Source organism: Streptomyces sp. NPDC039430 (genome assembly GCF_055639435.1).
Genome location: NZ_JBVKAK010000014.1, coordinates 93,272 through 148,989 on the forward strand (window position 1 = coordinate 93,272; position 55,718 = coordinate 148,989).

At 71.7% G+C, this 55,718-nt stretch carries 53 protein-coding genes and 1 riboswitch (1 of these 54 cut by a window edge); of the genes, 24 read left to right on the forward strand and 29 right to left on the reverse strand.

The window, feature by feature from the left end:
- Positions 1-48: the 5' portion of a DUF7405 family protein gene (locus ACZ7LS_RS28740; RefSeq protein WP_382672276.1), read on the reverse strand. 1,518 nt of this gene lie to the left of the window's left edge; 48 of the gene's 1,566 nt are visible here — the first part of the coding sequence; its start codon is at positions 46-48; its stop codon lies beyond the left edge, outside the window.
- 377 nt (positions 49-425) lie between these two features.
- Positions 426-1,094: a TetR/AcrR family transcriptional regulator gene (locus ACZ7LS_RS28745; protein WP_382526090.1), complete on the reverse strand. Its 669-nt coding sequence runs from the start codon at positions 1,092-1,094 to the stop codon at positions 426-428.
- 473 nt (positions 1,095-1,567) lie between these two features.
- Between ACZ7LS_RS28745 and ACZ7LS_RS28750 the strand changes: the two genes are divergently transcribed.
- Positions 1,568-2,776, forward strand: coding sequence for an oxygenase MpaB family protein (locus ACZ7LS_RS28750; RefSeq protein WP_382526092.1), 1,209 nt, complete (start codon positions 1,568-1,570; stop codon positions 2,774-2,776).
- A 282-nt stretch (positions 2,777-3,058) separates the two neighbouring features.
- Here ACZ7LS_RS28750 and ACZ7LS_RS28755 read toward each other — a convergent pair whose 3' ends face one another.
- The 8 genes from ACZ7LS_RS28755 to ACZ7LS_RS28790 form a co-directional block, all read right to left on the reverse strand.
- Positions 3,059-4,117, reverse strand: a complete 1,059-nt coding sequence (locus ACZ7LS_RS28755; RefSeq protein ID WP_382526094.1) for a chitinase — start codon at positions 4,115-4,117, stop codon at positions 3,059-3,061.
- 148 nt (positions 4,118-4,265) lie between these two features.
- On the reverse strand, positions 4,266-5,078 hold the full coding sequence (locus ACZ7LS_RS28760; protein WP_385133966.1) for a class I SAM-dependent methyltransferase: 813 nt from the start codon (positions 5,076-5,078) through the stop codon (positions 4,266-4,268).
- Between the two features lie 175 nt (positions 5,079-5,253).
- Positions 5,254-5,967: a response regulator gene (locus ACZ7LS_RS28765; protein ID WP_385133969.1), complete on the reverse strand. Its 714-nt coding sequence runs from the start codon at positions 5,965-5,967 to the stop codon at positions 5,254-5,256.
- On the reverse strand, positions 5,960-7,438 hold the full coding sequence (locus tag ACZ7LS_RS28770) for a sensor histidine kinase (RefSeq protein ID WP_385133972.1): 1,479 nt from the start codon (positions 7,436-7,438) through the stop codon (positions 5,960-5,962). The genes ACZ7LS_RS28765 and ACZ7LS_RS28770 overlap by 8 nt, the downstream gene beginning before the upstream one ends.
- A 206-nt stretch (positions 7,439-7,644) precedes the next feature.
- A complete protein-coding gene (locus ACZ7LS_RS28775) occupies positions 7,645-11,751 on the reverse strand; it encodes a Pls/PosA family non-ribosomal peptide synthetase (RefSeq protein ID WP_385133974.1) in 4,107 nt (1,368 codons plus the stop codon).
- Between the two features lie 221 nt (positions 11,752-11,972).
- The gene (locus tag ACZ7LS_RS28780; protein ID WP_382526104.1) at positions 11,973-12,368 is read right to left on the reverse strand and encodes a DUF2267 domain-containing protein; all 396 of its coding nucleotides are present in this window, start codon (positions 12,366-12,368) and stop codon (positions 11,973-11,975) included.
- A 129-nt stretch (positions 12,369-12,497) separates the two neighbouring features.
- Complete coding sequence (locus tag ACZ7LS_RS28785; protein ID WP_382526106.1) at positions 12,498-12,740, reverse strand: DUF6296 family protein; 243 nt, start codon at positions 12,738-12,740, stop codon at positions 12,498-12,500.
- Positions 12,741-13,063: 323 nt separating this feature from the next.
- Positions 13,064-13,318 (reverse strand): hypothetical protein, encoded by a 255-nt coding sequence (locus ACZ7LS_RS28790; RefSeq protein ID WP_382526108.1) that lies wholly within the window; start codon positions 13,316-13,318, stop codon positions 13,064-13,066.
- Between the two features lie 268 nt (positions 13,319-13,586).
- Here ACZ7LS_RS28790 and ACZ7LS_RS28795 point away from each other — a divergent pair, with 268 nt between their 5' ends.
- Both ACZ7LS_RS28795 and ACZ7LS_RS28800 read left to right on the forward strand, forming a co-directional pair.
- Positions 13,587-14,303, forward strand: a complete 717-nt coding sequence (locus ACZ7LS_RS28795) for a lysophospholipid acyltransferase family protein (RefSeq protein WP_382526110.1) — start codon at positions 13,587-13,589, stop codon at positions 14,301-14,303.
- 86 nt (positions 14,304-14,389) lie between these two features.
- Entirely contained in the window at positions 14,390-15,424 is a 1,035-nt protein-coding gene (locus ACZ7LS_RS28800) for an NAD-dependent epimerase/dehydratase family protein (RefSeq protein WP_385134062.1), read from the forward strand.
- 95 nt (positions 15,425-15,519) lie between these two features.
- Here ACZ7LS_RS28800 and ACZ7LS_RS28805 read toward each other — a convergent pair whose 3' ends face one another.
- From ACZ7LS_RS28805 to ACZ7LS_RS28860, 12 genes are all read right to left on the reverse strand, one after another.
- Entirely contained in the window at positions 15,520-17,097 is a 1,578-nt protein-coding gene (locus ACZ7LS_RS28805) for an alpha/beta hydrolase (RefSeq protein WP_382526112.1), read from the reverse strand.
- A 147-nt stretch (positions 17,098-17,244) separates the two neighbouring features.
- Positions 17,245-18,006 carry an urease accessory protein UreD gene (locus tag ACZ7LS_RS28810; protein WP_382526114.1) on the reverse strand — a complete coding sequence of 254 codons (762 nt, stop codon included), beginning with the start codon at positions 18,004-18,006 and terminating at the stop codon, positions 17,245-17,247.
- A gap of 26 nt (positions 18,007-18,032) precedes the next feature.
- Positions 18,033-18,710 carry an urease accessory protein UreG gene (gene ureG, locus ACZ7LS_RS28815; RefSeq protein WP_382672302.1) on the reverse strand — a complete coding sequence of 226 codons (678 nt, stop codon included), beginning with the start codon at positions 18,708-18,710 and terminating at the stop codon, positions 18,033-18,035.
- Positions 18,711-18,852: 142 nt separating this feature from the next.
- Positions 18,853-19,527, reverse strand: a complete 675-nt coding sequence (locus ACZ7LS_RS28820; RefSeq protein ID WP_382877501.1) for an urease accessory protein UreF — start codon at positions 19,525-19,527, stop codon at positions 18,853-18,855.
- On the reverse strand, positions 19,527-21,248 hold the full coding sequence (locus tag ACZ7LS_RS28825; RefSeq protein ID WP_382526121.1) for an urease subunit alpha: 1,722 nt from the start codon (positions 21,246-21,248) through the stop codon (positions 19,527-19,529). The genes ACZ7LS_RS28820 and ACZ7LS_RS28825 overlap by 1 nt, the downstream gene beginning before the upstream one ends.
- Positions 21,241-21,552: an urease subunit beta gene (locus tag ACZ7LS_RS28830; protein ID WP_382526123.1), complete on the reverse strand. Its 312-nt coding sequence runs from the start codon at positions 21,550-21,552 to the stop codon at positions 21,241-21,243. Before ACZ7LS_RS28830 ends, ACZ7LS_RS28825 begins: the two co-directional genes overlap by 8 nt.
- Positions 21,553-21,568: 16 nt before the next feature.
- Positions 21,569-21,871 (reverse strand): urease subunit gamma, encoded by a 303-nt coding sequence (locus tag ACZ7LS_RS28835; protein WP_030349821.1) that lies wholly within the window; start codon positions 21,869-21,871, stop codon positions 21,569-21,571.
- 269 nt (positions 21,872-22,140) lie between these two features.
- The gene (locus ACZ7LS_RS28840; RefSeq protein WP_382526127.1) at positions 22,141-22,455 is read right to left on the reverse strand and encodes a type II toxin-antitoxin system Phd/YefM family antitoxin; all 315 of its coding nucleotides are present in this window, start codon (positions 22,453-22,455) and stop codon (positions 22,141-22,143) included.
- An 84-nt stretch (positions 22,456-22,539) separates the two neighbouring features.
- Entirely contained in the window at positions 22,540-23,559 is a 1,020-nt protein-coding gene (locus ACZ7LS_RS28845) for a GNAT family N-acetyltransferase (protein ID WP_385133982.1), read from the reverse strand.
- Between the two features lie 10 nt (positions 23,560-23,569).
- Positions 23,570-24,598 carry an L-threonine 3-dehydrogenase gene (gene tdh, locus ACZ7LS_RS28850; RefSeq protein WP_382526130.1) on the reverse strand — a complete coding sequence of 343 codons (1,029 nt, stop codon included), beginning with the start codon at positions 24,596-24,598 and terminating at the stop codon, positions 23,570-23,572.
- On the reverse strand, positions 24,595-25,137 hold the full coding sequence (locus ACZ7LS_RS28855; protein ID WP_382526132.1) for a pyridoxamine 5'-phosphate oxidase family protein: 543 nt from the start codon (positions 25,135-25,137) through the stop codon (positions 24,595-24,597). Before ACZ7LS_RS28855 ends, tdh begins: the two co-directional genes overlap by 4 nt.
- Positions 25,134-25,919 (reverse strand): class I SAM-dependent methyltransferase, encoded by a 786-nt coding sequence (locus tag ACZ7LS_RS28860; RefSeq protein ID WP_382672319.1) that lies wholly within the window; start codon positions 25,917-25,919, stop codon positions 25,134-25,136. The genes ACZ7LS_RS28855 and ACZ7LS_RS28860 overlap by 4 nt, the downstream gene beginning before the upstream one ends.
- A 231-nt stretch (positions 25,920-26,150) precedes the next feature.
- On the opposite strand from ACZ7LS_RS28860, the gene ACZ7LS_RS28865 reads away from it, so the two are divergent.
- The 3 genes from ACZ7LS_RS28865 (at position 26,151) to ACZ7LS_RS28875 (ending at position 29,480) form a co-directional block, all read left to right on the forward strand.
- Entirely contained in the window at positions 26,151-27,521 is a 1,371-nt protein-coding gene (locus ACZ7LS_RS28865; RefSeq protein ID WP_385133987.1) for a tetratricopeptide repeat protein, read from the forward strand.
- 319 nt (positions 27,522-27,840) lie between these two features.
- Positions 27,841-28,488: an ATP-dependent Clp protease proteolytic subunit gene (locus ACZ7LS_RS28870; RefSeq protein ID WP_382526137.1), complete on the forward strand. Its 648-nt coding sequence runs from the start codon at positions 27,841-27,843 to the stop codon at positions 28,486-28,488.
- A 343-nt stretch (positions 28,489-28,831) separates the two neighbouring features.
- Positions 28,832-29,003, forward strand: a riboswitch (cyclic di-AMP (ydaO/yuaA leader).
- A gap of 3 nt (positions 29,004-29,006) precedes the next feature.
- A complete protein-coding gene (locus tag ACZ7LS_RS28875; RefSeq protein WP_382526139.1) occupies positions 29,007-29,480 on the forward strand; it encodes a C40 family peptidase in 474 nt (157 codons plus the stop codon).
- Between the two features lie 128 nt (positions 29,481-29,608).
- Here the strand turns inward: ACZ7LS_RS28875 and ACZ7LS_RS28880 are convergent, their stop codons facing one another.
- Positions 29,609-30,049 carry an ATP-binding protein gene (locus ACZ7LS_RS28880; RefSeq protein ID WP_382526141.1) on the reverse strand — a complete coding sequence of 147 codons (441 nt, stop codon included), beginning with the start codon at positions 30,047-30,049 and terminating at the stop codon, positions 29,609-29,611.
- A gap of 256 nt (positions 30,050-30,305) precedes the next feature.
- Here ACZ7LS_RS28880 and ACZ7LS_RS28885 point away from each other — a divergent pair, with 256 nt between their 5' ends.
- On the forward strand, positions 30,306-31,160 hold the full coding sequence (locus tag ACZ7LS_RS28885) for a helix-turn-helix domain-containing protein (protein WP_382526142.1): 855 nt from the start codon (positions 30,306-30,308) through the stop codon (positions 31,158-31,160).
- An 8-nt stretch (positions 31,161-31,168) separates the two neighbouring features.
- Positions 31,169-31,375: a DUF397 domain-containing protein gene (locus ACZ7LS_RS28890; protein ID WP_382672324.1), complete on the forward strand. Its 207-nt coding sequence runs from the start codon at positions 31,169-31,171 to the stop codon at positions 31,373-31,375.
- Positions 31,376-31,394: 19 nt separating this feature from the next.
- Here the strand turns inward: ACZ7LS_RS28890 and ACZ7LS_RS28895 are convergent, their stop codons facing one another.
- Positions 31,395-32,546 carry an 8-amino-7-oxononanoate synthase gene (locus ACZ7LS_RS28895; protein ID WP_385133992.1) on the reverse strand — a complete coding sequence of 384 codons (1,152 nt, stop codon included), beginning with the start codon at positions 32,544-32,546 and terminating at the stop codon, positions 31,395-31,397.
- A gap of 142 nt (positions 32,547-32,688) precedes the next feature.
- On the opposite strand from ACZ7LS_RS28895, the gene bioB reads away from it, so the two are divergent.
- From bioB to bioD, 3 genes are read left to right on the forward strand one after another with little or no spacing between them, the layout of a single operon-like run.
- Entirely contained in the window at positions 32,689-33,861 is a 1,173-nt protein-coding gene (gene bioB / locus ACZ7LS_RS28900; protein WP_385133995.1) for a biotin synthase BioB, read from the forward strand.
- Positions 33,854-35,143, forward strand: a complete 1,290-nt coding sequence (locus tag ACZ7LS_RS28905; protein WP_385133998.1) for an adenosylmethionine--8-amino-7-oxononanoate transaminase — start codon at positions 33,854-33,856, stop codon at positions 35,141-35,143. The genes bioB and ACZ7LS_RS28905 overlap by 8 nt, the downstream gene beginning before the upstream one ends.
- Positions 35,144-35,146: 3 nt before the next feature.
- On the forward strand, positions 35,147-35,908 hold the full coding sequence (gene bioD, locus ACZ7LS_RS28910; RefSeq protein ID WP_385134000.1) for a dethiobiotin synthase: 762 nt from the start codon (positions 35,147-35,149) through the stop codon (positions 35,906-35,908).
- A gap of 71 nt (positions 35,909-35,979) precedes the next feature.
- Here bioD and ACZ7LS_RS28915 read toward each other — a convergent pair whose 3' ends face one another.
- Positions 35,980-36,351 carry a fic family toxin-antitoxin system, toxin component gene (locus ACZ7LS_RS28915; RefSeq protein WP_382526154.1) on the reverse strand — a complete coding sequence of 124 codons (372 nt, stop codon included), beginning with the start codon at positions 36,349-36,351 and terminating at the stop codon, positions 35,980-35,982.
- Complete coding sequence (locus ACZ7LS_RS28920; protein WP_382526156.1) at positions 36,348-36,575, reverse strand: antitoxin; 228 nt, start codon at positions 36,573-36,575, stop codon at positions 36,348-36,350. The genes ACZ7LS_RS28915 and ACZ7LS_RS28920 overlap by 4 nt, the downstream gene beginning before the upstream one ends.
- Before the next feature lie 119 nt (positions 36,576-36,694).
- On the opposite strand from ACZ7LS_RS28920, the gene ACZ7LS_RS28925 reads away from it, so the two are divergent.
- The 8 genes from ACZ7LS_RS28925 (at position 36,695) to ACZ7LS_RS28960 (ending at position 44,282) form a co-directional block, all read left to right on the forward strand.
- Positions 36,695-37,576 carry a TIGR03621 family F420-dependent LLM class oxidoreductase gene (locus ACZ7LS_RS28925; RefSeq protein ID WP_382672337.1) on the forward strand — a complete coding sequence of 294 codons (882 nt, stop codon included), beginning with the start codon at positions 36,695-36,697 and terminating at the stop codon, positions 37,574-37,576.
- A gap of 55 nt (positions 37,577-37,631) precedes the next feature.
- Complete coding sequence (locus ACZ7LS_RS28930) at positions 37,632-38,135, forward strand: GNAT family N-acetyltransferase (protein ID WP_385134004.1); 504 nt, start codon at positions 37,632-37,634, stop codon at positions 38,133-38,135.
- A 107-nt stretch (positions 38,136-38,242) separates the two neighbouring features.
- Complete coding sequence (locus ACZ7LS_RS28935) at positions 38,243-39,580, forward strand: hemolysin family protein (protein ID WP_385134006.1); 1,338 nt, start codon at positions 38,243-38,245, stop codon at positions 39,578-39,580.
- Positions 39,580-40,593, forward strand: coding sequence for a hemolysin family protein (locus ACZ7LS_RS28940; protein ID WP_382526229.1), 1,014 nt, complete (start codon positions 39,580-39,582; stop codon positions 40,591-40,593). The genes ACZ7LS_RS28935 and ACZ7LS_RS28940 overlap by 1 nt, the downstream gene beginning before the upstream one ends.
- Before the next feature lie 104 nt (positions 40,594-40,697).
- The gene (locus ACZ7LS_RS28945; protein ID WP_385134009.1) at positions 40,698-41,507 is read left to right on the forward strand and encodes an SGNH/GDSL hydrolase family protein; all 810 of its coding nucleotides are present in this window, start codon (positions 40,698-40,700) and stop codon (positions 41,505-41,507) included.
- Positions 41,508-41,617: 110 nt separating this feature from the next.
- A complete protein-coding gene (gene purB / locus ACZ7LS_RS28950) occupies positions 41,618-43,051 on the forward strand; it encodes an adenylosuccinate lyase (protein ID WP_385134012.1) in 1,434 nt (477 codons plus the stop codon).
- 72 nt (positions 43,052-43,123) lie between these two features.
- A complete protein-coding gene (mug, locus tag ACZ7LS_RS28955; RefSeq protein WP_385134015.1) occupies positions 43,124-43,660 on the forward strand; it encodes a G/U mismatch-specific DNA glycosylase in 537 nt (178 codons plus the stop codon).
- Between the two features lie 130 nt (positions 43,661-43,790).
- On the forward strand, positions 43,791-44,282 hold the full coding sequence (locus ACZ7LS_RS28960) for a DUF6328 family protein (RefSeq protein ID WP_382526167.1): 492 nt from the start codon (positions 43,791-43,793) through the stop codon (positions 44,280-44,282).
- A gap of 39 nt (positions 44,283-44,321) precedes the next feature.
- Here ACZ7LS_RS28960 and ACZ7LS_RS28965 read toward each other — a convergent pair whose 3' ends face one another.
- Positions 44,322-44,768, reverse strand: a complete 447-nt coding sequence (locus ACZ7LS_RS28965; RefSeq protein WP_385134018.1) for a hypothetical protein — start codon at positions 44,766-44,768, stop codon at positions 44,322-44,324.
- Between the two features lie 174 nt (positions 44,769-44,942).
- On the opposite strand from ACZ7LS_RS28965, the gene ACZ7LS_RS28970 reads away from it, so the two are divergent.
- The gene (locus ACZ7LS_RS28970; protein WP_382526173.1) at positions 44,943-46,100 is read left to right on the forward strand and encodes an ROK family transcriptional regulator; all 1,158 of its coding nucleotides are present in this window, start codon (positions 44,943-44,945) and stop codon (positions 46,098-46,100) included.
- A gap of 61 nt (positions 46,101-46,161) precedes the next feature.
- On the opposite strand, the gene ACZ7LS_RS28975 is transcribed toward ACZ7LS_RS28970, so the two are convergent.
- The gene (locus ACZ7LS_RS28975) at positions 46,162-46,926 is read right to left on the reverse strand and encodes a GntR family transcriptional regulator (protein ID WP_385134021.1); all 765 of its coding nucleotides are present in this window, start codon (positions 46,924-46,926) and stop codon (positions 46,162-46,164) included.
- A gap of 257 nt (positions 46,927-47,183) precedes the next feature.
- Positions 47,184-48,080, reverse strand: a complete 897-nt coding sequence (sigJ, locus tag ACZ7LS_RS28980; RefSeq protein ID WP_385134067.1) for an RNA polymerase sigma factor SigJ — start codon at positions 48,078-48,080, stop codon at positions 47,184-47,186.
- A 343-nt stretch (positions 48,081-48,423) separates the two neighbouring features.
- Between sigJ and ACZ7LS_RS28985 the strand changes: the two genes are divergently transcribed.
- The 4 genes from ACZ7LS_RS28985 (at position 48,424) to ACZ7LS_RS29000 (ending at position 55,665) form a co-directional block, all read left to right on the forward strand.
- Entirely contained in the window at positions 48,424-50,052 is a 1,629-nt protein-coding gene (locus ACZ7LS_RS28985; protein ID WP_385134024.1) for an alkaline phosphatase D family protein, read from the forward strand.
- A 72-nt stretch (positions 50,053-50,124) separates the two neighbouring features.
- Positions 50,125-51,504 carry an SWIM zinc finger family protein gene (locus ACZ7LS_RS28990; protein WP_385134027.1) on the forward strand — a complete coding sequence of 460 codons (1,380 nt, stop codon included), beginning with the start codon at positions 50,125-50,127 and terminating at the stop codon, positions 51,502-51,504.
- The gene (locus tag ACZ7LS_RS28995) at positions 51,501-54,194 is read left to right on the forward strand and encodes a DUF7824 domain-containing protein (RefSeq protein ID WP_385134030.1); all 2,694 of its coding nucleotides are present in this window, start codon (positions 51,501-51,503) and stop codon (positions 54,192-54,194) included. The genes ACZ7LS_RS28990 and ACZ7LS_RS28995 overlap by 4 nt, the downstream gene beginning before the upstream one ends.
- 31 nt (positions 54,195-54,225) lie before the next feature.
- Complete coding sequence (locus ACZ7LS_RS29000; protein WP_385134033.1) at positions 54,226-55,665, forward strand: GNAT family N-acetyltransferase; 1,440 nt, start codon at positions 54,226-54,228, stop codon at positions 55,663-55,665.
- The last annotated feature ends 53 nt before the right edge of the window (positions 55,666-55,718 follow it).

Consider the following 55,718-nt stretch of genomic DNA (forward strand, 5'->3'; position numbering starts at 1 on the left):
GTTCCCGCGTGGTCGTCCCGCACGCACATTTTCGTTGCCATCTGTCATGGAAACGTATTCCTTCACTGTGGAGTGGGTGTCCGCCATCACCCGGCATCGGAGTTCCGACCCGCTCGAACGACTGGGCTCGAATGACCGGGATTGACCTTCCTGCCACTCACGCGCTCGGAAAGGTGAGGGGCTGAAACAGAAGGTGCGGACCAGGTGAGTGCGCCGCCGGTGAGGACCGTCGCCCGATGACGGCGGGAATGCCGGCTGGTTGCCCTCGTCATCACCTTCGGTGTCGCGATATAACCACACAGGGCCTGGGCCATTGAAGCCAACACGCGGCCCGGGTCATCGCAGCCGGCGCCGATCCGGTGCGGTGGATATCCGCTACCCGAGGTTCCCCCGGCATACGGAAGACATGGTCAGCGGATCGAGGATCAGGCGTTGTGCCGGCTTCCTGTCGACAGCAGTCCGTCGACCACCAGAGACGCCAACCGCTCAGCCGTGGCGATTCGTTCCTGCAGCGACATGGACTCCGGGCGGCCGAGGCGCTGGGCGAGAGGCAGTTGCACCAGACCGGACGCGGGACTGACGAGCGCGAAAAAGAGCATGTCGATGGGGACCGGTGCCATGCGTCCCGATGCGATGAGGGCCTCGACGCTTGGGGTGATCAGAGCCAGCGTGGGTGCGACGTAGCGCTCGTAGAGGTAGTCCAGCCGCTCGGTATCGCGGGAGAACTCGTCCACGCACAGCTGCCCCAGGCAGGGTGTGTCCACCGAAGTACGGTAGAAGTCGGTGATGAGCCGACGGAGCCGTTCGGCGTCGTCGGCGTCGGGGGCGGCCTGGCCCAGCCGGCTCATCTGCGAGCCGAGCGCGAAATCGACGACGGCGCGCCAGAACGCGGCCTTCGAGCCGTACCGGTCGTTGATGAAGTTGTGACTGACTCCCAGCCGCCTGGCGAGCTCACGGGCCGACGTACGGTCGTAGCCCAGCTCCGCGAACGTCTCCAGTCCGCGCAGCAGGATGTCGCGCTCCTCCGGCACCGCCGGCATGTCCGCGCCCCGGGGGCCCGGCCGCCGGGGTGGCGACGCCGACCTGGCAGTCACGGTCCTCCCTCGGTTCCGCTCCGACATCACTCGTCCAGCAGCCGCGCGGGGGCACCCGTCGCGCCCATCGGGCCGTGGGCGGATTACCGCGACCGGGCCCGGGGGACGCGACACAGCCCGCGCGAATCCGACTTGACGCCCGTCAGGCTACCGCAACCGCACCGCAGCGGCACCGGATCAGCCGTCACGCACGGCACACGCGGGTCGAGCCTGTCACCTCCCGCGGAAGTCATCCCCGCACTAGCGGGCACTCCACTTGACGGGTGTCAGAACAGCAGTACTCTGACAGGTGTCAGATCATCGGGATGAGCGAATCGGCGGTGCTCGACATCACTCGTTGACGCCCCCTTTCCGCACCGAGCCGCATGTCAGGCGGCCCCGGGCCGGTCCGGCCTCCGGTATCCGGCGTTTCCCTGCCCGTTGTTCCGTTCGGCCCTGCGCCGAGCGGCCTGTGAAGCGGAGGCGAGCACATCATGCCGAGCGCAGAACCAAACACCGTCGTCCCGGAGCGGATGGTCGATCTGGAGACGGCGCGTGCCGCCCACGGCGGCCGGATCGATCAGCTGGCGCGGAAGCTCATGGTCGGCGATCCCCTGGCGGACGCTGTCATCGCCGAGCTGGACCGGCTCGGCAAGGAGGGGCGCCGGCTGCTCAACGCGGGGCTCACCGACGGTCTGGAGAGTCTGGGCCCACACCCTCCCGCCGCCATCGCGGCGTTGCTGCGGCAGGTGGAGGCCGTTCCTTCGTGGGTGGACCCCGCGATGCTGAGCCGTGGGGAAAGGGCGACCATCTCCGTACCCCCGCTGTGGTTCCAGCTGTGCGGGATGAGCAGTGCGCTGGTGCACACGTACTCCTCTCCGGCCATCGCCCGGCTGCTGGTCCAGACCGGCAAGCTGACCACCATGGCGCCGCGGCGTCTGGTGGAGACGGGCATGTGGGTGCGGCAGGCCACCGCACCGGGCGGCCTCCTGCGGGGGGCTCCTGGCTACATCGCCACCGTGCAGGTCCGGCTGCTGCACGCCCGGATGCGGATGGCCGCGCTCCAGCACGGCTGGGACAGCGCGGAGTGGGGCACACCGATCAGTCAGGTGGACGTGGCCCGCACCTGGCTGGATTTCACACTGACACCCTTCCACGCCCTGGCCACCGCGGGGATCGAGCTGACCGGGGCCGAGGACCGGGATCTGTACGCGTATTGGTCCTACGTGGCCCATCTGCTGGGGCTGGAGGAGAGCTTCTACGCCGAGGCCGTCGACGCGAGGAGCGCCCGGGTACTGCTGGACCTCCTGGACTCCACCACGGCACCGCCCGACGACAACTCCCGTGCGCTGACGACCGCGATGATCGGCGCGCAGGTCGACGCCCTGGCCGGAGGCCCCAGGCCGCTGATGCCAAGGCCCGCGCTGGAAGACCTCATCCACGGCCTGCTGCGGCGGTCTTTCGGTGACGCGCTGGCCGACAGTCTGGGCATTCCCGTATCGAGTGCGACCCCGTTCCTCCCGCTGCTGGCGCTCGTCAACAGTCAGTCCCGGCGGTGGCAGACCCTGACGGCCGACTCCGCCGAGCAGGCCCGGCGGGAAAACGCCGCGGGACCGTCCCAGGACGCGGTGGCCGCCCTGGTCCCCGGCGGACCTGCCTATCACCGGCATCTGCACGGTGACACCGCCGACCCTGCGGCCTGACCCACCGGCGTGCGCCTGCCCCGGCGCACACACCGCGGCCCTCGCTCCATCCGCCCCCTCGCTCAGAGGAGTTTGTCCAGGGTGACGGGAAGGTCCCGGACGCGTGTGCCGGTGGTGTGGAGAACGGCGTTCGCGATCGCCCCGGCCGCCCCCGGTGCCCCCCGACGCCCAGCCCATGACCGTGGTCGGCGAGATCGGGACGGTAGCGACGAGGGGACCGGTCCTCGAACGGACCGATCCCCTCCGACCTGGTCATTCGCGTACCAGGGACACCGTGGTGGCTCAGCGGCCCTGGAGCGCCTTGACGTTGTTCCCGAAGGTCCAGCCCTTCGACCCGTCCCAGTTGAGCGACCAGGTCATCAGGCCCTTCAGCCCGTTGCCGTAGGTGTTCCAGGCCTGCGAGACCAGGTTCGGCGCCATATAGCCGCCACCGGCGCCCGGCTGGGCCGGGAGTCCCGGCACCTGCTTGTCGTAGGGGACCTTGATCGTGGTGCCCTGGACGACCAGGCCCCTGTTCAGGCAGTCCGTCTGCGCGGTGAACCCCTGGACCGTGCCGGCGGAGTACGAGTCGCCGGAGCATCCGTACATGCTGCCGTTGTAGTACTGCATGTTGAGCCACCAGAGGCGGCCGTTGTCGGCGTACTTCTTCACGATGGGCAGGTACGCGCCCCAGATCGAGCCGTACACCACACTGCCCCCGGTGACATACGCCGTCTCGGGCGCCATCGTCAGGCCGAAGTTCGAGGGCATCCGGGCCAGTACGCCGTCGATGATGCGGATGAGGTTGGACTGCGAGGCCGACAGTGTGTTGATGTTGCCACTGCCGACGAGCCCGGTCTCGATGTCGATGTCGATGCCGTCGAAGTTGTACTTCTTCAGGATCGGTACCACAGTCGCGATGAACCGGTCGGCGACGGCGCTGGAGCTGAGATCGATCCCGGCCGCCGCTCCGCCGATGGACATCAGGGTCGTGAGACCGGAGGCCTTGGCCTGGCACATCTCGGCCGGGGTCGCGACCTTCACGGTCGCGTCCATGCCGTCCTCCCACAGGACGGTGCCGTCCGAGCGTATGACCGGGAACGCCGCGTTGATCACGTTGTAACCGTGTTCGCGGATACGGGAGTCCGTGATCGGGATCCAGCCGAGCGGCGGATGTACGCCGTTCGCCGCGCCGTCCCAGTTCTCCCAGTACCCCTGGAGCACCTTGCCGGTGGGTTTCGACTTGACCGCACAGGTGTCGGCGGCCGGCGCCGCGCCGGGCGCCGCCGCGGCGACCAGCGTCTGCATGACGAAGGCCATGGCGAGGCCGACCCCCAGCACGCGCGATATTCGGCGGATCATGCTGTGCCCCTTCCGACCATGCCCGCCCGCGACCGCGTCGGTGCGGCGGACCGGGAACGTACGCCGGGTAGTTGGGGGAACCGTAGAGTGGTCCAGACCTACCGTCAATAGGTCTGGACCAACCGGCCGCCGTGGGCGCGCGGCCGGGTCACAGGCGCCGGCCGGCCCCCGCGGTGTGACCGGGCGCGGAGACGCGGATCTTGGACTGGCCGTGCGGTCGCTTCTCCCAGTCGTCCATGAAGCCGGCGGCGAGCCCGTGCGCGCGGGCCAGGGCGATCAAGGTCTCCGTACGGTAGTAGAAGTCCTCGCGCAGCACCTGGTGTTCGGCGCCCTCCGTGCGGTCGAAGGTGAAGTCGAAGAACCCGCCGGGCGCCAGGATGCGGCCCACGTGCGCGAGACACTCGTCGATGACCTCGATCGGTGAGTGCGAGAAGACGCTGTGCGCGTGGACCACATCGAAGTGCTCCTGGGGCAGGAAGTCCAGGGACAGGTTCTCGGTGATGGTGAGATGCGGAAGCTTGTCCTGGAGGTGGTAGGTCGTGAGGGTCCGCTTGGCCGCGATGAGGATGTCGGGCGAGATGTCGATGCCGTAGTAGTTTCCGGCGTCCAGGTAGTCGATGAAGCGCCAGCCGGCGCGCAGATTGCCGCAGCCGATGTCCAGCATGCGGTGGCGCGGGCTCAGACCGTGTTCGGCGAGATAGCCGAACTGCATCTCGCCGAGCGCCAGCCAGCGTTCATGGGTCCGGCTGCCGACGGCCGCCTCGGGGTTGCGGCTGGTGTCGGAGGCCATCACCGCGCGGTAGTAGTCGACGTGGCCGGGGTGCTTGTGGCTCAGCCACTTGTCCCGCAGGGAGCGTCGTACGTACGGGGCGATGCGAGCGGGGTTGCGCAGGGCGTAGCCGACGCGGTGGGAGAGGGCGGAGCGGTCGGCGGTCAGGGACGCCTCGGTCTTCTTCGGCATTGCGGTGTCTTTCGTGAGAGATGCGGAGGGACAGGAGCGGAGGGAAAAGGGCGGACGGGGGTAGGGAGTTGGCCCGGGAGAGGGTGCGCGGGCGAGAGGAATGGGTGAGGTGCGGGGGCGCGGGGCGGATGCGTGCCGGATACGAGAGCGGCAGACGGGCGGGCGCGGGCTCAGATCATCGACGGCGCCCGTTCGCGCTCGCGGTGACCACCACCCCGTTCTCATGGGCGAAGATCGCCGCCTGGGTGCGGTCCCGCAGGCCCAGCTTCACGAGCATCTTGCTGACATGCGTTTTGACGGTGGATTCGGTGACGAACAGATGGCCGGCGATCTCCCCGTTCGACAGACCCTGCGCGATCAGTGCCAGGACCTCCGTCTCCCGTTCCGTCAGGCCGGCGACGCCGGTCCTGGCCGGGGGGCGCGGGCCGGTGCCGATGCCGGTGGTGGTGTGGTGCAGGCGGGTGAACTCCGTGATCAGCCGACGGGTGGCGGAGGGAGCGAGCAGCGAGTCGCCCGCGGCCACCACCCGTATGCCTTCGGCGAGTTGGCGTGCCGAGGCGTCCTTCAGCAGGAATCCGCTCGCTCCGGCACAGAGCGCCTCGTAGACGTACTCGTCCAGGTCGTAGGTGGTGAGGATCAACACCTTGGTGTCGGGTGTCCTGGCGGTGATCTCGTAGGTGGCCTCCAGACCGTCCATCTCGGGCATCCGGACGTCCATGAGGACGACATCCGGGCGGAGTTCATCGACTTTGACGAGGGCCTCGCGGCCGTCCGCCGCGGCGCCGACGATCTCGATCCCCGGTTGCGCCGCCAACACGACGGAGAACCCCTCACGCACGATGATCTGGTCGTCCACGACCAGGACCCGCACAGCCGGCCGCTCAGACATCCTGGTTCCCGTTCCCGTTGTTCCCGTTCCCGTTGTTCCCGTTCCCGTTGTTCCCGTTCCCGTTGTTCCCGTTCCCGATCTCGTTCCCGATCTCTTTCCCGTCGGCGGGCGGCACATCGGGCAGGAACGCGCTGACCTCGAAGCCGCCCCCGGCGGTCCGCCGTGCCGTCAGTCGTCCTTCGAGCATGGCGACTCTTTCGCGCATGCCGAGGAGTCCGTGTCCGGCTCCGGGCGATGCCCCGGCCTGCTGCGTGGCGGATCCGTTGACCACACGCACACCGAGACCGGTCGCCACGTAGGAGAGCTCCACGCGGACCTCCGCGCCGGGTGCGTGACGCATGGCGTTGCTCAGCGCTTCCTGGACGATCCGGTAGGCCGACAGCTCGACGCCGGGGGCCAGTTCACGTACGTTCCCGGTGACCGTCTTCGCCACCGGCGCCCCCGAGACGCGCACCGCGTCGATCAGCCGGCCCAGGCCGGAGAGGGTGGGCTGTGGGGGCAGGGCCCGCCCGGCGAGCCCGTTGTGCGGTGTGTCCGCGCGGATGACGCCCAGGACGCGGCGCAGTTCGGCGAGGGCGGCGACGGCGTTCCCGCGTACCGCCGCGAGCGCCTCCGCGAGTTCGGGCGGCGGGTCCTGCACCCGGTACTGTGCCGCCTCGGCCTGGATCGCGACGGCCGACATGTGATGCGCGACGACATCGTGGAGCTCCCTGGCGATGGTCGTACGCTCCTCCAGCCGGGCGCGGCGGCCCCGCTCGTCCTCGGCGGCCGACGCCTGTTCCGAGGCCCGCGCGCCGGCCCGCGACCAGCCGCTCAGCAGCACGGCGACGACCAGTGCGATACCGAAGGCGAGACGCGAATCCCGGAGGCCGTCGCCCGTGAGCGCTCCGAACTCGACGAAGACGACCGCGCTGATCAGCCACATCCACACCGCCGCCCAGGGCCGCAGCCGCAGTGTGCACACCACCAGTACCAGCGGGCCGGTCACGAACAGGACGGACGGCCGCAGGTCGCCGAGGCCCGTCAGATCGACCGTCGCGGCCAGGCACGAGAGCAGGGTCAGCCACCAGGCCGCCACCGGCATCAGCAGCGTCAGCGCGACGGGGATCCCCACCAGCAGGCCTGCCGCCATTCCGGTGAAGGGGGACACCCAGGACCGCGCCGCCATGGCCAGGACCGCGACGGCGCACACCGCCAGGTGGGGTGCCCAGCGGACGGCGTCGCGCAGGCCCCGCGGCAGCGGGCGCCGGGCGCGGTCGAGTGCGGGCGACTCGGAGAGCGCCGGCAGGGGCCGCCGGGCGAGGGCGTGGCGGACGAGGTCGTCGCGCAGCGCGGTGAACGCCGCCGCCGCGATCTGTCTCGCGGCCGCCCGCCCCGTAGCGGCCCGCCCCCAGGCGGCCTGCCCCACAGCGGCCTGCCCCACAGCGGCCTGCCCCACAGCGCTCGGCGCACCGCCGGTGGTGTCGCGCACTAGGTCCGCCGTCCGGGAAGAGTGATGGATCGAAAGCTCATGGGACGACAGTAGAAAGCGCGGAGGGTCGCTGACATCCCTCGCTGGTCCCGTCCATGGAACTCGGTCTTACGAGCTACGGAGGCGGTACTTGAGTACAGGGCAGGGTGGGGGCCTGAGCGGGGGCTTGGCCGCGGGAACGAGCACGGGACGGGCTTCCCAGCGCCCTATGAGCCTCTCGTCCGGGCGTCGAATGCCCTGATGTCGACAGCCGCCACATCCCGGGCCGGGACGTCCAGGGCCGGGACGGGACGCCGCTCGACGACGCCTTCGGCGGGGATGCCGCGCCAGCTCGTGCCCGGTGTGAGGTGCTCGCCCTTCATGAGCAGCGAGAGCGCGCCGAGCCGGACGTCCTCGCCGACGACGGAGTCGTAGAGCACCACCGCGCGGGTTCCGACACTCGCGCCGTCCTCGACCGTGACCCGCGACATCTTCATGACGCGGTCCTCGAAGAGATGGGTCTGCAGCGACACGCGCAGACCGATCGCGGCGTTGTCCCCGATGTCGACGAGGTCGAACTCCGTGAGGAAGGTGGTGCCGATCCAGGTGCCTCGTCCGACGCGCGCCCCGAACCGGCGCAGGATCACCGGCAGATACGGCGTTCCGGTCAGGAAGCCCACCCCGGCCGGTACCGCCGCCGCCTCGAAAAGTCCGGTGACGAACTCGGTGCGGCGTACGAACAGACTCCACAGCGGTTCGACCCGGGGCCGGTAGACCCCGATCACCACCCGCTTGACCGCCGCGCAGTACGAGATCACCAGGAGGCTCGCGACCATCACGAGGACCGGCGCCACGAGCACGGGGACCAGCAGGCCGGGCCGCCGGGTCACCCAGGACAGCGCCAGCAGGTACAGGTAGGCGCTCATGGCCAGTACCGAAGCGGGCATCGTGATGCGGAAGAACTCGATGCCCAGGCGCTGGAGTACGGCCTTGCGGGCCGGCCGGAACGTCAGTTCCTCGGGGAACGATCCGCTGCTCTGGCGCACCGGCAGACGGATCGCGGGCGAGCCCAGCCAGGTGGTGCCGTCGGCCACGTCACCCTGCGGCGGGACCGTACCCACGCCGATCAGGGAGCCGGGTCCGGTCCGCGTTCCGGCCAGCAGGAGCGCGGAGTTGCCGATGAACGCGCGCTCCCCGACCTCGGTGGGGCCGAACGCGACCTGGCCGGCCGCGAAGGTGGCACCGCCGACGTTGGCCAGGTCCGCGACGAAGCTGCCGTCGCGGAGGGTGAGCAGGTCCGGGTCGATGTGCGAGACGGTCGAGACCTCGGCGCCCCGGCCGATGCGCGCGCCGAGCAGTTTGAGCCAGGGCACGGTGTAGAGGGTGGCGTACAGCGAGTTGGTGAAGGTGAGGCTGATCTCCAGCAGCTTGTCGGACACCCACTTGCGTACGCCGAGCGCGGAGCGCACCGGATGGACACCTACCGGCACTCTCGGCAGGACCAGCCGCTTGCCCAGGGCGACCACACAGCAGACGGTGACCACGAACACCGGACCCGACAGCGCGGTGGCGACGAGACCGGCCGCGATGCCCCAGGTCAGCGTCGCCCACCAGAACAGCGCGATCCCCGGCACGGTCGCCGCCAGCGCGGCGGTCTCCAGCAGCACCAGCCCGGCGAGCGCGGCGGCGAGATGGCGCGGTCTCCATCCGTCCGTACTCCGGCGGGCACGCATCATGGCCTCGGCTCCGGGGGCGAGCGCGTCCACCGGGCGCGGCGGCGATCCGGCCCGGCGCGCGCCGGCGGGAATGGCTTCGTCCTGGCCGATGACGGACTGTTCGCCGAGGCCGGCGCCCGCTCCCATCCGTGAGCCGGGTTCGAGGACGGCGTTGGCACCCACGAAGGCGTGCGGCCCGATCTCGATGGGGGCGACCGTCACCCAGCCGTCCGCCACCCGCCACGGACTGACGGACACGCCGTAGCCGATCGAGGTGTCACCGCCGATCCGCAGCATGGCGGGCAGTGTGATCGTGCCGGTGGCGATGGTGGTACGGGGTCCGATGCGCGCGCCCAGCAGCCGCAGATAGGCGGCCATCATGGGCGAGCCGCTGAGCACCGGCAGCGGGCCGAGGCTCAGCAGCAGATTCACCGCCCAGAGCCGTACGTAGACCGAGCCCCACAGCGGATAGCGGCCCGGCCGGATACCCGCCGACAGCGGGCGGACGAGCGCGACCGGTACAAGCCAGCGCACGACCAGATAGCCGAGGTACACGCCGATCGTCGTCTGTGCCGACGCGGCGACCGAGATCCGGCCGCCGTGCCGGCTGTACACGTACGCCACCGGCAGGCCGAGCATGAGCAGCAGCAGGTAGATCACACCCGCCTGGACCGCTCCGGCGCCCCGGATACGGCCGCTGGTGTGCCGGATCGGGGCGGGGCGGGGCGGCGCGGACAGCTGCCCGGTGTTCTTCGTCGCGCTCAGCCGGGCGGCGAGGCCGCGTACGGTCGGATGGGCGTAGAGGTCGCGCAGCGCGGTGTTCGCGCCGATGTCCCGGCCGCGCAGCGCCGATACGACCCGGGCCGCCAGGAGTGAGTGGCCGCCGAGGTCGGTGAAGAAGTCCGCCTCGGCCGACAGCGCCTCGGGTTCGATCCCGAGTACCTCGGCCCAGGCGTCCCGTACCCGCGTCTCCAGCTCGCCTTCGACCGCGACCAGCCGGCCGCCGCCCACCAGCCGCCGGCCGGTCGGGGCGGGCAGCCGCTTACGGTCCACCTTGCCGCTGGCCATGGCGGGGAGGGCGGGGAGGATGTCCAGGAAGGACGGCACCATGTACGCGGGGAGTCTGCGCCGCAGCGTCTCGTGCACCCGGGTGATCAGGGCGTCCTCGTCTTCCACGCGGCCGGGCGCACGGACCACGTAGGCGCACAGTTCACCGCCTCCGCCGCCGCTTCCCCCACCGTCTCCCCCACCCCGTCCCTCGTCGGCGCCACGGTCCGGTGCGGGCGTCAGCGCGGTGACCGCCTCGGCCACGCCGGGATCCTCCAGCAGGACGCTGTCGATCTCGCCGAGATCCACCCGGTATCCCCGGATCTTCACCTCGTCATCGGCCCGGCCCAGGAACTCGACCTCCCCGTCCCGGGTCATCCGGCCGAGGTCCCCGGTGCGGTAGAGCCTGCTGCCCCGGGGGGCCAGCGGATGCTCGACGAACCGGTCGGCGGTCAGCTCCGGCCGCCCGATGTAGCCGTCGGCGACGCCGGGGCCGCCGATGCAGATCTCACCGATCTCGCCGTCGGCCACGGGCCTGAGCCGCTCGTCGAGCAGCACGACCGAGTAGGTCGGCAGCGGCTTCCCGATCGTCACCGCCTTGCCCGGCGTCAGTTCCGCCCAGGTCGCGGTGACGGTGGCCTCGGTCGGGCCGTAGGTGTTGAGCATGCGCCGCCCCGGCCTGCTCCACCGCTCGACGAGCTGACCGGGGCAGGCCTCACCGCCGACGACGATGCTGCGGAGATACGGCAGTTCCGGCGGGATCGTCTCCAGCAGCGTCGGCACGCAGTACAGCATCGTGATCCGCCGGGTGTGCAGGAACTCGCCCAGTTCCGCGCCGAGATGACCGGCGCCGTCCGGACCCGCGACGAGCGTCGCGCCGACCGACCAGGTCGGCCAGATCTCCTCGATGGAGAAGTCGAAGGAGAGCGTCATGCCCTGGTACACGCGGTCGTCCGGCCGCACGTCATAGAGCTTGGGCACGACATCGAGGAAGTTGCAGATGCTCGACTGCGCGACCCTCACCCCCTTGGGCCTGCCGCTCGACCCGGAGGTGTACATGATGTACGCGGCGGGGCGACCGTTCCCGGGGCCCGGCTCGGGCCGGTCCTGGGGCGGCCGGCCGGTGGGTGCGCCGGCGATGTCGCGACCGTACGGGTCCAACTCGACCACCCGGCACGGGAGACCGCCCACGGCGGGTGCGAGCGCGGACGTGGTCAGCACCAGATCGACGGCGGCGTCCTCCATGATGAAGGCGAGCCGGTCAGGAGGGGACGCCGGATCGACCGGCACGAACACCGCACCGGCCTTTCCCACGCCGAGCAGGGACACGTACATCTCGACCGACCGCGGTACCAGGATCGCGACCCGGGACCCCGGGCCCGTCCCGAGACCGCGGAGGAAGTGCGCGAGCTGGTTGGCGCGCGTGTCGAGTTCGGCGTAGGTGAGCGCGTGGTGCGCGCACTCAAGTGCCGTGGCGGTGGGGGTACGGTCGCAGGCGGCCTCGAAGAGGCGGTGCAGGCGCCGGTCCGCCCCTCCCGACGGCGTTCCACGCGCGGAATCGAGCAATCTCATGACGTCTGTCCTTCATCGCGGCGCACTGCGGGACTGCGGAGGTGAGATACCGAATCCCGGGATGTCATACGACGGGAGAGCCACCAGCCCGGACCTGGGTCGCGGTCGCGCCCCGGTCCGGCGAATCGTTCGATCCAGCGATCGATCAAGCCGCTCCATCAGTGAAACGGCATCCGCTCACTTCGGCATCCCGAGCCGGCGGCGGTCCGGGCGCGGTGCGCTCACGTCGGCTCCGGCCGGCCGAAGAGGACGTCGTACCCCGGCGGGAGCTGGAGGAGGATCCGGCGCATCAGTTCGTCGCCCGCGGCGTCGGACACCACGCTCAGGACGGCTCCGACGTCCCACTTCGCGGTCTCCTCGTTGGCCCCCTCGATCCAGGCGGCGGTGGCCCGTGCGAACCGCTCCGGGGTGAGCGGTTCGGCGGCCGGGAGCGGGTCGAGGAGCACCAGGGCGCACGCCTCCGGCAGCCGGGCGGCCAGCTCGGCCCTCTCGGTGCCCACCACGTGGGCGCCCAGCAGGGCCAGCACGACCCGGACCGCCCGTTCGGCTTCCTGCGGCGTGGAGTACTCACCGCGCTCCTGGACCGCGGCCAGGAACACGTCCCACCGCATCACCATGGCGGCCGCACCTCCTCCTCAGCGCTTGCCCGGACGGGACCGACGAGACCGACAGGACCAGCAGGACCAGCAGGACCAGCGGGACCAGCGGGACCAGCGGGAAGACCGCGGCGACGGGAGGACCGCGGCTCAGACCGGGCGCGCCCGGACGGACGCCTTGAGATCCTGGTGCCCGCCACTGGCGACCATCCGTACCTCGTCCTGGTCGCTGATCTCCGCCAGGACGATGCCGGTCTCGTCCGCGTACAGCGCGTGCCCGCCCGGCCCCAGCCGATCCGTACGGTGCACCACCACGACATCCTCGTCGTCCGGATCACTCGCGGGCGCGTCCGGGTACGCGAAGACCAGCCTGTACGTATCCGAGATTCCCATGCGGCCTCCTGGGACAGCTCACCTCTCGCGGGGAGCGGTGCCTGAGCGGTGCCTCGTGGCATCGGGAGCCCGTACTCACGACGAGCCGGACCTCACCACCGGCGGGCCCTTTCTCTGATGTAACCAAACGGACCCCCCGGCCGCATCCCGGCGCGGCTCGGCCAGGGCATCCGCCGTCGTCCCGTCGTCCCTACTGGGCGGCCCCGCGGCCAACTCCGCGATCGCGCGTGCTCACCGGCACGCGGCCGGGGCCCTGTGGAGGGGCCCCGGCCGGCGGACCGGACGCCGTGACTCCGGCCGGTCACGCGGCGGACCGGGCCGGATCAGTCACTCAACCGGCCCCGGTATCCGACGGGCCCCTCGCCGGGGAACTGCGCGGTTCCCTCGAAGCGGTCGCCGCCGTCGAAGAAGGTCACCGACCCATTCCCCTGATCGCCGCTCCACGTGACCGTCGTCCCCGCTCCCGGACGCCCGTCCGCGGGGACGACCTCGTCGCGGTTCCTGATGCTGAGTTCCAGCGGCGAATCCTCCTGCCAGCCGCCGCCACCGGTGTGAATCTCCGTGTCGTACGTGGCCATGGTTTCTCCCTCCCTGTGCGACGCGCGGGCCACCGGGGGCCTCGCGCACCCCTAAGCTCGCCCGTCCGCACGGGGCCCAACCACCAGGCGGCGGAGCCGCCCGCCAAACCACCCCTGCGAGGTATCACCCCCGGCCGCCGGCGACGGGAGCCCGAGACCGGACGGTTACAACCGAGGACACCCGCACATACACTTGCGTCCGCCGGAATCCCCGTTGACCTGGGACAACGCGTCCCGTGGCCGGTCGGGCCAGTGAGGAGCGCTCTGCGTGTTCTATTACGTGCTGAAATATGTACTGCTGGGGCCCCTGCTGCGGCTGCTCTTCCGGCCCCGGATCGAGGGGCTTGAGCACATACCGGCCGACGGTGCCGCGATCATCGCGGGCAACCATCTGTCGTTCTCCGATCACTTCCTGATGCCGGCCATCCTCAAGCGGCGCATCACCTTCCTCGCCAAGGCCGAGTACTTCACCGGCCCCGGGCTGAAGGGGCGGCTGACGGCCTTCTTCTTCCGCGGTGCCGGGCAGATCCCGGTGGACCGGTCGGGGAAGGAGGCGGGGCAGGCGGCGATCCGGGAGGGGCTCGGAGTACTGGCCAAGGACGAGTTGCTGGGGATCTACCCGGAGGGCACCCGCTCGCACGACGGCCGGCTCTACAAGGGCAAGGTCGGGGTCGCCGTGATGGCGATCAGGGCGCAGGTGCCGGTGGTGCCGTGTGCCATGGTCGGCACCTTCGAGATCCAGCCGCCCGGCCAGGTCGTCCCGCGGATCAGGCGGGTGACGATCCGGTTCGGTGAGCCGATGGAGTTCGCGCGCTACGCGGGTCTGGAGAACGAGAAGGCGGCGGTCCGCGCGGTCACCGACGAGATCATGTACGCGATCCTCGGGCTCTCCGGGCAGGAGTACGTCGACCGTTACGCGGCCGACGTGAAGGCGGAGCAGGCGAAGGCGGAGCAGACCGGGAAGTTCCCGAGGCTGCGTCGCTGAGAGCGGATTCGCGACCGGCGAACTCCTCTGGGCACGAGGATTCTTGTGCCTCTAGCGTCCCCCGTATGACCAGGGGACACGTAGTGGTGATCGGTGCGACAGGACAGACGGGGCGGGTAGCCGTGCGGGCGCTCGCCGAGGACGGCTGGGAGGTGCGCGCGGCCTCGCTCGGCGGTGGCCGGGACGCGCACTGGCCGGAGGAGGTACGGGCGGTACGGCTGGACCGCGAGGATGACGCGGCGCTGGCCGCCGTGATCGGCGACGGCTGCGATGTGGTCGTGGACATGGTCGCGTTCGGGCGGGCCCACGCCCGCCAGCTGACGGGGCTCGCCGGCCGGATCGGCTCGGCGGTCGTCCTCTCCAGCGGCGCGGTGTACGAGGACGGCCGGGGCCGGGGCTTCGACACGCAGAACGAACCCGACGGCGGCCCGCACTATCCCGTACCGATACTCGAGACACAGCGGACGGTGGCTCCCGGCGAGGCGACGTACGGTACGCGAAAGGTGCTGCTGGAGCCCGCGTTGCTGGCGGCCGGTGAGGCGCTGCCCGTGACGCTGCTGCGGGCGGGCGCGATCCATGGCCCGTACTGCCGCACCCCGCGTGAGCTGTACTTCGTCAAACGACTGCTGGACGGCCGCCGGCGACGCGTGCTGGCGTACGGCGGCCGGAGCCGGTTCCATCCCGTCCATGTCGCCAATCTCGCCGAGCTGATCAGGCTGGCGGCGGCGCGCCCCGGCTCTCGCGTACTCAACGCCGCCGATCCGGGGGCACCGACCGTCGCGGAGATCGGCGCGGCGATCGACACGGCGCTGGGCCGCGAGACCGAGACTGTGCTGATCGACGGGGCGTCGGAGGACGGCGTCGGGGATACCCCCTGGACCATGGAGCATCCCGTGGTCTACGACATGGCCGCCGCCGAGCGGGAGTTGGGGTACCGGCCGGTCACGGGCTACGCCGAGTCCCTGCCCGGGACCGTCGCCTGGCTCACCGGCCGGCTGCGCGGCCGGGACTGGGCGGAGGCATTCCCCCAGATGGTCCTGGCTTACGGACGGGACGGCCTCTTCGACTACGCGGCGGAGGACGCCTGGCTGGCGCGGTACGACCGGGAAGCCGGGTCGTAGCCACGTCGCGGCCGGTCCGGGGACGGCTCGGGGGCACGGCCAGGACATGGCGGACGGGGGCGACCGGTGAGCCCGGCCACCCCCGTCCCGGGTGCTTACGGCTTGGGCGTGGCGTGCGGGGCGCACGTCACATCGGCGCTGTCCAGCGCCCCCGTCAGCAGATAGGACTTCACCCGGTCGTTGATGCACGGGTTCTGCAGATTCGTGATGCCGTGCGAACCGGCGTCGCGCTCGGTGATCAGACGCGATCCCTTGAAGCGCTTGTGCAGCTCGACGGCGCCCTCGTACGGCGTGGCGGCGTCCCGCGTGGACTGCGCGATCAGCACGGGAGGCAGCCCCTTGCCGGTCCTGACCTCCACCGGGGTCTGCTGCTTGGCGCTCCAGGTGGCGCACGGCAGGTTCATCCAGGCGTTGGACCAGGTGAGGAACGGGTGGTCGCGGTGGAGCCGGGTGTTGTCCCGGTCCCACTGCTTCCAGCTCGTGGGCCACTTGGCGTCGGCGCACTCGACGGCGGTGTAGACCGCGTTGCCGTTCTCGGACTGGGCGTTGCCCGCGGTGTCGGACATGTCGGGGGCGGCCGCGTCGATCAGCGCCTGGGTGTCACCGGCGAGGTACTTGCTCCAGACCGTGGCGACGGGCACCCAGCTGGAGTCGTAGTACGGAGCGCTCTGGAAGAGGCCGAGCAGCTCGGCCGGTCCCACGACACCGCCGATGGGGTTCTTCTTGGCGGCGGCGCGGAGCGTGTCCCACTGCTTCTCGACCTGGGCGGCGGTGGTCCCGATGTGGAAGGACGCGTCGTTCTTGGCGACCCACTCCATCCAGTCCTGGAAACGGGATTCGAAGGCGACGTCCTGGTCCAGGTTGGCCTGGTACCAGATCTTCTCCTTCGACGGGTTGACCACACTGTCGACGACCATGCGGCGCACATGCGACGGGAAGAGCGTGCCGTAGACCGCGCCGAGGTACGTGCCGTAGGAGACGCCGACGTAGTTGAGCTTCTTGTCGCCGAGCGCGGCCCGGATGACATCCAGGTCACGCGCGGTGTTCGGCGTCGTCATCTGCGGCAGCATCCAGCCGCTGCGCTCCTGGCAGCCGTCCGCGTACTCGGCGGCCAGCTTGCGCTGGGCGCGCTTGTCGGCCTCGCTGTCGGGGACCGGGTCGAGCTTCGGCGCCTTGACGAACTCCTGCGGGTCGACGCAGGAGATGGGCGTGGAGTGGCCCACCCCGCGCGGGTCGAACCCGACGAAGTCGTAGGCCTTGGCGGCGTCGGCCCAGATCGCGTTCTTGGTGACGACGCGGCGCGGGAACGCCATGCCGGAGCCGCCGGGACCGCCCGGGTTGTAGACCAGGGAACCCTGGCGCTCCTGCTTGGTCCCGGTGTTGCCGATCCGGTCGACGGCGATCTTGATCTGCCGTCCGTCGGGCTTCGTGTAGTCGAGCGGGACGCTCACCCAGCCACACTGGATGGGCTTCGCCAGTGCCCAGTCGGCCGGGCAGTCCTGCCAGTCGATGCCCTTCTTCGCGGCACGCTCGGCGGCGACCGTGGCGCCGTACGCCGCCGGGTCACCGTGGTGGCGGCCGTCCGCGGTCGCCGCCGGCGCGGCTATCGCGCCCGCTATGAGCGTTCCCGTGAGCAGCGTGCCGGCCGAGCCGAGCACTGCGGTGCGTCTCAAGTGGAACCTCCCCCTCCGTGGTGCGCTGCCTGCCTGCGACAACGCGTTCGATTGGACTCCCCGGGATCCTTTCGTCTGTGTGGTCGCCGAGAACAGGCCACCCGGCCATTTCTTTACCGAACCAATAACCGGTAGGCGCGGTCCCGCTCAGCGGTACGCGGAAACGGATCCATGGGTCGTACGCGCCCGCAGCACCTCATCCAGGACCCGCCGCAGCCGCAGGGCGTCCGGGGCGACCGCCGTGACGAGCACCGCGGGTCCAGCGAGCGGGGTGAGTACGGCGGTGTCGCCCAGCATGCGCGGTTCCACCGGCTTCTCCTCGAACTCCGGCCCCGCGAGGAGGAGTTGCCCGACGGCCCGATAACCGCCGAGGACCGCTCCGCCGTCCCAGCCGCCGGCCGCGCCGGGTCCGTGGGCGAGTTCCTGGTCGAGCAGCGGACGGCCGGCGCGGTGGACGGTGAGCCGGGTCAGGAGTGTGCCGGGGTCTTCGCCGTGCCGGCCGAGGATCTGCTCGTCGCGCAGCACCAGCCGGGCGGTGGCGGCGAGGTCGACGCGGGTACGCATCCGCAGATCGCTGCCGTATGCCGAGATGAGCTGCTCCGGGAGCCAGAGCAGCTCCGCGCCCTCCCCCACGGTCAGCCGCACGTCATAGCGGGCGGGGTCGGCGGCGCGTCCGGGCAGCGCGACGGTCGCCGCCGTCGCGTCCACGGTGAGCCGCGCGCCGTCCCGTACGTCGGCCTCGATCGCGAGCCGGTCGCCGCCGAGCGGCGCGCTCATGGCGCCGACGACGGTGACCCGGGCGCCCGCCCCGGTGGCGCGGGTGCGGCGCAGCGCCAGCGGTCCCTCACCGGTCAGTACGGGAAGTCCGGCGGGGGTCGCGACGATACGGGCGGTCGCGTGGACGCTCACGCGGTCCGGACGGCGAGCCTGGACGTTCACGCGGTCCAGGCGGCGAGCCGCGCCAGCACCCAGTCCGTGACCGGCGCCACGCCGTCCTCGCCCCTCAGCGAGGTGAGGGCGACGGGCAGGTCGCCGCGCTGCTCCTTGGCGTCGCGGGCCATCCGGCCGAGGTCGGAGCCTACGTACGGCGCGAGATCCGTCTTGTTGATCACGAGCAGATCGGCGGTGGTGACACCGGGCCCGCCCTTGCGCGGGATGTCGTCGCCGCCCGCCACGTCGATGACGAAGATCTGCGCGTCCACGAGGCCCTTGGAGAAGGTCGCGGTGAGATTGTCGCCGCCGGACTCGACGAGGATCAGGTCGAGGGGGCCCACGGCGTCCTCCAGATCCTCGACGGCTTCCAGGTTGGCGGAGATGTCGTCGCGGATCGCGGTGTGCGGGCAGGCGCCGGTCTCGACCGCCTGGATGCGCTCGGGGGGCAGCACCGCGTGCCGGAGCAGGAACTCCGCGTCCTCGCGCGTGTAGATGTCGTTGGTGACGACGGCGAGCGACAGCCGGTCACGCAGGGTGCGGCAGAGCGCCGCGACGGTCGCGGTCTTGCCGGAGCCGACGGGTCCGCCGAGGCCGATACGGAGAGCGCGCCGCCTGCCGTCGGGGCGCAGGGCGTCGGCGCTGACGGCGGCCGGGCCCGAGTGGCTGTGGTCGAGATGCATGGTGCGGCTCCTGTCGGGGCGGTACGGGAATCCGGGCGATGGCGGAATGCGGGCGGATACGGCAAGGGAGGCAGGGGCTCGGGTACGGGCTCGGGTACGGGCTCGCGTACGGGAACGAGAACGCGGGGCCGGGAGGCGGGTCTCACGAGGCGAACAGCCGCACCGGCCACCCCGCGTGCGCCTCCGCGGTGATGTCGAGCAGCGGGGCCGAGCCGGCGGGCAGCGCGTCGAGCCCCTCCCGCGCCGCCCGTCCCGCCAGCTCCGCGGCCCGCGCGGCGACCCGGTCCAGTTCCGGCGCGAGCCGGGCGAGGACGGCGGTGGCCTCGAAGGGGTCGAGGCTGAGCAGCCGTACGGCCGCGGTCGCGGGGCCGCTGACCGTTTCGTACCCCGCGCAGTACGCGGCGTCCTCGGGGCCGAGCCCGGCGGAGCGCGCGGTGAGGCCGAGGACGACGGGCTGGTGCGCGCCGCGCGGCCGGGCGGCGGCGAGCGCGTCCAGTTCACCGCTGGGCCAGGTGGCGCGGGCGGCGCGCATCAGCTGCCGTCCGAGCTTGCGCGCGGTCGCCCGGAGCGCGGGTGAGGGCGTGCGGGCGTCGGCGGCCTCGTCGAGTTCCAGCGGGTCGAGGCCCCCGGCCGCCGCGGCGGCGAGGGCCGCCGCGGTCAGGCCGGTGGTGTGCAGCCGGCCCCGGCAGAACGCGGCCAGGCTGGGGGCGTCGTGGATCCGCCCCGCCCTGACGGCCGGTTCGGCCCCGCCCGAGTGGGCGTGACCGCCGGCGGGGAACCGGCCGTCGGCGAGCACGAGCAGTGCGGCGCGGTTCATCAGAACAGGAAGTAACGCTGGGCCAGCGGGAGTTCGGCGGCAGGCGCGGGTTCCACCGGCTCGCCGTCGATGGTCACCGTGAACGTGTCGGCGTCGACCTCGACGCGCGGCAGCGCGGCGTTCTCCCGCATGTCCGCCTTGGTGATCCCCCGGGTGTTGCCGATCGGCGCGAACCTCTTGGCCAGGCCGAGACGTTCGGGCAGCCCGTCCTCGATCGCCGCCTCCGCGACGAAGTTGACCGAGCCGGCGGCCGCCGCGCGGCCCAGCGCGCCGAACATCGGTCGCGGCAGCACTGGTTGCGGGGTGGGGATGGAGGCGTTGGCGTCGCCCATCTGCGCGTAGGCGATCTGCCCGCCCTTGAGGACGAGTTGCGGCTTGACACCGAAGAACGCCGGGTCCCAGAGCACCAGATCGGCGAGTTTGCCCGTCTCGACGGAACCGATCTCCCGGTCGAGTCCCTGCGCGACCGCCGGGTTGATGGTGTATTTGGCGACATAGCGACGGGCCCGGTGGTTGTCGGCGCGGCCGTCGCCGGGCAGTGCGCCACGGCGCTTCTTCATCACGTGCGCGGTCTGCCAGGTACGCATGATCACCTCACCGACACGTCCCATGGCCTGGGCGTCGGAGGAGATGATCGAGATGGCTCCGAGGTCGTGCAGGATGTCCTCGGCCGCGATGGTGGAGGGCCGGATACGGGACTCCGCGAAGGCGAGGTCCTCGGGCACGGCCGGGTTGAGGTGGTGGCAGACCATCAGCATGTCGAGGTGTTCCTCGATGGTGTTGACGGTGTGCGGCCGGGTCGGGTTGGTCGAGCTGGGCAGGACGTACGGCTCGCTGACCACGGTGATGATGTCGGGCGCGTGCCCGCCGCCCGCGCCCTCGGTGTGGTACGCGTGAATGGTGCGGCCCGCGATGGCGGCGAGGGTGTCGCCGACGAAGCCCGCCTCGTTCAACGTATCGGTGTGGATGGCGAGTTGTGCGCCGGACTCCTCGCACACCCGCAGACAGGCGTCGATGACCGCGGGGGTGGCGCCCCAGTCCTCGTGGATCTTGAAGCCCAGCGCTCCGCCGCGCAGCTGGGCGCGCATCGAGTCCTGGGACATCGTGTTGCCCTTGCCGAGCAGCCCGATATTGACGGGGAAGGTCTCCAACGCCTCGAACATCCGGGCGAGATGCCAGGCTCCGGGGGTGACGGTGGTGGCCTTGGTGCCCTCGGCGGGTCCTGTGCCACCGCCGACGAGTGTGGTGACTCCGCTCGCCAGCGCCTGGTCGACGATGGTCGGCGAGATGAAGTGGACGTGCGCGTCGATCGCGCCGGCGGTGACGATCTTCCCGTTGCCCGCGATGACCTCGGTCTCGGGGCCGATGACCAGCTCGGGATGGACGCCGTCCATGGTGTCCGGGTTGCCGGCCTTGCCGATTCCGGTGATCCGGCCGTCCCGTACGCCGATGTCCGCCTTGACGATGCCCCAGTGGTCGATGATCAGAGCGCCGGTGATCACGGTGTCGGGCGCGCCCTCGGCCCGGGTCGTACGGGACTGGCCCATCGACTCGCGGATCACCTTGCCGCCGCCGAACACCGCCTCGTCCCCGGCGAGCCCCGGGCCGCCGGAGCGGTCCTCCTCGATCTCGACGAGCAGATCGGTGTCGGCGAGACGGATCCGGTCGCCGGTCGTGGGGCCGAACAGATCGGCGTACCCGGCGCGGGACAGCTCAGTCATCGAGGGGACCTCCGGTCTCTCCCCGCAGGCCCGGCACGACGCGCAGACCGGTGAGGGGTACGAGTACGACATCGACGGGGATGCCGGGTTCGAAGCGCACGGCGGTGCCGGCGGCGATGTGCAGCCGCTTGCCGCGCGCGGCGGCCCGGTCGAACTCCAGACCCGGGTTGGCCTCGGCGAAGTGGTAGTGGGAGCCGACCTGGACCGGCCGGTCGGCGGTGTTGAGAACGGTGAGCGCGGTGACCTCGCGGCCCTCGTTGAGGGCGATCGGCCCGTCGCCGTACAGGATCTCTCCGGGAATCATCGGCGGCGCTCCCCCGTCAGACGATCGGGTCATGGACGGTGACGAGCTTCGTGCCGTCCGGGAAGGTGGCCTCCACCTGGACGTCGTGGATCATCTCGGGGATGCCTTCCATGACATCGTCCCGGCCGAGCACCGTGCGCCCCGAGGCCATGAGTTCGGCGACGGTACGGCCGTCCCTGGCGCCTTCGAGGATGTGCGAGGTGATCAGGGCGACCGCCTCGGGATGGTTGAGCCGCAGTCCGCGCTCCCTGCGCCTGGCCGCCACGTCGGCGGCCACATGGATGAGCAGACGCTCCTGCTCGTGCGGGGTCAGTTGCACGCTTCCACCTCATCGTCTCCGGCCCGGTGACGGCCGGGCGCAGCGGAACCCTAGCCAACGTCAACACTCTGTTGAACTGTGATCCGGGTGGTCACAGCCAGGCATTGCACGTTAGGGCGGAAGTTTTTCCAACGCGTTAACTGATCTTTTGCCGACCCGTGGACGTCAGGGCACGCAACCCGTTCCCCGCCACCTGGATGGGCGCTTCCCCGGAGAGGACCGGGTCGTATACGGAGCCGTGGCCGTCACCCCGCCGCGGGGACGCGGTCTCACCTGCCAGGGCCCGGAGGGTGGTCACCGCCCTCCGGGCCCTGGTGGTCACGCCGGTGCTCCGCCGCGATCCCGAACCGCCGCCGCTCGCCGGAGGCCGACGGTACGGACCCGATGGCCGAGACGGAACTGATCACCTGCTCCCCGGCTGCCTCCGGCTCGCTTTCGAGCCGCTCCAGGTCGGCGGCGGAGACCAGCGCGACCAGCGGCTTCCCGTGCCGGGTCACCACCACGCGCTCACCGCCGTAGACAACGCGGTTGATCAGATCGGCGAGCTCTGCCCGGGCTTGCGTCACCGGAATCTCGTAGGCCATGTCCCCCAGCTTAAGAGGACGACACGCCAGGGGCTTTCGGTCGGCTCATGGCGTCCGGTGGCGGGTCCCACGCTCCGGGAGCGGTCACTGCTCCGCGAAATAGGCGCGCAGGACACGGGGCTGGAGCGCGTAGCGCCGTTTGAACGACGGGTTGCGCCGGCCCAGCTCGACCCAGTCCCGGCCCGATGCCCAGGCCTCCCGCATCACATGGGCGTAGGACACGTAGAACGGACTGAACCCGGGAGTGTCCTTCTGCGCGTAGCCGACTGCCCAGTAGTGGAGCCGGGTGTCGTCGGTGAGGATGAGCGCGGAGGCGATCATCCGGCCGTCGACGCGGAGTTCCACGGCCCGGACGCAGTCGCCCAGTTCCCGCACGAAGTCCTGGAAGAGACCGGGCCGGTAGTAGTCGGCGTTGCCGAACTTGGCGGCGGTGGCGCGGGCCAGCCGTACGAAGCCGTCCAGGTCGGCCTCGCCCACGTCGACCGTGCAGGCGCCGACTCCCGCTTTCTCCGCCGCGCGCAGATCGCGCCTGAGGTTCTGCCTGGCCTTGCCGCTGAGGGCACGGGTCAGGTAGTCGTCGAACCCCGCGTACCGGTCCAGGGGCAGTCCCCATCCCACATCGATGTCGACCCCGGTGAATCCGGCGCCGGCCAGCTGGGCGTCCAGCGGGCCGGCGGCGTCCGCGTTGACGATGCCGCACAGGCCCGCGCCCCACTCGGACGCGAGGTCCCGCAGCGCGGTGACGGCGCACTCGGCGGCGGACCGGCTTCGGGGGCCGGGCCGCACCGGCAGCACGGTGTCGTAGCAGTGCCAGGCGTGACTGAGCAGCGCGGTCCGGCCGGCCGCGTGGGGGTAGTGCTCCGCAATCACCCGCATCGGGTCGACATCGCGTTGCAGATAGGCCGGCAGGGCCGCGTGCGCCCGCCCCGACCCGTCCTCCACCAGGAGGTACGCGGTACGCAGGACCGGGTGCAGCGGATGCTTCTCGAAGGCGCGCAGGAACGCGCGCCGGTAGAAGGCGGGGGCGCGGGCCGCCGCCATCAGGTCGTCCCACCTCTCGTCGACGTCGTCGATCGAGGTGTGGACACGCACGGTGTAGTCCATGACGGCCCCCTCAGTCCCGCGGGACCCAGTCGAGGATCACTTTGCCCGCGTGCCCTTCGGCGGCGGTCGCGAAGGCCTTCTCGTAGTCCTCCGCGGCGAAGTGGTCCGTGATGACGAACGACGGGTCCATGCCCTGGTCGAGCAAGTCGGCCATGGCGTACCAGGTGTCGAAGACCCGGCGCCCGCTGATCCCCTGGATGGTCAGCATGCGCAGGGAGATGTCCGCCCAGTCCGTGGGTACGTCCTCGTCGGGCAGGCCGAGGGCGGCGATCCGGCCGCCGTGGGCCATGGCGCCGATCAGATCGCCGAGGGCGGACGGACTGCCGGACATCTCGAAGCCGACGTCGAACCCCTGTTCAAGGCCGAGCGCGGCGGGGTCGATGGGTCCCTCACCGGCGTCGATGACGGGATCGGCGCCGGCCCGGTGAGCGAGGTCCAGCCGGAAGGGGCTGAGATCGCTGGCGGCGACGAGACGCGCGCCCCGGTGCCGGGCGACCGCCGCGGCCATGGCACCGATCGGCCCCGCTCCCGTGACCAGGACCGTCCGGTCACGGACGGGGAAGGCGTCGGCGACATGAACGGCGTTGCCGAAGGCGTCGAACATAGCGGCGACGTCCAGGGAGACACCGGGCCGGTGCACCCAGACGCTCCGCGCGGGCACGACCACGTATTCGGCGAACGCGCCGTCGCGCTGGACTCCCAGGCCCTGTACCGCGTCGCACAGGTGCTGCCGCCCGGCCCGGCAGTTGGCGCAGGTGTCGCACGTCACATGGCCTTCGGCGCTGACCAGTTGGCCGGGCAGCAGACCCCCGACGCCGGCCCCGGCCGCCACGATCTCGCCGACGAACTCGTGGCCGATGACCCGTGGTGTCGTCACCGTCCGCGTCGCCCACGGCGTCCCCTTGAGAATGTGCAGGTCCGTGCCGCAGATGCCGGTGCGCAGCACCCGGACGAGGACGTCGTGACGTCCCGGCTCCGGAGTGGGTACGTCGGTGTAGTCCAGCCCTTCCCCGGGCCCGTTCTTGACGAGTGCCCTCATCGCGCACCCGCCGAACCGGCGCCGTCGGCCATCCGGCCCTTGAGCGCGTCCAGCGGTACGGCGACGCGCTGGTCGTTCTTGTCCACGAGCCACTGGTCGATGTCCAGCAGCCACCAGCGGTGGACTTCGAGCACATAGAAGCGGCGCGGTCCGTCGCCCCTGAACTCGTCCAGCGGCAGCCGCCACTGGCGGCGGACCTCCTCGTCCGGGAAGTTCCGCTCGTAGTACCAGGCGCTGAGTTCTTCGAGTTCGTCCGGTCCCACCGGCCGCGCGGTGCCGGTGAACTGCGCGCCGTCCAGCCCGAAACCGGGCAGCGCGGTCAGATAGATGGAGCCGGATATCCGCGGGTCGGCCTCGATGTCGCGGGAGTGCCGGGCCCGGCGCAGCGAGTACCACAGCAGCCGCAGCGGATCGCGGAGCGGTACGTAGTTGACGGTGGAGGCCCAGGTCCCGTCGGGGCCGTGGGTGGCCAGGGTGGTGAAGCGGCCGTTCTCGATGAGGAAGCCGCTGCGTTCGGTGAGTTGGGGCAGGGGTGTCATGACGGCTGGTACTCCTTGTAGGTGTCGAGGATCGCGGCGTGCGGCGCGGACAGGTAGGGCGCCCAGAATTCGGGCGGTCCGGCGGCAGAGGGCGCCAGGCGATGCGACTGCCACCGCACGGGACCGAAGCCGGCTTCCCGCAGCGCCTTCTCCAGGGTCGTCACGCTCCAGTAGCGGGCGGTGACGCGGATGTCGTGCGCGGCGAAGGACAGCGCGAGTTCCACCGGGGAGCCGTCCGCGGGGGACTCGCCCGTGCGCAGCCGGAATCCGTAGCGTTCGTAGTGGCCGGGGTCGTGGTGGGCTTCGGGGTGGATGGGCAGGGTGACGAACCTCCCGCCCGGCCGCAGCGCGCCCGCGGCGGTCCGGCAGAGGCCCACGAGTTCCTGGTACGTGGTGGCGTACGGGAGTACGTACACGCCGATGACCAGGTCGAAGCCGCCCTCCAGTGCGGCGGGCAGGTCGCCGTCGAGGTAGCGGATGCCCAGGGGCTCCGCGGACTCCTGCGCGCGGGCGTGGTCGATCATGCCGCCGGACTCGTCGAGCCCCACGACCAGCGCGGTGCCGCTCCGCGCCAGCGCCCGGCTGTAGACACCGCTTCCGCAGCCCAGGTCCAGGACCTTGAGCCGCGAGAGGTCGCCCAACAGCCCGAACACGCTGGGGAATTCGAGGTCGCGGCGGAACGGCAGCCGCGAGAAGTCGTCGTAGATCCTGGCCAGTTCGTCGAATTGCGTCACCGAGGGCTCTCTTTCCGTGTCGGTCGCGGGTACGTGGGTGGTGGCCATCGGGCCTCCTCGGGGATGGTGCGGAGAGGAATCGGGCCATACTTGTCCCGGGCACCGGGATCGGGATGAAACGCCGCGAGACCGGGAATATCTCCAACAGTTACCCATCGGCCCACCCCCGAGCGCGGTCCGCCGTGATCGATGCGTGCACGCGTTGAACGCTTGTGCCATCGCGCACCCGACGGAATCGAACGAGGCACACCGGGCACGTCCTGAGGAGAACAGGGGGCCGTGGCCCGCCACCAGCCCAACCGACACCTCGCCCGCCTGCTCAACGAGGCCCGCTGGAACCCGGCGGAACTGGCCAGGACCATCAACGAACTGGGCGCGGCTCAGGGGCTGCGCCTGCGCTACGACCGCACCTCGGTCGCCCATTGGCTGACCGGATCCCGCCCCCGGCCTCCCATACCCGACCTGGTCGCCTCGGCGTTCAGCCGCCGCTGCGGACGGCTCGTCACGACGCGGGAGACCGGCCTCGCGCGGGGTCCGCAGGCGACCGAGGATCCACTCCTGGCCGACCAGGACGTCCTGGGCAGCGCCCTGGACCAGCTGGCCGCCCTGACGCACGCCGACATCGACCCCGCGCGCCGGGCCGCGCTCGCCGGCTCCGCCTATGACCTGGGGACCCCCGCCGCGACCCTCTGGAGCCCCGGGCGGCCCGCCGTCCCGTCACCGGCACACACCGCGGGCCCCCGGGCCACCCCGGCGGACGTCCAGCGCCTGCGCTGGATGGTCCATATCTTCGCGGACCTCATGGAACGCCACGGCGGAGCCCACGCGCGTACCGCCCTGACCGCCTATCTGACCGACGACACGAGCCGTCTCCTCGCCGCTCCCGCCCGTCCCTCCCTGCGCCGGGAGTTGTTGAGCGGTGCGGGGCAACTCACCCATCTGCTCGCCCGTATGAGCATGGACGCGGGCCATCCGAGCCTCGCCCAGCGTTACTTCACGGCGGCGCTGGAACTCGCCCGCGAAGCCGACGACCGCGGCCTCTTCGCGACCACCCTGCGCGCCATGAGTACTCAGGCCCTGCACCTCGGGTTCGAGGAGCACGCCGGAGATCTCGCGGACGCGGCCGTCAACACCGCCGGCCGGCGCGCCGACCCGGCTCTCCGGGCCTTCGTCCTGAGCCAGCGCGCGCTCACCCACGCCCGCGCGCGGCGCCGCCGTGAGGCCGTCAGGGATCTCACGGCGGCGGAGACGCAGCACGACCGCGCGACCGGCCTGCCGGGACCGTTCACCCACTACCCCCGGCCCGGACTCGACTACCAGCACGGCAGGACCCTGATCGCCCTGGGGGACACCGCGGGGGCGACGCGGCTCTTCACCGGCGCGGCCGAGGCCCGTGCCGAGGACCGCCACAGATCAAGCGCCCTCACCCGGGCGCGGCTCGCCGACACGCTCCTGACCCTCGGTCACCTGGAGGAGTCCTGTGCCCAGTGGCACGTCTTCCTCGACCACTACCCGAGTCTGCGGTCGGCCCCCGCCGACCAGGCGCTCAGACGTCTGCGCGGATCTCTGAACGGATTCCGGAGCCGGCCGTACGCCGCCGCCGTGCTCCACCGCGCCCGGGGCCTCACCGCCCCGCCGTCGCATCTCTGAGCGGTGCCTGTCCGGTCGGGGCGTATCCGATCGGGGCGGCCCTGACCGGGGCGTCCGCAACGGGCTGAAAGCAAAAGGATCGTCCATGCCCGAGGTGTAGCGCCACGCCGCCACCGGCGGACCGCCGGAGCGGGCGAGGCGCGGAGAGTGCACCCGCAGAATCGCTTCCTGTCTGCTCCATTCGACCGAACGCGCCCACGGCGAAAGCCTCTTGCTCCGGATCTCCCGGCAGATCCCGCACCTCACGTTCTGTACGTCCTGTACATTTTCTACGGAGCCCGCGAGAACCGCGAGACGCGCGTACGAGGAGAGGCACGCCATGAACCGTCCGTCAGCCCGCCACGTCCTGCCCGAGTTCACCGAGCGGACATCCAACGGGACCCGCACCCTCGACCCTTACTCCAAGCTCCTCGAAGAGCGGATCATCCTCCTCGGCACGCCGGTCGACGACACCGCGGCCAACGATGTGATCGCGCAGCTCATCCACCTCGAATACGCCGCGCCCGAACGGGACATCTCGCTCTACATCAACTCGCCCGGCGGGTCGATCAGCGCCATGTCCGCGATCTACGACACGATGCGGATCGTCACCTGCGACGTGGAGACCGTCTGCCTCGGACAGGCGGTCTCGACCGCTGCCGTACTGCTGGCCGCGGGCGCGCCGGGCAAGCGGCTGGCGCTGCCCGGCGCGCGGCTCGTCCTCCGGCAGCCCGGCATCGAGGAGCCGGTCCAGGGCCGGCCGTCCGACCTGGAGATCCACGCGCGGGAGATGCTCCGACTGCGGTCGCTGCTCACGTCCATGCTGGTGCGTCACACCGGGCAGAGCACCGAGCGGATCACCGAGGACATCGAGCGCGACACGTTCTTCGACGCGCCGGCCGCCCAGGCGTACGGACTGCTCGATCACGTCGTCAGGAACCGCAGGACGTCCCTCGACACGCCGCGCGATCCCTTCGGCGGGCGGTGAACGCCGGTGCCGGCACGGCGAGTCGTTCCCAGATGGGCGGCGTCCATACGGGAACGACTCGCACGTTCGGCGTATGAACTGTCCGGACGCGTGCGGGGTCCCAAGTTGCGCGAAGCGACCGGATGAGCCAGGCGCCGCGAACTCCCTTGCAGGTACGGCCCTCATCGGGGCTCATGCCGTCGGCGTGACACACCCCTTCGCCACCCTTTTGGGTCATCCGTGATGAACTTCACATATCGTCGTTTCGTCTCGGATATCCACCTGTTCCTGCGTCAAGATCCGTGGGACGACAAGCCCCCGCCACCGCGGCGGGGCGGTCCGGGCGGACGCCGAGTCCTGCCGCCGCAACCGGATGCCTGGTCGACAGGAGTGGATCGGCAGGAGTGGAGGACCCAGGCAGAACGGGACGACGCCCGGTGTGGTCGTCCCTCGGGGTGAAGTCGTGAGAGCGGCCGGGCAACTTCGCCAGCCCGAACCCGACAGGTCATCCTTCACAGGCGGCTGACGAAGGGTTGCGCATGACCGCGCAGACGAATGTCCCGTCTCTGCTCTCCAGGACCGGTGCGGTTTCGGTCCTCACACTCGCCGCGCTCGGCGGCACGATGCTCGTGCCCGGCGCCACGTCCGAGGCCGAGGCCGCCACGCGCGCGGTCAACGCCCTCAAGATCGCCGCCTCGAAGAAGGGCTCTCCGTACCGGTGGGGTGCCACGGGGCCCCATCGCTTCGACTGCTCCGGGCTGACGCTCTACTCGTTCAAGAAGGCCGGCAAGCAGCTCCCCCGTACGGCCCAGCAGCAGTACAACTCGTCCCGCCATATCTCCCCCTCCGAACGGCGCAAGGGCGACCTGGTGTTCTTCCACTGGGGCAACAGCGTCTACCACGTCGGGATCTATGCCGGCCGGGGGAGGATCTGGCACTCGCCCAAGACCGGGGCGCTGGTGCGGCTGGAGCGGATCTGGTCGCGGAGCGTCCTGTACGGCCGGGTGAACTGACCCCGGCCGCGGCACCGGCCCTCGCGCCACCACAGCCCCCTGACGCGGCGACGCCGGCGACATGCCGGAGGGGGCCGTCCCCGCCCCGGGCGGGGACGGCCCGGGATCCGGTCCCCGGCCGGCCGGTCTCAGCTCACGTCAGCCGCCACCGGGACCGTCCACGGCAGGACGATCCAGACCGTCTTGCCGCCCTCGGCGGTCGGGGTGACGGAGAGCTGTCCCCCCTGCTCGACCGTGAGCGAGCGGACGATCACCATGCCGCGGCCGTTGTCCTGCTGAACGGCCGCGGGCAGCCGTTGCGGCCAGCGCGGATGGCTGTCGGTGACCCCGACGCGCAGCTGCTCGTCACGTTCGAGCCGGACCTCCACGGTGAACGTGGGTGACTGGCCGAAGGTGTGCTGCACCGCGTTGGTGGCCAGTTCCGAGACGATCAGCCGGACCGTCTCGGCCATGTCCTCCCGCGCCGGCAGCCCCCACTCGGCCAGCAGGTCCACGACGTATCTTCGCGCCGCGGTGACCGAGGCGGGATCGCTCGGCAGGGTGATGGATGCTTCCTGGTGGTCTGCCATGGCGACGCCGTCCCTTTCCCGCCGGGCCTGGCTCCGGCACAGAGCGAATGACTGCGCGGACGGCCTCGGACCGTGCTTCGCGCCAGCCTCCCACTGATCGTGCCGTTCCCAGGGCCGATCCACCGAGATCTGCATATATCTGTCGCTCAAAGCGGTGAACTCTGCAACGCGAGACCGTATTTGGGCGCCGAAAAGATATCTTCTCCGCCGCGGCGCCCGAGGGCGCGACGAACACAGGGCGGGGAGGCAATCATTCATGCGGCATATTCCAGCGGTGCGCCGGCGCAGGCTCGGCGAGGAATTGCGCAAGCTGCGGCAGAGCGCGGGACTGACAAGCGGCCAGACCGCGCGGCTGCTCGGCTGGCATCAGTCGAAGGTCAGCCGGCTGGAGACGGGAGTGAGCGGGGTGAAGGACGAGGATCTGGCCGGACTGCTCGACGCGTTCGGTGTCACCGACGCACAACAACGGCTGCTGCTGGGCGCCTTGGCGGGGACCACCAGCAGCGGCCAGGGGTGGTGGATGGCGTACGGCGGCGTGATCCCGCCACAGTACCGGGACTTCATCAGCCTGGAGTCCCAGGCCCGTACCGCGCGCACGCTGGAGACTTCCGTGGTCCCCGGGCTGCTCCAGACCCCCGCGTACGCCCGTGCCGTGACCCGCGCGGCGCTCGGCGGACTGCCCGCCACGACGGTCGACTCCCTGGTCGAAGTGCGGCTCGCCCGCCAGGAGGTGCTGCGCACCGGCATACCCCTGGAGCTGCACGCCGTACTGGACGAGGCCGTTCTGCGCCGTCAGGTGGGCGGGCCCGGTGTGATGCGGGAGCAGCTGCTGCGGCTCTCGGAGCTGGCCCGTCTTCCGCATGTCTGTCTTCAGGTGCTGCCGTTCACGGCCGGCGGCTATGTAGGACTTACCGGCCCTTTCGTTATCTTCTCATTTCCGCACATCACTGATCTGGATTTGGTCGTTCTCGACCATTTGACGAATAGCCTCTATCTGGAGCGGAAAGAAGACCTTGAGGCGTACTGCGCGGCGTTCGGCACCATGCAGGCGCATGCCCTCTCGACAGAGGATTCATTGGATCTCATCGCCGGGATCGGTGACGGCGGCTAGGGAGCATCATGACCCCCCACCTGACATGTCCATCCGCATGGCATCGCAGCAGCTACAGCACCGGCGCGAACAACTGCGTGGAGTGCGCCCCCAACGCCGTGGGCGGACTGGCCGTACGTGACTCCAAGGAAGTGACCCGACCCCATCTCTCCTTCTCGGCGGACGCGTGGACCTCCTTCGTCTCCGCGCTGCGCGACGGGGCGCCCGCGCACTGACCGCCGGGGCCCGGCCGGCTCAGCTCGCGTCCCCCGGCGCGAGCGCGACGATCGTGTCCACCGCCGTGCCGATCTGCTGATCCGTCAGATCGGCACGCGCGGTGAGCCGGATCCTGGAGATGCCGTCCGGCACCGAGGGCGGACGGAAACACCCCACGGCCAGCCCCGCCGCACGGCACTCCGCGGCCCAGCGCACCGCCGCCTCGGGGGACGGCGCCCGTACGGAGACCACGGCCGCGTCCGGTCGTACGGCCGTCAGGCCCGCCGCCGTCAGCCGCCGGTGCAGGGTACGGGCCACCTCACGCGCCCGGTCCGCCCGCTCGGGCTCCCGGCGCAGCAGCCGCAGACTCTCCAGCGCGCCTCCCACGGCCGCCGGGGCCAGTCCGGTGTCGAAGATGAACGTACGGGCGGCGTTGACGAGATGAGCGACGACCCGCGCCGGGCCGAGTACCGCGCCGCCCTGGCTGCCCAGGGACTTGGAGAGCGTGACGGTGGCCACCACACCGTTGTCGCCGGCGATGCCCGCCGCGTACGGCGTGCCCCGGCCCCCCGCGCCGAGCACCCCCAGTCCGTGCGCGTCATCGACGAGCAGAGCCGCGCCACGGGTACGGCAGACCTCGGCCAGTTCGCCGAGCGGCGCCGCGTCGCCGTCCACGGAGAACACCGCGTCGCTCACCATGAGCGCCCGCCGCCCCGCGTGCGCGTCGAGTGTCTTGCGTACGGCCTCGGGTTCTGCGTGCGGTACGACAACGGTCTCGGCGCGCGAGAGCCGGCAGCCGTCCACGATCGAGGCGTGATTGCCCGCGTCGGACAGCAGCAGCGAGTCGCGGGCCGTGAGCGCGGTGAGGGCGGCCAGATTGGCCGCGTATCCCGAGGAGAGGACGAGCGCGGCCTCGAAGCCGCAGAACGCGGCCAGTTCACCTTCCAGTTCGGCGTGCAACTCGGTGCTGCCCGTGACCAGCCGGGAGCCGGTGGCGCCCGCGCCCCAGCGACGCGCGGCCTCCGCCGCCGCGCCGGTCACCGCGGGGTGGCGGGTGAGCCCCAGATAGTCGTTGCTCGCCAGGTCCAGCAGCCCGGATTCGGCGGGGCGCGGCCGGAGCGTACGGACCAGACCCGACCGTTCGCGGCGGCGCGCCTCGTCATCGGTCCAGTCGAAGGGGTCGCGCTCCATGGTCCGGTCCTTTTGTAGGCGACGCACAGACCTTAGCCGGGCCGCCACGGGGTCCGGGTGTGGTCATACACACACGTCGATCCGATGGTGTTGTGGGATTCCTCCTTTTCCCAGACGTCCTCGGTGGGCAAGGATCAGCACCATGGACCTGCTGAACACGCTGGTGGAGAAGGGCCTGCGGCGCGAGCTGCCGACCCGCGAAGAAGCGCTCGCCGTACTGGCGACCTCCGACGACGAACTGCTCGAAGTGGTGGCCGCGGCCGGGAAGGTGCGCCGTCAGTGGTTCGGGCGGCGGGTGAAGCTCAATTATCTGGTCAATCTGAAGTCCGGGCTGTGCCCCGAGGACTGCTCGTACTGTTCGCAGCGGCTCGGCTCCAAGGCCGAGATCCTCAAGTACACCTGGCTGAAGCCCGACGAGGCGTCGAAGGCGGCGGCCGCCGGAGTGGCGGGCGGGGCGAAGCGGGTCTGTCTGGTCGCGAGCGGCCGGGGTCCGACGGACCGGGATGTCGACCGGGTCTCGCAGACCATCGAGGCGATCAAGGAGCAGAACGAGGACGTCGAGATCTGTGCCTGCCTCGGGCTGCTCTCGGACGGCCAGGCGGAGCGGCTGCGGGCCGCCGGCGCCGACGCGTACAACCACAACCTCAATACGTCCGAGGGCACATACGGCGACATCACCACCACCCACACCTACGCGGACCGGGTGGACACGGTACAGCGGGCGCAGGGCGCCGGGCTGTCCGCGTGTTCGGGGCTGATCGCCGGCATGGGCGAGAGTGACGCGGATCTGGTCGATGTCGTCTTCTCGCTGCGCGCGCTCGACCCGGACTCGGTGCCGGTCAACTTCCTGATCCCGTTCGAGGGGACACCGCTCGCCGAGGAGTGGAACCTCACCCCGCAGCGCTGTCTGCGCATTCTGGCCATGACGCGGTTCGTCTGCCCCGATGCGGAGGTCAGGCTCGCGGGCGGGCGCGAGGTGCAGCTGCGCTCGATGCAGCCCCTCGCGCTCCACCTGGTCAACTCGATCTTCCTCGGGGACTATCTGACCAGCGAGGGCCAGGAGGGCAGGGCGGACCTGGAGATGATCGCGGACGCGGGCTTCGAGGTGGAGGGCGCGGACACGACCACGCTGCCCGAGCACCGTCGCGACGGGTGCGGTCCCTGTGGCGCGGACGCCTCCCAGAAGTCCGCTGACGCCGCTCCGGCCGAACCGGCTGGACCGGCCGGACCGGTCGTGGACGCGGGGGCGCCCCGTACGGACCTGGTGTCGGTACGCCGTCGCGGCGCCGGTACCGACCTGGCGCCCAATGCCTGAGACGCCCCCCGGTGAACTGCTGGCCCTGGACCGGGCCCATGTCTGGCATCCGTACGGCCCCATGCCCGGCCGTGCCGAACCGCTGGTCGTGGAGTCCGCGTCCGGGGTTCGGCTGCGGCTCGCCGAACCGGCCCACGGACAGCGCGAGTTGGTCGACGGCATGTCGTCCTGGTGGTCGGCGATCCATGGCTACAACCACCCGGTGCTCAACGCGGCGGCGCACGGCCAGCTGGACCGTATGAGCCATGTGATGTTCGGCGGGCTCACCCACGAGCCCGCCGTGCGGCTCGCGGCGCTGCTCGTCGACATCACTCCGGAGCCGCTGCGCCATGTGTTCCTCGCCGACTCGGGTTCGGTGTCGGTCGAGGTCGCGGTGAAGATGTGCCTCCAGTACTGGCGTTCCGTGGGCCGCCCGGCGAAGCGGCGGCTGCTGACCTGGCGGGGCGGCTACCACGGGGACACCTGGCAGCCGATGTCCGTGTGCGACCCCGACGGCGGGATGCATGACCTCTGGTCGGGGGTGCTGCCCCGGCAGATCTTCGCGGACGCGCCGCCCACGGATTACGAGGAGCCGTACGCCGACGGCCTGCGCGCGCTCATCGCCCGCCACGCGGACGAACTGGCCGCGGTCATCGTCGAACCGGTGGTCCAGGGCGCGGGCGGGATGCGCTTCCACTCCCCCGCGTATCTGCGGGTGCTGCGGGAGGCGTGCGACGAGCACGACGTGCTGCTGATCCTGGACGAGATCGCGACGGGGTTCGGTCGTACGGGGACGCTCTTCGCCGCCGGGCAGGGGGGCGTCTCGCCGGATGTGATGTGTGTCGGCAAGGCGTTGACCGGCGGGTATCTCACGATGGCGGCGACGCTGTGCACCTCGCGGGTGGCCGAGGGCATCTCGCGCGGCGAGGTCCCGGTGCTGGCGCACGGACCGACGTTCATGGGCAATCCCCTGGCCGCCTCGGTCGCCCGCGCCTCGATCGAGCTGCTGCTCGGCCAGGACTGGGCGCGGGAGGTCAAGCGGATCGAGGCGGGCCTGCGCGAGGGGCTCGCACCGGCCGCGTCCCTTCCCGGCGTACGGGACGTACGGGTGCTGGGCGCCATCGGCGTCGTCCAGCTGGACCACGCGGTGGACATGGAGGCCGCGACTCGGGCGGCGGTGCGGGAGGGCGTATGGCTGCGGCCGTTCCGCGATCTCGTGTACACCATGCCGCCGTATGTCACGGACGACCGGGACGTCGAACGGATCTGCCGCGCGGTGACCGCGGCGGCGAGAGAGGGCTGAAGCATGCCGGTGGTGATCGTGACGGGGACCGGGACGGAGATCGGCAAGACCGTCGTGACGGCGGCCGTGGCCGCGGTCGCGCGGGCGCGTGGGCGTACGGTCGCGGTGCTCAAGCCCGCGCAGACCGGTCTCGGCCCCGGCGAACCGGGCGATGTGGCGGAGGTCGCGCGGCTGGCGGGACCGGTCACCGCCGTCGAACTGGCGCGATTCCCCGAGCCGTTGGCCCCGGCGACCGCGGCGCGGCGGGCCGGGGCGCCGCCGGTGGGGCCGGACGAGATCGCCGTCGCGGCCGAGAAGCTGGCGACGGAGCACGATCTGGTGCTGGTCGAGGGCGCGGGCGGACTGCTCGTACGGTTCGACGAGACGGGCGCGACGCTCGCGGACGCGGCCCGGCTGCTGGGGGCGCGGGTGCTGGTGGTGGCCCCCGCCGGGCTCGGCACGCTGAACATGACCGCGCTGACCGCGGAGGCGCTGCGCGCGAGAGCGCTGACGCTCGAAGGGATCGTGATCGGGTCCTGGCCCGCCGTGCCCGGTCTCGCGGCGCGCTGCAATCTGGCGGATCTGCCGGAGTCGGCGGGTGCGCCGCTGCTGGGCGCGGTCCCGGAGGGCGCGGCCGGGCTGGCTCCTGAGGAGTTCCGGGAGCGCGCGGTGTCCTGGCTGGCGCCGCGCCTGGACGGGCGGTGGGACGCGGAGACCTTCGCGCGGGAGGCGTCGGAGGCGGCTGAGGCGGCTGAGGCGGCTCAGGTGTCCGGCGCGGCGGGGTGAACGGGCCGGCGGGAGCGGCTGGGGGGTGAACGGGGCGCGCGCCCCCGCCCCTCAGGGGTGCCCGGACGGCCTCACAGGCTCCAGCCGCGCAGTTCGGCGGCGATGGCCTGGACGTCGGTCGTGCCGTCCTTGACCAGTTTCGCCAGGTCCCGGACGCGCTCGGGCGAGGTCACGACCCGCAGCCCGCTCGCCACCAGATAGCCGTAGGCCACGGCGGAGGCGAACAGCGCGTTGGAACGTTCCAGGGCCGGGACGTGCAGCAGCAGTTGCAGCAGAGCGGCGGCCCGCGCGTGCGGGTCGCCGTAGACGGGCGTGCCGAATATCTCCGCCTCGTGGCGGCTGACCGCGGCGACCAGCGCGCCCCAGTCGGTGACCTGCGGATCGCCGGGCGTGTTCTGCTCCGCGACCATGAGGAGCCAGGCGAGCTCGATCCGAAGGGTCAACGCGCGCCCGCGCGCTCCGCGCCGAACTCCTCGGTGAAGACCGATTCGTACTGCTTCATGAAGTCGGCGGCGGACTCCACGAACGTACGCCCGGCCTCGCCCGCGTCCTGCCTGACCAGCTCCTCGATATAGCGGTTCACGCTCATCCCCCGCTCGGAGGCCCGCAGACGCGCGGCCTCCGCGGTGGTCTCGTCCACCCGTACGTTCAGCTGCGTCTTGGCCATACCACAAAGCTAGCGTGTCCGTGCTAGCTACGGCAAGGCGGCGACGACCCCGCCCCCGCTCCCTGGGGCGGCGTACTACCCCCGGTGGTGGTGGGGCGCCTAGGGTCGGCTCCATGACCATGACACGCCCTTTCCGATTCGGTGTGAACATGACGACGCCCGACGTGGGTGACGCCTGGCGCGCGCGGTGCGTACGGGCGGAGGCGCTCGGCTACGACGTGATCCAGGTGCCGGACCATCTGGGGATGGTCGCTCCGTTCCCGGCGCTGGTGGCCGCGGCGGCGGTGACCGAGCGGCCCCGGCTCGGCACCTTCGTACTCAACACCGCCTTCTGGAACCCCGCGCTGCTCGCCCGGGAGATCGCGACCACGGACGCCCTGACCGGGGGCCGCCTTGAGGTCGGGCTCGGCGCCGGTTATGTGCGGGAGGAGCACGAGCGGGCCGGTCTGGAGTTCCTTCCGCCCGGCGAGCGGGTCGGTCATCTGATCCGTACGGTCACGGAGCTGGACCGGCTGCTCGGCGACGAGACGGAGCCGCTCCGGCCCGTACAGCGGCCCCGGCCGCCCCTGCTGATCGGCGGGAACGGCGACCGGGTGCTGCGGCTGGCGGCGGAGCACGCCCAGATCGCCGCGTTCACCGGGGGCCGGGCCACCCAGGTGGGCAGTATGCGGGCGCTCGCCGCCCACGAGCTGGCCGAGCGCGTCAAGGCGTACCGGGACTTCGAGGCCGGGCGGGAGGTCCCCGCCGAGCTGAATCTGCTGCTCCAGTACGTCGCCGTCACTCCGGACCGCAGGGCGGCGGTCCGGGACCTGCCGGCGATCGCGCCGGAGCTGACCGAGGACGAACTGCTGGAACTGCCGCTGATCACGGTCGGCACCGTGCGGCAGATCGCCGACCAGCTGCGGGAGCTGCGGGAACGGCTCGGCTTCAGCTACTTCTCCGTCCTCGACCCGTTCATGGAGACGCTGGCACCGGTGATCGAGGAGCTGAGGGGAAGCTGACCACGGAACGGAAACCGTTCGACCCGCCCGGCCGGACGGTGATGGGATCGCCGCTATGAACGATTTCCGGATACGGGCCGCGACGCCGGCCGACCTCGACGCGGTGCTGGCCTTCTGGAAGGACGCCGCTGAGGGCACCAGCATCACGGACGACCACGACGGCGTCGAGCGGCTCGTGGCCCGCGACCCCGCGTCCCTGATCCTCGCGGAACGGATCCTCTCGGATCGGATCCTCTCGGAACGGATCCCCGCCGAGCGGGTCCCCGCCGAGCGCGACGGCGCGAGGGCGGGCGCGGTGATCGTGGGCACGGTGATCGCGGGCTTCGACGGCTGGCGCTGCCATCTCTACCGGCTCGCGGTCCATCCGGACCAGCGGCGCCTGGGCATCGGCACGGCCCTGCTGACGGCGGCGGAGGAGCGCTTCGTACAGCTGGGCGGACGGCGTGGCGACGCGATGGTGCTGGACGGCAACGAACGGGCGCACCACGCCTGGCGGGCGTCCGGCTACGGCCCTCAGCCGCAGTGGACCCGCTGGGTGAAACCGCTGGGGGCCGGCTGATACGCCCGGCATCGTGGGCGCGCCACGCCGCTCCGTGCGCGCCGACCGGACGGCCGACATCGCGCGGCCCTCCCCCCGCTGACCGATCATGAGACGGAGGTGAATCGATGACCGAGGTGCTTCCGCTCGTCGTGGCGGTACTGCTGTCGCTCGCCTGCGGGGCCTTCGTGGCGGCGGAGTTCTCCCTCACCACCGTCGAGCGCGGGGACCTGGAACGGGCCGCCGAGCGCGGGGAGCGTGGTGCCGCGGGGGCGCTGAAGGCTGTACGGAGCCTCACCTTCCAGCTCTCCGGCGCGCAGCTCGGGATCACCGTGACCAATCTGGTCGTGGGCATGCTCTCCGAGCGCTCCATCGCCCGGCTGATCCGCGGACCGGTCGAGGCCGTGGGGCTGTCCCCCTCCGTCGCCTCCTCGGTGGCGCTGGTGATCGGCACGGCCCTGTCGACCCTCTTCCTGATGGTCGTCGGAGAGCTGGTCCCGAAGAACTGGGCGATCTCGTCGCCGCTGGCCGTCGCCAAGGTGGTGGCCACCCCGCAGCGGTACTTCACCGCGGTCTTCCGTCCGTTCATCGGCCATCTCAACAACACCGCGAACCGGATCGTGCGCGGCCTCGGCCTTGAGCCCACCGAGGAGCTGGCCTCCGCCCGCGGCCCGCAGGAGCTGGCCGCCCTGGCGCGGCACTCCGCGAAGGAGGGCGCGCTGGAGGCGGACACCGCCGAGCTGTTCGTACGGACACTCAGCCTGTCCGGGCTGACCGCGGAGAACGTGATGACCCCACGGGTGCAGGTGATGGCCCTCGACGTGCGCGCCACGGCGCAGGACGTCGCCAACGCCAGCCGCGCCACCGGACTGTCGCGCTTTCCCGTCTACCGGGGCAGTCTCGACACCGTCGTCGGCACCGCGCACATCAAGGACGTACTGGCGGTCCCCGCCGAGCGGCGGACGCGGCAGCCGGTGGCCGGCCTGCTGCGCGAACCGCTGCTGGTGCCGGAGAGCCTGACGGTGGACCAGTTGCTCGACCGGTTGTCGGGCGGCGCCACGATGGCCGTCGTCATCGACGAGTACGGCGGGACGGCGGGCGTCGTGACGCTGGAGGACATCGTCGAGGAGGTCGTCGGCGAGGTGCGCGACGAACACGATCCGCAGGAGATCCCCGGGCTGGCGCTGCTGGGCGAGGACGCGGAGGGCCATGGACTCTGGTCGGCGGACGGCGCCGCGCGGGCCGACCAGCTGCGGGCCGTCGGGCTGCGGATGCCGGAGGGGCCGTACGAGACGCTCGCCGGTCTGGTCGCCTCGGAGCTGGGCCGTATCCCCGCCGAGGGCGACCGTCTCGAACTGGACGGCTGGGATCTGGAGGTCGTGGACGCCACGGGCCGGCGCGCGGCCCGGCTGCTGCTGCGCGCGCCCTCCGACACGGCCGGTGAGGACAGCGAGGAGGAGGGATGATCACCGCGCTCCAGTTGTTCATCGGTCTGCTGACGCTGGTCGTCAACGCCTTCTTCGTCGCGTCCGAGTTCGCCCTGATCTCCGTACGCCGCAGCCAGGTCGAGCCGGAGGCGGAGGCCGGCAACCGGCGGGCGCACAGCGTCATCTGGGGCCTTGAGCATGTGTCGGCGCTGCTGGCGGCGGCGCAGCTGGGCATCACGCTGTGCACGCTGGTGCTCGGTATCGTCGCCGAGCCCGCCATCGCGCATCTGCTGGAGCCGCTCTTCGACGCGGTGGGGGTGCCGCACGGTCTGGTGCATCCGATCTCGTTCGTGATCGCGCTCGCCGTGGCCACCTATCTGCACATGCTGCTGGGCGAGATGGTGCCGAAGAACGTCGCGCTGGCCGGTCCCGTACGGGCGGCGCTGCTGCTCGGCCCGCCGCTGGTCGTACTGGCGCGGGCGCTGCGCCCGGTGATCTTCACGGTCAACGCCTTCGCCAACGCCCTGCTGCGCCTGCTCCGGGTGGAGACGAGGGACGAGGTGACCGCCACCTTCTCCGACGACGAGCTGGCCCGGCTGGTCACGGACGCGGGCCACGCGGGACTCCTGGACGACCGCGCGGCCGAGCGGCTGCACGACGCGCTGGAGCTGGGACGCAGGCCGGTGCGCGATGTGGTGATGCCCCTGGAGCGGGTGGTCACCGCGCGGCTCGGGATCACCCCGGAAGGGCTGGAGCGCCTGGCCGTGGAGACCGGATTCTCGCGCTTCCCGGTGGTGTCCGGCGCGCGCCGGATCCTCGGCTATCTCCATGTGAAGGACGCGCTGGACGCCGTACCGCGCGACGAGCCGTTCACCGTCCTCGGGATGCGGGCGATCGCGCGGGTACGGGCCACGACGCCGATGGACGACGTACTGACGGCGATGCGCCGCAGCCGTACGCATCTGGCCGCGGTCGAGGACGAGGAGGGCAGGCTCGAAGGGCTGGTGACGATGGAGGACGTCCTGCGCGAGCTGGTCGGCAGGCACGCGTAGGCGCCCCGGGGGCCGCTCGTGGGCTTCAGGCCCGGCGCGGCCCTCGCGATCCCGGCGGGACCCCGTGAAACGCGGTCCATACCGAGCGGTACGATCGCTCCGCCATGGAGATGAATGCCAACTACACCAGTTTCGTCGCGATCGGTGACTCCTTCACCGAGGGCATGTCCGACCTCCTCCCCGACGGCTCGTACCGCGGCTGGGCGGATCTGCTCGCGGCCCGGCTCGCGGCCCGTACCCCCGGATTCCGGTACGCGAATCTCGCCGTACGCGGAAAGCTCATCGGCCAGATCGTCGGGGAACAGGTGGACGTCGCCGCCGCGATGAAACCGGACCTGGTGACACTGGTCGGCGGGCTCAACGACACCCTGCGGCCGAAGGTCGACATGGGACGGGTGCGCGGACTGCTCGCCGAGGCGGTGGAACGGCTCACCCCGGCCTGCGGGCAGGTGGTGCTGATGCGCAGTCCCGGCCGCGACGGTCCGGTGATGGAGCGGTTCCGGCCGCGCATGGAGGAGTTGTTCTCCTTCGTCGACGAACTGGCCGCGCGCCACGGCGCGCTCGTCGTCGATCTGTACGGGGTGCCGGCCCTCGGCGATCAGCGGATGTGGGATGTGGACCGGCTGCATCTCACCGCCGAGGGCCACCGCCGGGTCGCCGAGGCCGTCTGGCAGACGCTGGGCCTGGACGCCGAGGACGACTGGCGCGCGGAGCTGCCGCCGGCCGTGCCGATGGGGTGGCCCACGCGGCGGACGAGCGACCTCCGGTTCGCCCGGCAGCATCTCGGGCCGTGGATCATGCGCCGGGTCACGGGACGTTCCTCGGGGGACGGGCGGCCCGCGAAGCGGCCGGAGCTGCTGCCGTACGAGACAGCAGCGCCCGCCGCCGCACCGGCGCCCGAGTCCGGCGCCTGACTCCGGCACCGGACCCCGGTACCCCGTCCCGGCCCTCGGGAACTCTCGTAGCAAGCCACAAAAACGCCCGCGACGCCGGCCTGCACAAACCGCCTATAGAATCCCTTCACGTGACTGCCAAGCCTCGTATCCCCAATGTCCTTGCCAGCCGCTACGCCTCGACGGAGCTGGCGGTGCTGTGGTCCCCCGAGCAGAAGGTGAAGCTGGAGCGTCAGCTCTGGCTCGCCGTGCTGCGGGCCCAGCGGGACCTCGGGATCGAGGTCCCGGAGTCCGCGCTCGCCGACTACGAGCGCGTCCTCGACCAGGTCGATCTGGCGTCGATCGCCGAGCGCGAGAAGGTCACCCGGCACGATGTGAAGGCGCGGATCGAGGAGTTCAACGCGCTCGCCGGCCATGAGCAGGTGCACAAGGGGATGACGTCCCGCGATCTGACGGAGAACGTCGAACAGCTCCAGATCCGGCTGTCCCTGGAACTGACGCGGGACCGTACGGTCGCGGTACTGGCCCGGCTCGGCAAGCTCGCGGGTGAGTACGGGGAGCTGGTCATGGCCGGCCGCTCGCACAATGTCGCCGCGCAGGCCACGACGCTCGGCAAGCGGTTCGCGACCGCTGCGGACGAACTGCTCGTCGCGTACGGACGTCTGGAGGACCTCCTCGGCCGCTACCCGCTGCGCGGGATCAAGGGCCCGGTCGGCACCGCGCAGGACATGCTCGACCTGCTGGGCGGCGACACCGCGAAACTGGCCGAGCTGGAGCGCCGCATCGCCGGACACCTCGGCTTCGCCCAGGGCTTCACCTCGGTCGGCCAGGTGTATCCGCGCTCGCTCGACTACGACGTGGTGACCGCGCTGGTGCAGCTGGCGGCGGCGCCGTCGTCGGTCGCCAAGACCATCCGGCTCATGGCCGGGCACGAGCTGGTCACCGAGGGCTTCAAGCCCGGCCAGGTCGGCTCTTCCGCGATGCCCCACAAGATGAACACCCGCTCCTGCGAGCGGGTCAACGGGCTCATGGTGATCCTGCGCGGCTACGCGTCGATGACCGGCGAGCTGGCGGGCGACCAGTGGAACGAGGGGGATGTCTCCTGCTCGGTGGTCCGCCGGGTGGCGCTGCCCGACGCGTTCTTCGCCTTCGACGGGCTGCTGGAGACCTTCCTGACGGTCCTCGACGAGTTCGGCGCGTTCCCCGCGGTCGTCGCGCGCGAACTGGACCGCTATCTGCCGTTCCTGGCCACGACCAAGGTGCTGATGGGCGCGGTACGGGCCGGGGTGGGCCGCGAGGCGGCGCACGAGGTCATCAAGGAGCACGCCGTGGCCTCGGCCCTCGCCATGCGCGAACAGGGCGCCGAACGCAACGAACTCCTCGACCGGCTGGCCGCGGACGACCGCATGCCGCTCGACCGGGCCGCGCTGGACGCGCTGATGGCGGACAAGCTCTCCTTCACGGGGGCTGCGGAGGACCAGATCGCGACGGTGGTGTCGCGCGTCGAGGAGATCGTGAAGCGCCACCCGGAGGCCGCGGGCTACACGCCGGGCTCGATCCTGTGACCGACTGCCTGTGACGCTCCGACTGCCTGTGACTCTCCGGCTGCCCGCGACGCCCCGGCCTGTGATCTCCGGATGAGGCCCGAGGAACTCGAAGCCGCCCGCGACCGCGTCATCCCCGACGTGGTCGCGGGCGGGCTGCGTGTGCTGTTCTGCGGCATCAACCCGGGCCTGATGTCCGCGGCCACCGGTCACCACTTCGCCCGCCCCGGCAACCGCTTCTGGCCGGTGCTGCACCTGTCCGGCTTCACCCCGCGCCGGCTGCTGCCCGCCGAGCAGAACGAGCTGCTGACATACGGACTGGGCATCACCAACGTGGCGGCACGGGCGACGGCGAGGGCCGACGAACTGACCGCCGAGGAGTTCCGCGAGGGCGGCCGGATCCTCACGGCCAAGGTGGGGCGGCTGCGGCCGGGCTGGCTGGCGGTGGTGGGCATCACCGCGTACCGGACCGCTCTCGACGACAAGAAGGCGCGGATAGGACCGCAGGAGCGGACGATAGGCGACACGAGGATCTGGGCACTGCCCAATCCGAGCGGGCTGAACGCGCACTGGACGCTGGAGACGATGGCCGAGGAGTTCGCGCGGCTGCGGGCCGCCGCGGCCTCGTAGGGGACGCCGAAGGGGCGTGGTGATCGGACCACCGCGTCGCCCGGCGCCGCCCTGGACAGTGCTTGGCCCGTTCGGACGCGATGCGGTGCGCCGCGTGAGGTGACCGGACGGCAGGAGAACAATGAGACCCATGTCTCATATCTCGCCGGGTGGCCCTCCGTCTCCGTTGAGCTGGGAGACGCCCGCGGAGCGCGCCGACCGCAACCTGCTCGAACTCCTCCAGGAACTGAGGGTCGTGCAGACCGGCGTGCAGATCGTCTTCGCCTTTCTTCTCGGCGTGGCCTTCACCAACCAGTTTCTGCGCCTCGACACCTTCGAACGCGGCACGTATGTGGTGACGTTGCTGCTCACGGTGGTCTCCTCGGCCGTGCTCGCGACTCCGGTCGCACTGCACCGCGGTCTGTTCCACCGGGGCGCCAAGATCCGGATCGTCGCCGTGTCCGCGCGGTTCGCCGAAGTCGGGCTGGTCTTCCTCGCCCTCGCGCTCAACGGCGTTGTTCTTCTGCTCATGGATGTCGTCCTCGGTCTGACCGCCGCCGTCGCGATCACGGCCGCCACCCTCACCCTGTTCACCGGCCTGTGGTTCGTCCTCCCCAGGGCGCTGCGCCGCCCGGCCCCCTGACGTGCTCGGCGGGCCCGATGGACGGCCCGACACGATCGTCTACGGCGGATCCGTCTCGGTGACGCCCACGACGATACGGAGCGGCCGCTCCCCGGCCCCGCCGTCCGCCCCCGTCTCCCCCGCGGTCTCCGCCTCCCCCGCCGCGCCGAGCGCGAGCCAGCGGCCCTCCCACCGCCACAGGTGGAGGTATGCGAAGGCGCCGCTCAACTCGCTCCAGGGGGCCGGTATCTCCTCGCCCTCACCGACACGGGTCCGCACGCTCCACAGGCTGATGTAGTACGGCTCACCGAACCGGGCGGTGAGAATGCCGGTCAGCGCGGTGTGCTCCGCTCCGTGCTGATCCGCGTCCGCCGCGCCGTCCCCCCGGAACAGATCGGCGAGGTGGTAGCCGGGACCGCTGCTGCCCACCTCGGTGGGGCCGCGCTCCGCGGGGAAGGCGCGGACACGCAGCAGCTCGATGACGGCGAGTTGCTGTGCGGTGGTCATGCGTCCAGTAAACCGTCACGCACCGACAATTGGCTGCCCGTCAGGAGACCGTGCGTCCACCGGCCGGTCCCGCCCCGTTCAGTTCCCGACGCCCGCAGTGGCACGCACCACTCGCAGCACCGGCGGCCACCGAGTACCATCCGCCTACACGCGCACGAGCTGGGAGGACACACCGTGGGGCGGCTGACCGGTGGAGACCCTTCGCTCCTGCGGCGGATCAACTCCGCGGTGGTGCTGCACTCCCTGCGCGACGCCGGTGATCTCACGCTGACGGATCTGACGCGGATCACGGGCCTCTCCCGGCCGACGGTCGAAGGCGTGGTGGAGGGTCTGATCGAAACGGGCCTGGTCATGGAGTCCGCGCCGGCGGAGGGCGGGACGCGCAAGCAGGGCCGCCCGGCGCGCCGGTTCCGGTTCCGGGTCGAGGCCGGGTATCTGCTGGGCATCGAGATCGGGCCGCACCGCGTGGCCGCCCTGATCTCCGGGCTGGACGGCCGGATCATCGGCGCCGGCTCGCGCGTGGTCTCGGAGACGGCCGACGCGGACGAGCGCCTCGACCGCGTACGGCAGGTCGTCACCGATGTCCTGCGCCGCACGGGCGTGTCACGCGGCGCGCTGCGCGCGGTCGGCGTCGGCAGCCCCGGCATCGTGGAGGCCGACGGGACCGTACGACTGGGCACCGCGCTGCCGCAGTGGACGGGACTGCCGCTCGGCGAGCGGCTGCGGCGCTCGTTCCGCTGTCCGGTACTGGTGGAGAACGACGCCAACGCGGCGGCCGTGGCCGAGCAGTGGAAGGGCGCGGCCATCGACTCCGACGACATCGTCTTCGTCCTGGCCGGGCTCAGCCCCGGGGCGGGCGCCCTGATCGGCGGGCGGCTGCACCGCGGCTTCGGCGGGGCCGCGGGCGAGATCGGCGCGCTGCATCTGCTGGGGCGCGGCGAGACGCCGGAGACGCTGCTGTCGACGACGGACGAGCCGCTGCACCCGCTCGACGAGCAGGCGGTGGCGAAGGTCTTCGCCGATGCCAAGGGCGGGGACGTCCGGGCCCAGGAGGCGGTCGAGCGGTTCACCGAGCGGCTGGTGCACGATGTGGCGGCGCTGGTGCTGGCGCTGGATCCGGAGGTGGTGGTGGTCGGCGGCTGGGCCGCCGGGCTCGACGGCGTACTGGACCCCCTGCGCGACGAGCTCTCCCGGTTCTGTCTGCGCCCGCCGCGCGTGGCGCTCTCGCTGCTCGGGGAGGCGGCGGTGGCCACGGGCGCGCTGCGGCTGGCGCTCGACCATGTCGAGGAGCAGCTGTTCGCGGTGGAGGGAACGGTGACGGCCCGCCGCTGAGCGACGGGCCGTACGGACCGGACGAGGTGCCGGACGAGGTGCCGGACGAGATCAACGGGCCTCAGGACGCCCGGCGCTCCTGCGGCTCCTCGCTGATCTCCAGGTCGCCGGAGTCCCCGAAGGTGAGACGGCAGGTGTCGGCGCGGTACGTGGCCACCGACACGGCGGCGGTACGGCCCGCCACGACATAGCGCGTCGTGACGACGAGGACGGGAGCGCCGGGCAGCCGGTCCAGCTCCCTGGCGTCGTCGGCGCGCGCGGAGCCCAGTTCCACGGCGCGGTCCTGGCCGTCGAGACCGAGGCGCTGAAGCTCGCGCAGGACGGAGCGGGCGCGCGCCGGGCCCTCGGGCATGTCGATGGCCGACAGCTCGGGCACGGACGAGGCGGGCACGTAGAGCAGCTCCGCCGCGACGGACTGGCCGTGCGTGAAGCGGACCCTGCGGACGGTGTGGACCTCTTCGTCGGCGGCCGTCTCCAGCAGCCTGGCCACCGCGGCGGGCGCGGGCGCCGTCGCGCAGTCGACGGGCTGCCAGGCGTCCTGCTCGGTGCCCGGCCATTCGTGCTGGGTGGTGGAGACGTCGACGCCCACGCGCGGCGGCGCGACGGTCGTGCCGACCCCGCGGCGGCGCTGGAGCCTGCCCTCCAGCTCCAGCTGTTCGAGCGCTTGCCTGAGCGTGGCACGGGCGACTCCGAAACGGGCGGCGAGGTCCCGCTCGTTCGGCAGGACCTCCCCCACCGCGAAGTCGGAGTCGAGCGCTTCGCCGAGCACGGTCTTGAGGTGCCAGTACTTAGGCTCCGGCACTGCTTCCAGCTGCGTGGTCCCCACCCTGATCCTCCGCAATCGCCGTCTCTCCGGCGGGTATTCCATGCCCTTGTTTATTAAAGGTTCCTACACTAAATAGCGACGATAGGACGGGCCATCCCGTTGGTCAAGACCAATCCTCCGTCGGTCACGGAGAGAAGTCACTCTCCGACGCAGGGTGTTCACAGTACGTTCGTACGCTGGTGAGACGCGCGTGACAGAGGCCCCGTCGTCCGGATCGGATCAGGGACCGGGCGATCGCGGAGAGCGGCGAGCAGGGCTTACGCGGTGGGGCGCGCCAGGACGGCTCCGCTGAGCTTGTCCGGATTCCGCACGATGTAGACGCGCCCCACCTTGCCGTCCCTGATCTCCAGTTGGAGGACGAGATCGGGTACCCCGCCGGCGAGGACGAGCACCGCGGGGGCGCCGTTGAACTCCACAATCCGGAAGTCGAACAGCACCGCCTCCCCCGAGACGGCGAACAGGAACCGGCCGACCTTGTCGGCGCCCTCGATGATCCGCAGCGGCGCCTTGGCCTTGCCGCCGCTGTCGCCCACCAGTTGTACGTCGGGCGCCAGCAGGGCGAGCAGCGCGTCGAGATCGCCGCCGCCCGCGGCGGCGAGGAAGTGTTCGGTGAGAGCGCGGCGTTCGGCCGGGTCGACGTCGTACCGCGGCCGGCGTTCCTCGACATGGCGGCGGGCCCGGCCGGCCAGTTGCCGGACGGCGGCCTCGCTGCGCTCCAGGGTGGCGGCGATCTCGCCGAACGGGAAGCCGAAGGCCTCCCGCAGCACGAACACCGCGCGCTCCAGCGGTGAGAGGGATTCGAGGACGACCAGCACGGCGAAGGACACCGAGTCGGCGAGCACGGCGTGCTCGGCCGTGTCGGAGACGGTGGGTCCGAAGTCGGTGACGACCGGTTCCGGCAGCCAGGGGCCGACGTAGGTCTCGCGCCGCGCCTTCGCCTGCCGGAGCCGGTCGATGGCGAGGCGCGTGGTGATCCGTACGAGATAGGCGCGCGGTTCGCGGATGTCCGTGCGCTCGGCGGCGCTCCAGCGCAGCCAGGTCTCCTGCACGACGTCCTCGGCGTCGGCGACCCCGCCGAGCATGCGGTAGGCGACCCCGGTCAGTACGGGCCGGTGCGCTTCGAATTCGTCGGTGCTCGCGGTGTCGGTCGCCACCTGCCCATCCCAGCCGATGGGCACGCCGTCTGTCCAGGTCATTAGTCCGGGTCATCACTACAGGTCATCACTACAGGTCATCAGGGCGCCGCGGCCGGACCGCCGATGGCCGCCGAGTGGCCGGTACGTGCTCCGGCGCGGGATCCGCCGTCGGCCGCGTCCATGGCGGCGCTGTCGGCGCGGCTACCGGGAGGGGGTACGGCTACTGGCGGAGGCCGCCCGGGACGGGTAGGACGGGCGGGGCGCACGGCCGGTTGTTCACCCGGGGTTCGCGCCCCGGCCGCCGCCGGGCGTTAGGCATGGCATGACACCCCGGCGCACCATCTGCCCAGGAGACGCATCGATGTCGCACAACCCCCGCACCACCTCCCCTTCCTCCTCTTCCGCTCCGTCCTCCGGCGCCCCGGCGGCCCCGGGCCGCCGCGGTGTGCTGCGCGGCACGCTCGCCGCGTCGGCCGTGCTGGCCCTGCCCGGTGCCGCGTTCGCGGGCGCCGCCCCCGCCCAGGCCCTGTCCGGCCGGCCGCGTGCCGCCTGGGGTGTGCAGGCCGGCGATGTCACGTCCTCGTCCGGGCTGGTGTGGGTACGGTCCGACCGGCCCGCCCGCATGATCGTGGAGACCTCGGCCACCGAATCGTTCCGCCGCGCCCGCTCCTGGCACGGTCCGCTGCTCGGCCCCGGCACCGACTTCACCGGTACGGTCCCGCTGCGCGGGCTGCCGGCCGGTGAGCAGGTGCACTACCGGGTGACCCTGGCCGATCCCCACGACCCGCGCCGTACCGGCGAGCCGGTGTACGGCACGTTCCGTACGGCGCCCGCGAAGCGTCGGCAGGGCGTGCGGTTCGTGTGGTCGGGCGACATCGCGGGGCAGGGCTGGGGCATCAACCCGGACATCGGCGGCTTCACCGTGTACGACGAGATGCGCCGGCTCCGCCCCGACTTCTTCCTGTGCAGCGGTGACACGATCTACGCGGACGGTGTGATCGAGCCGAGCGTGACGCTGCCCGACAGCCGTGTCTGGCGCAATGTCACCACTCCGGAGAAGGCGAAGGTCGCGGAGACGCTGGCCGAGTACCGGGGGAACTTCCGGTACAACCTGCTGGACGAGAACGTACGGCGCTTCAACTCCGAGGTCCCGTCGATCATTCAGTGGGACGACCACGAGGTGCGCAACAACTGGTACCCGGGCCAGATCCTGGACGACGTGCGCTACACCGAGAAGAACGTGGACGTGCTGGCCGCCCGTTCCACGCAGGCGTTCCACGAGTACTTCCCGATCTCGGCGCGGCCCGCGCGCGGCGCGGACCGGCGCGTCCACCGCGTGGTGAACCACGGTCCGCTGCTCGATGTGTTCGTGCTGGACATGCGGACGTACCGCAACGCCAACTCGCCCGGCCGGCAGACCGATGACACCAACGGCATCCTCGGCGCGGAGCAGCTCGCGTGGCTCAAGCGCGAGCTGTCGCGCTCGCGCGCGGTGTGGAAGGTGATCGCCGCCGACATGCCGATCGGTCTGGTCGTGCCGGACGGTACGGCGAACATCGAGGCGATCGCCCAGGGCGACCCGGGCGCTCCGCTCGGCCGGGAGCTCCAGATCGCGGAGCTGCTGCGGTACATCAAGCACCAGCGCATCACCGGCACACTGTGGCTGACGGCGGACGTGCACCACACCTCGGCGCAGCACTACACGCCGGAGCGGGCCGCCTTCAAGGACTTCGCGCCCTTCTGGGAGTTCGTCTCGGGTCCGATCGCCGCGGGCCAGTTCCCGGCGAGCAAGCTGGACGACACGTTCGGGCCCGACCGGGCCTTCGTCAAGGCGCCGCAGGGTCAGAACCTCTCCCCGATGGAGACGCCGCCGCTCTTCGGCGAGGTGGACATCGACGGCGCCAGCGGTGAACTGACGGTCCGGCTGCGGGAAGAGGGCGGGACGGTGCTGTTCACCAAGGTGCTCCAGCCGGGGAGGGCCGGCCAGTAGGAGCCCGCGGCTCCGCCCCTGCGGGGGTTCGTCCGAAGTCGATTGTCAGTGCCGGGATCTAACGTCTTTTCCATGACGCGATCCGTACAGGCGCTTGCCTATACCCGTCCGTCCGCCCTGGAGAGTGCGCGGGGCGGACGGCTGCTCGGCCTGGAGACCTCGGGCGGGCTCACACCCACCGGTGCCGAGGCGCATCCGCGCTTCTTCTCCGGGTTCCTGTCCTCGCCGCGAGCCGCCGCCCAGGGCCTGCTCGCGGTCGCGGATGTGGCGGGCGCCCGGTACTACCAGCAGGTGTCGCGCGCGTCGCTGGATCCGGTGGTGACGGGCAACGGTGACCGGCTGCGTTTCGAGTCGTTCTCCGGCTGCTGCGGGGTGTACGCGCGGCTCGATGTGGGGCGGGAGGGGCTGGACGGCGCGGAGACCGGCCATGGCACGACCAATGTCGATGTGAACCATCCGCTGCGTGCGGCGCTGTCGCGGATGACCGGCGACGATCCGCTGCATCTGCGGGTGGGGCCCGATGAGTTGGCGGTCACCACACTGGACGGCGCGGTGGTGGAGAAGAAGGTGCCGCTGCCCGACCGGTGGCTGCGCGGTTTCGCCGAGGCGCAGGTGATCTCGGCGGGTTTCGATCTACGGGCCGAGCTGAGCGCGGCGGAGGCCGTCCGTTTCCTGCGCTCGCTGCCGAGCGGCTCCTCGGGCGGTGCCTCGCGCGGGGCGATGTGGGTCGTACCTGCGGGCAGGACGCTGCGGCCGACCACCCGGCCGGTGCCGGGAGCGGTGTGTCTGCCTGGCCCGCAGCGGCTGGTGGCGTCGCGGCGGGTGCTGCGGGAGGCGACGGCGCTGCGGGTGTACGGGCCGGTGGCCGACGGGGCGGCGACGGCGAGCGCCTGGGAGGTGGTGCTGCCGGGAATGCGGCTCACGCTCACGCTGTCGCCCGAGGCGGCGCGCGGATTCTCCGGTGAGGGCGGGGTGCTGGAGGCGCTGGCCACGGAAGAGGCCGCCGAGGACGCCGAGCTGGTGTCCGTACTGCTGGCGTGGGAGCCGCGGATCGACCCGGCGGAGCTGGCCGGACGGGCGGGACTGACGGCGGAGCGGGTACGGGCCGCGCTGGTCCGGCTCGGGACGGCGGGCCGGGTCGGTTACGACCTCGCGGACGCGGCGTACTTCCACCGGGAGCTGCCGTACGACGCGGACCGCGTCGAGCGGCACAATCCGCGGCTGGTCGCGGCGCGCGCCCTGGGCTCCTCGGGGGCCGTCGTCCTCGACGGCGATCTGGCGTCGGTGGCGTCGGGAGAGCGGCGCTATCAGGTGCGGGAGGCGGCGGGCGTGCTCAGCTGCACCTGTCGCTGGTGGGCCGGCCACCGGGGGAAGCGGGGGCCGTGCAAGCACGCGCTGGCCGTCCGGATGGTGCGCCGCGCGGCCGTCGTGAGCGCCGGCGGTGCGCGATGAGCGAGCTGCTCGATGCCGTGCGGGCCGGCCGGGCCCGTGCCGTTCCGGGGCTGGTCGAGCCGCTGACGGCGGCGGACCGCAAGGAGGCACTGGGCGCGCTGAAGGCGCTCCGCGAGGAGCTGCGCGACTGGCCGTGGGACCGGTGGCGGGAGCGCGACCGGATGCGGGAGGCGCTGCTGGTCGCCGGGGCCGGCTGTCATACGGGGGCCGCGGCGACGGCCGTCTGGATCGGTGCCCGTGATCTGCGCGAGGGTCTCCCGCTGCCGCACGAGCTGATGCTCGGACTGCTCGCGGACCGTGAGCCCGGATGGCTGGGCGAGGTGGCGCACCGGCTCGCGGGCCGGGTGTCGACCGCGCGGCTCGACTATCCGTTCATCGCGGGCCTGGTCCGGCTGGCGGGGTGTCCCGTACCGGTGACGGACGAGTATGTGCACGGCTGGGCCGAGGCGGTTCCGTCCGCCGGCGGGCTGCTGCCCGCGCTGCGGGCGGATCCCCAGCTGCCGGTCATGGTTCCGCGCCTCTTCGAGACGGCCGAACTCCCCGATCCGCTCGCCCGGTACGGCGACGCCACCGCTCCGCACCACTGGCCGTCGGTGCTCGCCGCCCTCGCCGAGGAGGGGGTGGTGGAGCGGCGGCTGCTGGTGGACGCCTCGGTGGCGCGGCTGCTGCGCGGCGGCAGGCCCGGGGCGCTGGACTTCTTCCTGAAACTGCTCGGCCGGCTGGCGCTGACCCCGCGGGAGGAACGCGACCACGCCGCCGACTGGATCGCCATGGCGTCGGACGGCGTCTCGACGGTGGCGGGGCACGCTCAGGGGGTGCTCACGCGGCTGGCGCTGTCCGGTGCTCTGCCGACGCGGAGCCTGGCCGGTCTGTCGGGGGCGGTGCTGTTCCGGCCGGAGAAGAAGCTCGTACGGGCCCAACTGGTGCTGATGGGCAAGGTCCTGCGCGCGGACGGCGGCGCCGCGGGCGAACTGCTGCCCGTGGCGGCCGAGGCGTTCGGACACGAGGACGCGGGCGTTCAGGAGCGGGCGCTGAAGCTGGTGGTCCGGCATCTGCCGGCCGTGACGGACGATCAGCGGTCGGAGCTGGCCATCGCCGCGGCCCGGCTGAGCCCGGTCCACCGGGCGCGGGCCGCCGAGGTCTTCGGTGAGCTGCCCGCGGAGCCGGATTCCGGTCCGTACGAGGAGATCCTGCCGCCCGTACCACGGCCGGCGCCGCTGGCTCCGTCCCCGTCGGATCTCGCGGAGCTGGTGGAGCGGGCGTCGGCGCTGATCACCTCGGGCGGGACGATGCCCGACTTCGAACGGGTGCTCGACGGTCTGGTCCGGCACGCCTACCGGGACCGGGAGGCGCTGGCCGGGGGGCTGCGTGACGCGCTGGCCGCCAGCTGGTGGATGAGGGACGGAACGCCGCGCGACCGGCACGCGTGGCTCTCCCGGAACCCCGGCGGGGTGGAGGTGGTGGCCGCTTCGGTCCTGGAGAGGGTGTCCACGAAGGCGCTGTGGAAGGCGACCACGCGAGGGGCAGGCACGGAATCCTGCGTCCACGCCACGCTGAACGGGGTGATCGACGCGCGGCTGTGGGAGGCCGCGTATCTGCTGCGTACGCGCCCGCTGCCGTTCCTGCTCGCCACACCGACCCGGGAGACGGGCGCGCTGGATCCCGATGTGCTGGTGGAGCGGCTGGGTGAGTACCGGCGTCTGTGTGCCACCCCGGCTCCGGTCGACTTCGCGCAGGCGCTGCTGCGGGTACGGCGCGGCGAGGACCCGGAGACGGCGCGCGCGGCGGCGGCACTCGGCACCCCCGAGGCCGGCCGGCTCGCCGCCTGGCTGACCGGGGACGGGACACCGCTGCCCGCGCTCGACGGCGGTGCGGCACGGGAGCCGTCCACGTTGGCCGCGCGGCTGGGACAGAGCCTGGCCGTCCGGCGGGGATTCCCCCGGGCGTTCCGCTGGCTGGGTCTTCCGGACGTCCCGGACCCGTCGCGGTGCCACCACTGGACCGGGGACCGGCACGGGGACTGGCCGGCTGTCCTGCCGGAGGACCGGGAGACGCTCGCCGCGTGGCTGCTGCCCCAGGCGGCCGCCTGCGCGCGGGACGACGAGCGGGGCGGGTGCTGGTGGCTGCCGCCGCTCGCCGAGAGCGGCGGCGTCGCGGGCCGCTCACTGCACCGGGGTGTGGCGTACGGCCTCGGGGCGCGTCACCCGGAGGACCGGCTGGCGGCGGTGGACGCGCTGCTGGTGCTGGCCGCCCGCGGCGATCTGGACGGCGGGCTGCTGGGCCGGGAGCTGGCCGCTCTGGTGAACGCGAACCAGGTCAAGGTGAACCGGCTGGCCGACGCCGTCCGTACGGCCGCGGCGACCGGCGCCCATGCCACGGTCTGGTCCGTGCTGGGCGCGGCCCTGCCCGGTCTCCTGGCCACGGGGACCGCGCGTCCCGGGCCAGGGCCCGTCCTGGGGGAGATTCTGGCCGTGGCCGCCGAGTGCGCGGAGCGATGCGGTGCGGCCGGGGAGACAGCCGGGCTGGCGGAGCTGGCCGGGCGCGGGGGCAGCTCGCGTCTGGTCGCGGAAGCGGCCCGGCTGCTTGCCACATTGCGCTCCCGAGGCGAACACTCCGCGCCAAACTTGGCCAGAGATAGGCCAAAAGCGAACAGATCCACTCTTAACCCATCAGTCACAAACCGTTCGTGATCACGCAACACCATTCCGTCAGAGTGAGTCCATGACCAATGTGACTTCTGCGAAGAGTGTCCGCCGCCCGCACCACTGGCGGCGGGACCTCGTCGAACTGGCCGCCCTGTTCACCGCCGTGGCCGTCGCCGACGCCCTGGCCAACATGATCGCTCATGGACCCGACGGCGCGTTCCTGCTGGTCGCCTCCGCCGTGGCGCTGATCGCCACGGCCATGTTCCACACATGGTGGGCACGAAGGCACGGTCATGCCCCTCCGCCCTCCGACAGCCCGGCCCCGCCCGCGCCTGGGCGCGCTTCGGCTTCGGCTTCGGCTTCGGACGCACGGGAGGGTGTGGCCCCGGCCGACCCGGTGGAGACGACGCTGTGGCGCATGCGGACCACCGTGCGGGACGAGCCCGGCAGTCTCGCCGCGCTGTGCACGGCCTTCGCCGCCCACCATGTCGACATCCTCACCCTCCAGACGCATCCGCTGGCCGAGGGCACCGTGGACGAGTTCCTGCTGCGCGCCCCGTCCGCGCTCCAGGCGAAGGACCTCACCCGGGAGATCTCGGCCGCGGGCGGCAGCAGTACGTGGATCGAGCGCGCCGACGCGCACGATCTGGTGGACACCCCGACCCGGGTGCTCGGCCTCGCCACCCGTACGGCCCTGGACGCCGCCGAACTGCCGCTCTCGCTGCGCCAGCTGCTCGGCCGCTGCACGATCCGCTCCCGTCCGGCCGGATCCCTCGGCGACCGCTCGGCCGGTGACGGCGCGCCCGTCGAAGGGGTGCTCGACGGAACGGAGATGCGGCTGAACGACCCGCACGGCGGCAGCATCATCGTCGAGCGCCCCTATCTGCCCTTCACCCCGACCGAGTTCGCGCGGGCCCGCGCGCTGGTCGAGCTGGACGCCCGGCTCGGCCCGCGTATCCCCCGCGGCCAGGACGTGCTCATGCTGCCCGAGGGCGAGGAGATCACCGTCCGCCGCGCCGACCGCGGCGATCTCGACGCCGCGCTCGCCATGCACGCCCGCTGCTCCGAACGGACCCTGGGCCTGCGCTACCACGGCCCGGTCGGAGACGCCGACCGCTATCTGAACCATCTGCTCAGCCCGCGCTTCGGACGTACGCTCGCGGTCGAGACGGAATCCGGCCGGCTCGTCGCCCTCGGCCATCTGCTCTGGGACGGCGACGAGACCGAGGTGGCGCTGATCGTGGAGGACGCCTGGCAGCGGCGCGGTATCGGCGCCGAACTGCTGGGCAGGCTCGTGGCGCTCGCCGTCGAGGCCCGCTGCGCCAGCGTGTACGCCGTCACGCAGGCCTCCAACACGGGCATGGTCGCGACCATGCGGGATCTCGGTCTGCCGCTGGACTACCAGATCGACGAAGGAACGCTCGTCATCACGGCCCGGCTGGAGCCGACGGCCGCGCGGGTGCTGCCCCCGTACGGCGACCCGGAGATGTCCGACCACGAGCAGGCCGACCGCTGAACGAACCCATCACTGAACGGGCCGATCGCCAACCGGGCCGACCGCTGAAGGGG

Excerpts from the sequence above, each read along its gene's own strand:
- ACZ7LS_RS28750 (WP_382526092.1), top strand. The coding sequence starts at position 1,568 with ATGCCGAGCGCAGAACCAAACACCGTCGTCCCGGAGCGGATGGTCGAT.
- ACZ7LS_RS28755 (WP_382526094.1), bottom strand. The coding sequence starts at position 4,117 with ATGATCCGCCGAATATCGCGCGTGCTGGGGGTCGGCCTCGCCATGGCC.
- ACZ7LS_RS28760 (WP_385133966.1), bottom strand. The coding sequence starts at position 5,078 with ATGCCGAAGAAGACCGAGGCGTCCCTGACCGCCGACCGCTCCGCCCTC.
- ACZ7LS_RS28765 (WP_385133969.1), bottom strand. The coding sequence starts at position 5,967 with ATGTCTGAGCGGCCGGCTGTGCGGGTCCTGGTCGTGGACGACCAGATC.
- ACZ7LS_RS28775 (WP_385133974.1), bottom strand. The coding sequence starts at position 11,751 with ATGAGATTGCTCGATTCCGCGCGTGGAACGCCGTCGGGAGGGGCGGAC.
- ACZ7LS_RS28780 (WP_382526104.1), bottom strand. The coding sequence starts at position 12,368 with ATGGTGATGCGGTGGGACGTGTTCCTGGCCGCGGTCCAGGAGCGCGGT.
- ACZ7LS_RS28785 (WP_382526106.1), bottom strand. The coding sequence starts at position 12,740 with ATGGGAATCTCGGATACGTACAGGCTGGTCTTCGCGTACCCGGACGCG.
- ACZ7LS_RS28790 (WP_382526108.1), bottom strand. The coding sequence starts at position 13,318 with ATGGCCACGTACGACACGGAGATTCACACCGGTGGCGGCGGCTGGCAG.
- ureG (WP_382672302.1), bottom strand. The coding sequence starts at position 18,710 with ATGCATCTCGACCACAGCCACTCGGGCCCGGCCGCCGTCAGCGCCGAC.
- ACZ7LS_RS28820 (WP_382877501.1), bottom strand. The coding sequence starts at position 19,527 with ATGAACCGCGCCGCACTGCTCGTGCTCGCCGACGGCCGGTTCCCCGCC.
- ACZ7LS_RS28825 (WP_382526121.1), bottom strand. The coding sequence starts at position 21,248 with ATGACTGAGCTGTCCCGCGCCGGGTACGCCGATCTGTTCGGCCCCACG.
- ACZ7LS_RS28830 (WP_382526123.1), bottom strand. The coding sequence starts at position 21,552 with ATGATTCCCGGAGAGATCCTGTACGGCGACGGGCCGATCGCCCTCAAC.
- ACZ7LS_RS28840 (WP_382526127.1), bottom strand. The coding sequence starts at position 22,455 with ATGGCCTACGAGATTCCGGTGACGCAAGCCCGGGCAGAGCTCGCCGAT.
- ACZ7LS_RS28845 (WP_385133982.1), bottom strand. The coding sequence starts at position 23,559 with ATGGACTACACCGTGCGTGTCCACACCTCGATCGACGACGTCGACGAG.
- tdh (WP_382526130.1), bottom strand. The coding sequence starts at position 24,598 with ATGAGGGCACTCGTCAAGAACGGGCCCGGGGAAGGGCTGGACTACACC.
- ACZ7LS_RS28855 (WP_382526132.1), bottom strand. The coding sequence starts at position 25,137 with ATGACACCCCTGCCCCAACTCACCGAACGCAGCGGCTTCCTCATCGAG.
- ACZ7LS_RS28860 (WP_382672319.1), bottom strand. The coding sequence starts at position 25,919 with ATGGCCACCACCCACGTACCCGCGACCGACACGGAAAGAGAGCCCTCG.
- ACZ7LS_RS28870 (WP_382526137.1), top strand. The coding sequence starts at position 27,841 with ATGAACCGTCCGTCAGCCCGCCACGTCCTGCCCGAGTTCACCGAGCGG.
- ACZ7LS_RS28875 (WP_382526139.1), top strand. The coding sequence starts at position 29,007 with ATGACCGCGCAGACGAATGTCCCGTCTCTGCTCTCCAGGACCGGTGCG.
- ACZ7LS_RS28880 (WP_382526141.1), bottom strand. The coding sequence starts at position 30,049 with ATGGCAGACCACCAGGAAGCATCCATCACCCTGCCGAGCGATCCCGCC.
- ACZ7LS_RS28885 (WP_382526142.1), top strand. The coding sequence starts at position 30,306 with ATGCGGCATATTCCAGCGGTGCGCCGGCGCAGGCTCGGCGAGGAATTG.
- ACZ7LS_RS28890 (WP_382672324.1), top strand. The coding sequence starts at position 31,169 with ATGACCCCCCACCTGACATGTCCATCCGCATGGCATCGCAGCAGCTAC.
- ACZ7LS_RS28895 (WP_385133992.1), bottom strand. The coding sequence starts at position 32,546 with ATGGAGCGCGACCCCTTCGACTGGACCGATGACGAGGCGCGCCGCCGC.
- bioB (WP_385133995.1), top strand. The coding sequence starts at position 32,689 with ATGGACCTGCTGAACACGCTGGTGGAGAAGGGCCTGCGGCGCGAGCTG.
- ACZ7LS_RS28905 (WP_385133998.1), top strand. The coding sequence starts at position 33,854 with ATGCCTGAGACGCCCCCCGGTGAACTGCTGGCCCTGGACCGGGCCCAT.
- bioD (WP_385134000.1), top strand. The coding sequence starts at position 35,147 with ATGCCGGTGGTGATCGTGACGGGGACCGGGACGGAGATCGGCAAGACC.
- ACZ7LS_RS28920 (WP_382526156.1), bottom strand. The coding sequence starts at position 36,575 with ATGGCCAAGACGCAGCTGAACGTACGGGTGGACGAGACCACCGCGGAG.
- ACZ7LS_RS28925 (WP_382672337.1), top strand. The coding sequence starts at position 36,695 with ATGACACGCCCTTTCCGATTCGGTGTGAACATGACGACGCCCGACGTG.
- ACZ7LS_RS28930 (WP_385134004.1), top strand. The coding sequence starts at position 37,632 with ATGAACGATTTCCGGATACGGGCCGCGACGCCGGCCGACCTCGACGCG.
- ACZ7LS_RS28935 (WP_385134006.1), top strand. The coding sequence starts at position 38,243 with ATGACCGAGGTGCTTCCGCTCGTCGTGGCGGTACTGCTGTCGCTCGCC.
- ACZ7LS_RS28945 (WP_385134009.1), top strand. The coding sequence starts at position 40,698 with ATGGAGATGAATGCCAACTACACCAGTTTCGTCGCGATCGGTGACTCC.
- mug (WP_385134015.1), top strand. The coding sequence starts at position 43,124 with ATGAGGCCCGAGGAACTCGAAGCCGCCCGCGACCGCGTCATCCCCGAC.
- ACZ7LS_RS28960 (WP_382526167.1), top strand. The coding sequence starts at position 43,791 with ATGTCTCATATCTCGCCGGGTGGCCCTCCGTCTCCGTTGAGCTGGGAG.
- ACZ7LS_RS28965 (WP_385134018.1), bottom strand. The coding sequence starts at position 44,768 with ATGACCACCGCACAGCAACTCGCCGTCATCGAGCTGCTGCGTGTCCGC.
- ACZ7LS_RS28985 (WP_385134024.1), top strand. The coding sequence starts at position 48,424 with ATGTCGCACAACCCCCGCACCACCTCCCCTTCCTCCTCTTCCGCTCCG.
- ACZ7LS_RS28990 (WP_385134027.1), top strand. The coding sequence starts at position 50,125 with ATGACGCGATCCGTACAGGCGCTTGCCTATACCCGTCCGTCCGCCCTG.
- ACZ7LS_RS28995 (WP_385134030.1), top strand. The coding sequence starts at position 51,501 with ATGAGCGAGCTGCTCGATGCCGTGCGGGCCGGCCGGGCCCGTGCCGTT.
- ACZ7LS_RS29000 (WP_385134033.1), top strand. The coding sequence starts at position 54,226 with ATGACCAATGTGACTTCTGCGAAGAGTGTCCGCCGCCCGCACCACTGG.